This window comes from Mesorhizobium sp. P2_F8 (assembly GCF_056403655.1).
On the sequence record NZ_JBFUFB010000021.1, the window covers coordinates 1 to 53689 of the forward strand.

Consider the following 53689-nt stretch of genomic DNA (forward strand, 5'->3'; position numbering starts at 1 on the left):
ATCGCTGCGCTCGCAACGAGAGACACGAGCAACATGAAACCTAGCGCAGCAACCAAACCCAAACTTGCTGCACGGGCGCGGACCAGACGCGACAAGGAACTCCCCCGAGGTTCGACCTTCCATATTGTGTTCAGCGATTGCTGCATTTCGCCAATACGTCCGCAGCATCTGATTCATCGGCAGATCTTGTGAAAAGGCCCGCCACGTCGATGTGGCGAGCCTTTTCGGCCCTGCAGCGTCAGGTCAAAATCAGGACGATCTTCAGCGTGTCCGGATCGACGATGACGACCCGACCGTCGGCCAATACGAAATACTCGTAGGTTTCGTAGGCTGGTACAGACGATGCAACCGAATCTTGTGCCGGGGAACCTCAATGCCGACCGAAATATCGAAATCGACACTGGACACCGGCTCGACCCTGGTCTCCTTGATGACCTGGGTGATCTGGGTTTTCTGTTCCACCGTGACATTGGTGATGGAAGCAGTCGACCCCTGATCAGTCTGTGTCGATGCCTGAGCCTGCTCGTCGGTCTGGACCTTTGCTTTCCCCTGGGCCTGTTGGTTGGTGGTCGCACTAGCCTTGCCCTGCGCCTGCTGGTCTGTCTGGATCTTGGGCCTCACCCATCTTCATCTTCGAACCCTTTTGGCAGTCGGCCGCGCCGGCTACGCAATTGGCGTTAGCTGCGCGAATGAGTTTCGGCCGGCCGTGTCTGAGCTACCGCCGCCCACATGGGATGTCTCCTCGAAAGTATCAGTCCTTTCGCTGGGTAAACCTCCGCTGAAAGGCTTTGTTCCAGGCGATTGGCACGTCTGACAAGGCAGAGATTGGCCGAAACCAGGAACCGATGGCGTCTACGGCCAGGCACCGGAGAAGACGGAAAATCACGGCCGCTGAAGACTGCCAGTCAGACAGCCACGATCGACGGGTTGGCGAAGGCGTTTACGGTTCCGGGCTACTTTCTCACTCGACCTCAATAATCTTTCGTGCTGCTTTCTTGACGGCGCCTCGATGACGTTCGGCGGGATCCTTCTTTTCGACAGATGATTCCGCAGAAAGGCGCTGCGCTCGCAGCCGCGCCGTCTTCGCACCTCTGGCCAGACGCTCAGCCTCGATCGTCAGTTTCGATTCGCGATCAGCGCGCTCAATCCGCTCCTTGTCGACGCGTCGTTGGGTCATGAAAGCCTCCACCGCTAAGAGACCCATGAATTCCTAGCCGGCAAAAATGTTCCTAAATCTGTTTGCTGGTCGACTGACGTCGCTGGCTCACGGCAGTTTCGTCAACTTCCGCTTCCATCAGGTCGCCGACCGGCTTGGCCTTGTTGGCGCCAGTGATGGGCTCACCGTCAAACCCCAACAGCCATGCATCGGCGATTCGTCCCAGACCTGCGGAACAGTTCGAGCCTTGCCGTCCTTGCGGGCCTGCGCACCCGTACATTCCCCGCGTATGTGATGCGCTCCTGGTCCTTCTTAGCCACGGCCATGTTCGTCCTCCTCGACACGTTGTCGCTGAACGCGAAATTGCCCGCCTCGGTATGTTTTGCCCACTCCGAGCGGATGCAGGGGACATGCGCAAACCGACAGGCGCGGGGCAAGCTCTAGCGGCGCACTCCAAGGATTGCCAGAACCTCCGCTGCCACCGGGCAAAACCCGCAAGCCGCCATGAAGAAAGCGCATAATCACGGCCGACTCCATGGCAGCGACCACCTGCCCTTGCAGACTGTTCAGGTGTTCAGCTGAAAGCAACCTGCACTGGCGAGCCAGTTCGGTTTTCCGTGTACCATTGCCTGATGTGCAATAGGCGAACCGGCAGAACTGTTTGCGGGCGGGCACATTCACGGACGACTGGTCACCGGGTTCGAAACAATCGAGCATCTGGCATTCCAGCGAAACTTAACTCCGTTGTTGATCGCGCCCATAGCACCTCAGCGGTGGGCCACGTAGGCGTTCATGCCCCTCTTGATTGCCCTGCGAGCTTCCGCGGCGTTCTGCCAGCCCTTGAACTTTATGGTCTTGCCCGTTCCAAGCACCGACGAGAGAAAGAACTGTTCGATTTCGCGCCGCAAATCATCAGGAACACGATCCGCGGCCACCGGCTCGTCTATAGCGTCCTCTCGATGGGGAGAGAAGATATACCGATCGTTGCGCACCGCCTTCCCGCCTTCGTCCTTCTGCTTGACGCTCAAAGCGCCTAGCAGATTGCATTTGATCACAACGCCAGGGGCGGTCGATGCCTGATGGATGACCAGCCCATCGAGAGGATCACCGTCTTCGCCCAATGTGGACGGGATGAAACCCCAGTCATAGGGATACATCATGCCGACCGGCAAAGGGCGGACATAGCCAAACACCAGCGTTGCTGGATCGAAGGCAAGCTTCGCTGTAGCGCCGCGTGGGGTTTCGATCACTACGCGAATGAGGCCGTTGGAGGTTGTCGGCAGCTTCTGGTAGTTGGGCATCGGGATGCCTCTCTTTCGGATTTGTGTGGCGATTTCGGCAGGTTCCATCCGCTCTCGTGACACGCGATGGAACTTCAGAGCGCGCGGAATGTTCCGAAGAGCCGACTAAGAAGAGGTCCAGATATGACAAAACCCTCTCTGCACATGCTGAAGGGAGTGGGCTATCTCATCTCAACGACGAGCGTGATCCTGCTCGCCATTGTAAGCTGGTCGAGCGCTTCTTCGAAAAGCTACGTGCTCACAGCATGTCTGGTTGGCGGCGCGGTCTTATCCATCATCGGTATGTTCTGCCGCTGGCTGACATATGAGATTGAGAAGCGCCGGGAGAAGAACTAGCCGACGAGAGTATTGGTTGGCCCGTTGTCGATGAAAGTGTGCATAAGCCTGCAGAGATGGGACATCGTGCAGATCAGGCATCTTCTTCTCCATTTAGGAATGCATCGCCCGTTCCCTAGCAGGGGGAACCGACCTGCGAGTTTGTTGTTGTCCTTCACACACCGGAGACAGCACCATGCCAAAGGACCAGACCAAATCCCAGGATACCGACCGCGAGGCGATGCACCTCGCCGAGACGACCGACGTGTCGCCTAAGCAGGCGAAGGATCTTTTGCGCGAGCACGGCGGCGACAAGAAGAAGGCCGCCGAAAAGGCAAAGAATTTCAAGGCTGAGGGATAGCGGTGCAGGCAGCGCTGGACGACAAAGCAACGCCAGACCGGAAAGAATTCGGTGCCTGAGGTCGAACTTTCGATCCGTCCAAAGGTTTCGCCGATGGGGGATAAGGTAGTCAATAACCACCTATGATCGGCAGGATTTCGCCGGTGATGTAGCTTGAACATTGCGGAGATGCCAGAAACACATAGGCGGGTGCGATCTCTTCCGGCTGCGCTGGACGTCTCATCGGCGTCTTCGCACCAAACTTCGAGACGTCGCCAGCCTGTTTTTCGGAAGGGTTGAGCGGTGTCCACACTGGACCCGGTGCCACTGCATTGACGCGGATGCCTTTGTCGACAAGGTTGCCTGACAGGGCTCTTGTGAAGGCGTGAATACCCCCCTTGGTCATCGAGTAGTCGATCAGTTCTTTCGACCCGTCTATACCGGTTATAGAACCCGTATTGACGATCGCTGAACCGCGCTTCATATGCGCCACCGCCTCCTTGGCCATATGGAAATAGCCGTAGAGGTTGGTTTTCATTGTGGTGTCGAAATGCTCCTCGGTCAGGTCGGCAAAATCCGTCGAATGCACTTGGAACGCTGCGTTATTGACCAGCACGTCGAGCCCTCCCAGTTGCTTGACGGTAGTGGTCACAGCCTTGCGGCAGAAGGTCCGGTCTGCGACATCGCCGCGGAGCAGGATGCAGCGGCCACCCTCGCCTTCTACCGCTTGCTTCGTCACCTCGGCGTCGCCATCCTCCGACAGATAGACGATCGCGACGTCGGCGCCTTCGCGCGCGAAAAGGACTGCGACTGCCCGCCCGATGCCGGAATCGCCGCCAGTGACCAGTGCCACCTTGCTTTCCAGCTTGCCGGAGCCGCGCCAGAACGGCGCATCGTAAAACGGAGCCGGTCTGATCTCGGCCTCATGGCCGGGTTTGGGGTGATGTTGCTTGGGGAAAGGCGGTGCCGGGTATTGTCGCGCCCCGGCCTGCATCGCGCCGGCCGGTTTCGATTTCGATTTGGCCCCGTCGTCCGCATCGACTTTGCCCTGTATGCGTCGCTGCTTTTGCATGGCGTTGGACGTGTTGGTTTTGGTTGCGGTCGGCATGGATGTCTCCTGGGTTTCGGGGACAACGTGCGTTCAAGGAAATGGTTGACCGTTGCCACGGCATGGACGGCGACGTCGCCGATTTGCGCGTTTATTTGACCCATCACTCGATGGCCCATAGGCGCCGACACATCTGATTGTTGGCGGTGCCGTTTTTAGCGCGGCGTGGGGAGTTGGAGTCTTTGGACTAGAAACTGGGCTTCTCGGTTTAGCGGCGACCAATTGCTGCCACCCAGAAGATTGACGAGATCGCGGCCTGATCTTCTCTGATGCCTGTTTAAGCGCTCAATACCGAGCCGTCCCTTGATTGTGGCTTCCGACATGCGTCTGCATCTCGAGGTTGTACAGCTCTAGGTTAAGTCGGATCATCCGGGTTGATCGTCGGTTGATCGTTAAGCAGCGTAGAAAGAGCCGTGATAATCTGGGGCAGGAAGAAGGGTTTCGTGATCATGACGCTGTTTGGGGCGCCCTCAGCGCCCCAATGGATAGCGCTGTCGCCGCTTATGTAGACCACCGGGATGGTAGAGTTAGCTTGCCGCAAATATTTGGCTAACTCCCAACCGGACTGGCCAGCCCCAAGGCGAATGTCCGTAACAATGCCCCTAAATTTGGCAGGGTCAGCATCGAAGACCGCAATCGCTTGCGCGGCATCCTGAGCCGGTACGACTTCAAATCCTGCTTCTGATAAGGCCGACTCGAGATCAAGCAAAATAAGCGGTTCGTCCTCAACGACCAGAACCGCACTGACACTCATTTGCTAATTCTCCAATCGCGCCCTATTACGCTTGAACCCGCAGTTTGGTTCCGTAGCGCTACCATCTAACGAACGGCGCATCCTTGCGGTTATCTCCGGAAACGATTTTTGGCAGCGCTTTCAGCGTTCCCTGTAGCGCAGACGACAGCGGCTGCATGGTACTCTTTTACAAACCGTTCCGCCTCTCCCATAGGCCGGCGCCATTTGGCAAGCTCCCGCCAAGGCGGTGCCGCCTTTCGACGGTCGGCCTAGCCTTTCAAGCGCTCGGTCACGGCAACTTGCCATGTTCGAACGGCCGACGGCATAACGCGGCTCTCTATCGCCGAAGAGCATGAGAACGCCGCCGACCGCATTGCGGACGTGTCGCGGGCGGGATCTGCAAATAATTCTTCGACGTGCTGCCCTGATGCTCCGGAACGTTTCGGGTGTGCCGCTGGAGCCGGCGACGGAGGATGCGCTGAACCCCATTGCCGGTGAGATGGGAATTGGCAGGCCGGATTTGATTCAGATCGTATTGCGCGAGTGGCTGGAAAAGAACGCCTATCTGCCGGTCCGGATGATCGACGCGGAAAGCGAGACGGACGGGGGCGCCTGAAGACCGTGGAGACAACAACAAGGTGTAGGAGTGGTCCAGAGTATATCGTTTTACACAATCGCTAATCGCTAGACTCACGCGCTAGCTCGGCTGTAATTTTGCCTCAGGGTGAGAGGAAAAAGGTAGCGAATTGGGAGGAAGTAGTCGCATGAATTATGATTTCGGCATCGACCAACCAGCTGAAGATGATCGGCCTTACGAGGTTAGCGCTTTCGCCAAAAAGCATGGCCTGACGATCCCAGCTGCGGACGCCGTTCTTTTCGCAAAAGGCCCGTCTCGGCCCGCGTGCGATGCCGCCGCATTGGCTTTCCTCTGTGCAGTCGCCGCATACGCCAAGAAACAATCGGCGCGCTAGCCTTCCGCAATCACGATGCTTCACTTTGCATTAGCACAAGCGCATAAGAGCCCAGCCGGCGGCGGTGTTCTCACAAGCACCCCCGTCAGCTAGGCCCGGTACCCCTAGCCACATCCCAACAGAGAGGGTGCCGGGCCGCTGCATCCAAGCCCTCCAGCCGAAAAGCCCGCCGCCAGGATTGGCAGCGGGCCATTTGACAGAGAGGCCGGCAGGAGTGACACAGGCACCGACCGATGCAATAAACGTCGATGGTCCGAAATGTGTCCGCTGCCGTCATCGTTGGTTATTTCCGTACAAAGTTCCACGGCTATTCACCTTCGGCGGGTCGCTCTGGCCTTTTCGGTTGGACCTGCGGCGGGCCTGCCGCACAAAACGGGCACTTTCTCTAGTTCTCCGCATGGCTAAGAACGACCGTGCCGTTTGCCTTGCGACATCTTTTGCCGTTATCTCGGCGTCGAACATTTCCTTATCGACGATGCCCTGTCTTCCATAGCGGATGACAGTAAAGGCCATATTTGGTCGTCCCTTCCGGGCAGCCACCAAGGGAACTGTATGGCAGCTGGAACGGAAAGTCACAATTAAACAAGCGGCCTTTGAGGGCGGGCAGCCTCACAGGGACTCATCAGCGCGTTTCCACCGGCCGCTGTCCTACGCCGCCGAAGTCCGGGAGCGTACCTGGTGCGTGAACCTTCAGGGGAACAGAAGCTCAAAGCCCCACGTTCTAATGCGATCAAGGGAGTACAAAAATGGTACGCCAAATCGCAATCACCCTGACACTGCTCATTCAGTTTTCAGCTTCGGCATTTGCGGACACCTCCCAATATTGGGTCGCTAAGGATGCTGTTTCGAAGCAGTGCGAGGTGGTCACAAAGAAGCCGGACGGAACCCTGGTTATAGACCTTACGAAGGCCACATATAAGACCGAGGCGGAAGCGAAGGATGCCCTGAAGAAGCTTCCAGATTGCAAGTGACCGCGTCTGCTCGAAACGCGTCAAAAATCGCCCGGCCTTGCCCTCGCCAGTACCGTATAGCCATCGGCGCCGTTTCCCTCAAAGCGTCGCCGATAAGGCTCGGCGCCTTGCTGGTTAATGGTGCCGAACTGCAGACTTCTCCCTGTAGGTGCTACAGGAAAATGGCCGACGCGGCTGCCCGGGTGGGAGCATTGCCTAAGCCGCGTCGGCCACTACGGCAATTTGAGGGGTTGCCGTCTGCCGGAGCTAGAGCGCGCAAACTGGCCGGCAATTGCAGACCAGCACTTGGTTAAAAACGTACAGTGAATCCTGATTGAAGCCCGCTCACAGCGTATTAAAATACCGAATGTCGCCGGCCTGAGTTATGGCGCGTCGGCGCTTGAGAGCAGAGCTAAGCTCCCGCCTATGAGGGGGTTGGCATCATGTCCCAGCCATGTGTTTCTGTGTCTGCTTTCGACTGCGATATCCTGCGCAGCGCCTTCATGAAATTGGTCACCGAAGAGAATATTCCAGAAGACCAATGGCGGTCAATCGCGGCGCTTTTGATCCGCGACTATACCGATGGCGATGACATCGATCCCGGCTTGTTGGAATGGCTGGTGCGGAAGTAGGCGTGGCACAGTTCATCTTAAGCATGTTGGTCAGGTGAGGCCCCGCGGCTACGACGTTGGATTTCGACGTCGAAGTTCAGCACCGCTTGCAGGACGATGTGGCCTCCATCGTCGCGCACTCTAATCTTCAGCTTGTGGTGGTCGCCGTCGGGAAGGCTTTCCCCGATCAATTCGACAAGAGATCGGATCGCTTCTTCCTTAACATGATCGAAGTCCCGGCAATCGGTCCCTTGGTCATCAGGGAAGTCGTGGCCATTGTCATCTACATCGAAATAAAAAAGAGCCATCGGCTACAACGAGCGTCGAAAAAGGAGGTTCCACGCGTGCTCATCAAAGCAACCCGTCTACCGCGCCGCCAATATGGCTCTGAGGGAGTTGCCGCGTCGACCCATCCAGGGCTTGCCAATTTGCCAGCAATAAATTGGTTCGCTTCCGTACCATCTTTTTTAATGAAGGACCGGTTTCTGAGGCCGTATAAATTCGCAATTGTCATCTAGGGGCGAGGACAATTGGGATGGATATCATTGAAGTAGGAGATACCGGCCGGACGGCGGTTGAAGTGGTCGGACCCTGCGGTGAGTGGCGCGTCCGAGTGATTGAGGCCGACCGCGAAAAAACCCTGACATTCGAGCTAAAGGTCCACGATGAGGCCGTTAGCCAGATCACAGCCGCGACGATACCTAGCCGTGGGGCCGCACACGGCCAATTGAATTGCGGCGCGGGCGGTGAAGCTCCCCGTTCCAGTGTCGCCCGATCTTTGCCGTGTTTAGCTATCAGTTCCTTTGCCTGCTGGACTGTTATGCCTGCCTTCTTGGTAAGTACTCGACCTCATAGTCCTCACTGCCCGACAGTCGGTCACGATCACGGAAATCGAGCTTGGTCTTGTCGTCGACCATTTCGGTTCCTCTCTGCGGTTGATGACGCCGGAAACGTGTAGCCGGCGAGTTTGTTGCAGCAGAAATCCATTGCCGTTCCGGAACCATTTTTAGAGCATGCCAATTGAATCGCGGTTTTGTTGAATCGCGGTTTTGCGGGTCAAGAAGCCTCCCGAAAGTGACGACTGGAGTCACGAAGTCAAATTCGACGGCTACCGCTCGAGGAAGACCTTCTAGAGGTCAATAGGACCGGCCGGCGAGATTATCCTGCATCAGCGCTGACGTGCCATGGCAGCGGTATTTGGGGCCGGGCATTCGGCGACCCGATACTGGTTGTCGCGATGTGCGGAAACCAGCTCATAGGACCCGCTAAGGCCGTCGATCACCAGATCGAGGAATGCGTTGCAGGCGGCAACCCAGTCCACACTATCAGACACCGCGAGCGAGAAGGTCGTGCCCTGGCAATAGTTGGCATACAAGACAGCTAGTGAGCCGCCTCCGGTGTACCCTATGCTTAGTTGAACCCATTCATCCGGCGATCCTGTCTGCTGGGGTGCAGCCCGGGCTGGAAGTCGACGGCGACTGCAACACTCCCCCAGGATCGATAGCCGCCGGTCAAATCCTCGGAGCTGGATCGTAGGCGATTTTCCCAACCTCTTGCGCGGCGCACGCCACCAGCCCGTCTGCGCAAGCACGGGATGGCCGAACGATTGCTTATTTACCAAGGCCGAAATGGCATCGGCCATAATTGTTCTGCGCGGAAGGTCTGCCCTCACATCAAACACCCCGCACTCATAGTATCCATCCTCGCGCATCATCATGGAATTCCAGTCTACGGCGCCGAACATTGACCAAGCAGTGACGGCACGCACGTCAATGCCCTCAGCCACGCATTCGCCTGCAGCGTCCCATCCCTCCATGAACCACCGCAGCTGTTCCTCACGGGTGCAGGCGTTGTGCACTTCTCCAATTGCCAACGGTAGAGAGTAGCGGCGCCACACCTCGCGCAGGCGCGAGGCAAATCCGAGTTCGCAGGCTGGCGCGTCGGCGCGGACAGCGGCGAAGTCGACATAGGGATCGATGCCGTTGCCGCCGACCGGTTCTTGAGGGTGCCTTTCGACCCGATGATCGAGGAATCGATCGCTGGTGAGGTAGTAATCAACGCCGATGAGGTCCGGAGGGCAGGGCGCGCCCTCCAACTCTGCCAAGTGGGCTGCATCGACACCAGCGTCGAGGAGGCGTTCATGGAACGGATGGCTCTGACCGACCTGCCCACAAAGCAGATCCAGCGATAACCATCGCCGGCCATTCTCGTATTCAGCCTGGTATGTCAGCTTTGGCGTCGCAAAAATCTTTCCGAAATCCTCGGTCTGCAGAAGGCGGGCGTCGGGAATGACCTTGCGGATAGCCGACATTGTCATGGCTATCGCAAGGCACTGGGCAACAAGAAGCCGCAGGCAACTTGGCTCGTCCGCGCGGTGCGGATGCCAAAACCCATAAAGACCGCTTAGGCGGGCGGTTGCCATCGGTTCGTTGATCGGCGTGAAAGTCTTTACCCACGGGTACCGACGAGCAAGCCGCCCGCCAAACGCGGCGAGATGTTCCGCAAAATCGGGTGCGAGAATGGACGTCCAGCACGGCCCGCTCCCATGGTGGACAAGAGCTGCAATTGGACTGATGCCGAGTTGGCGCATGCGTTGGAACCGCTCGTCGAGCCAGTTCCAGTCATCCTGACCCTCCAAAGGCTCGACGTGCTCCCACAAGGCAGGATATCGAAGTGTTTTGATACCGAGGGAAGCGACGAGATCTAAATCCTCAACGCGTTTTGAATGACCGGTTTCGGCGAGCTGATTGCGGGTCACGCCACCTACACGAACGACGCTGCATTCAATGCCGCCCCAAACTTCAACCATGACTACCCCGCCGCGCCCTTGGCAAGGGATAGCTCCTGCGCGCCCATCTTCTGAATGCGATTGAACGCGGCCAGCGCTTGACCAATTACTTGGTCCATATTGTAGTACCGGTAGGTTGCCAGCCGACCGACGAAAATCGCATCGGTCTGCTGAGCCGCGAGTGCCTCATATCGCTTGTAAAGCACTTCATTGTCCGCCCTGGGCACCGGATAGTAAGGATCGCCGTCATCCGTTGGATATTCGTAGGTCAGGCTTGTTTGAGGATGCTGCTGTCCCGTCATATGTTTGTATTCCGTGATCCTGGTGAAGGCCTCGGTCTGCGGGTAGTTGACGACGGCGACCGGCTGGAACCGTGGGGTGTCGAGTGTGACGTGCTCGAAACGCAAAGATCGGTACGGCAATTTTCCCAGCCTGAAGTCGAAAAATTCATCGATTGGACCGCTATAGATGAGGCGCCGATAGGGGATGACCTCTCGAACCTCGCGGTAGTCCGTTTGCAGCATCACTTTGATATTGGGATGGGCCAGCATCCGTTGAAACATGCGTGAGTAGCCGCCCGCTGGCATGCTTTGGAACGCGTCGCCGAAATACCTGTCATCGCGATTGGTTCGTGTCGGCACGCGCGCTGTCACTGACCTGCTCAGCTGCGACGGGTCGACCCCCCACTGTTTTCGCGTGTAGCCTTGGAAAAACTTCTGGTAGAGTTCGCGTCCCACCGTGCCCACGACCACGTCCTCGGCGGTGCGGATTTCTTGCACGCTCTCTCTCCGTTCGACCAGAAACTGCTCCATTTGCTCGGAGGTTAGCTCGAGGCCATAGAGACGATTGATCGTGTCCAGGTTAATTGGAATTGGCAGAAGCTGACCGTCAACCTTGGCTAGAACACGGTGCTCATAAGGGCGCCACGCCGTGAACTGAGACAGGTAGGCGACAATGGATTCAGAATTGGTGTGAAAGATATGCGGCCCATAGCGATGCACGAGAATGCCGGCTTCATCGTACCAATCAAAAGCGTTGCCGCCGATGTGACTCCGACGATCGACGACGAGCACTGTCTCGCCGCGCCGACTGGCTAGTCGCTCTGCCAAAACGCTTCCGGCGAAGCCTGCGCCGACGACAAGCCAATCAAACATGGTCGACCAACCTCTTGAACCCGGGGCGGCGCACAACCTTCCCGGGCTCAAACAGGGCGTGCATGGCACTCCAGGTCGAGTCCCAAGACATTCCGGAGAGGAACGCATCGACCTTGGCCATTGCACCGCGACCCTTGCGCAGAGCGGTGCTAAGGGCGGCTGGCATAGACCCTGTATCAGCAATCTCGACCAGTCCGCGACCGCCGTAGGTTCGCACCACATCGACGATAGCAGTCGAGACCACCGGCAGTCCGCCGGCTAGGAACTCAGGCGTCTTCGTCGGACTGATAAACCGCGTGGCGTCGTTCAAGGCGAAAGGCATCCACCCTACGTCCCAACCAGCCATGTATCTGGGCAGCTCGGCATACGGCTTAGCGCCCAACCAATGAATGTTTGGGCCGGCGGGCAGCGTGGCCGGGTCGATCTTGACCACTGGACCGATCGTGACGAACTGGACCGTAGGCATCGCTGTAGCGGTTCGAGCCATCAGGTCGACGTCGAACCGCTCGTCGATGACTCCGAAGAAGCCTACGCGGGGATGGGCAATGGTCTGCTGGTCGGCGGGGTCTGCCTGAGGCCGGCGCGCCTGATGGAAGTGTGCCGTGTCAATGCTGCTTGGAAATGCATGGACGGAGTGATGCCGACTGCGCTTGGACTCGTAAAGGCTCATTCCGCCCGTGAACACGACGTCGGCCTTGCCGAAGAGCTGCTCCTCAAGTCGCTCAAGTTCGGGAGGTGCGTTTTTGAAGGCAGAAAGTTCGTCCATGCAGTCGTAAATGCAGATATCCTCCTGCAGCGCGGCCGTGAACTTAAGGGCCATGGGCGTGTAGTACCAGGTCACCAGCTGGTCGTGCTCGATGCCCGCCACGAGATTCTCAAGCAGAATGGCGATGGCTCTGTCGACCTCCATTCCGGACTGGTGGTGTGGCAGTATCGGCGTCACAACGTCCAGGCTTGGCCCAACCGCTTTGCGACGAAGAAGAGGGATCTGGACGGGCTCGAAGACGGGTTCTTCGAAGAACACGACGGTGTAGTCGGCTGCGGCGCGCGTCATCAAATGTTGCGGGCGTTGAAAAACAAAGTCCCACCGCAAATGGGAAAAACATAACAGAAGTGGGTTACTACAAGGCACGAGCAAGGGGTTGGATACAGTCTGATCCATTGCAACGATCCGCATTAGGTTTGACTTGTGCTGGTTCAAGTTCCGTCCGCAGATCGGGTTCCACGGACGACGGAATTTTGTCTTCCTTAGCCTGGCAACCCGGGAAACCACAGCCTGGCAACCCGACAAGCACGATTTCTCGTGATGGCTGGAACGGGCATCGCCTCCGTAAGTTGTGGGCGGGGAGGCGCCTATGATTGTCGATGCACACCTTCATACGTCGGGCCGAGAAACGACGGCAGATGTGCTACAGACGCTTGATGATGCAAGCGTGGATGTCGCGTTCCTGCTGGCGCCGTTCCTGACACCGCCCTATTCGCTGAATGACCGGGAGTCGTTGCGCGCTGGCAACCGCTACCTTTCCGACCTTATCAGAGGCCACTCGGATCGGCTCGTCGGGTTCGCGGTTGTCAATCCGCTCCATCCGCAGGCAGCCGACGATCTTGAGGAGGCAGCCGCGCTTCCCGGTATTCGCGCGCTGAAATTGGTTCCGACCGGATGGTATCCGTATGACGAGTGCGCCCATCGCGTGTACGCGGTCGCCGCAAGGCTCGACCTGCCCATTTTGTTTCATAGCGGAATTTTCATTGACGGCCGATCCGGCCGTTTCTGCCGGCCGTCTTTCTACGAGGCCGTTCGCGATCATCCCGGCCTTCGCGTCACCTTGGCTCACCTTGGCTGGCCATGGTGTGACGAAGCCAACGCGGTTGGTGTTATCGACCGGATAAATGGCGTTGACCCAGCCGAGAGCCAGTTTCGCTTCGACCTGTCCTTTGGACCACCTCCCATCTACCGCGACGAGGTCTTTCGCAAGGCAATCGACGTGATCGGCCCACGCTCGCTGCAATTCGGCAGCGACCGATTCTTGCCGTGCAGTGGTCCTCATATCCACGCTGCTCTTGACGAGGTCACGGCAATTCTCGAGCAGCTCGACGTCGCAGCCGATGACCGAAATGCGATCATGTCGGGGACTGCAATGGATTGGCTAAGGCTACGCCCCTCGCAAGGAGGAAACTGATGGGCCGGACCCCGCGTGCGGTGCCAGGCGGCCAGACTGATGAGCGCACGCATGTGCTTGAGGTCTTGGGCAACGCCATCGTCGGAGGCATGGAAAACTACGTGCGTAATCTGGCTGCGAACCTGCCATCGAACGAGTTCAGAGTGTCGCTCCTGTGCCCGTATGAAAGCCCTTATACCGCATTGTTAAGGTCCGAAGGCAGAGACGTATATATTGCGCCCCTGCGTGATGATCCACCTTGGAAGACAATCGAACTGATATGCACACTCGTCCGTGAAACCGGTGTCGACTTGCTCCACGCTCACCTGATGAACGCGCATACCGTGGCGGCAATGGCCGGCCGACTGAGCGGGACGCCGACCGTTGCCACGTTGCACGGGATGAGCTTGCATCCGCAGGAAATTAGTGTGGCGCGCACAACCGGGAGCCACACCATTGTTGTGTGCCGCGAAGCTTGGTCGCAAGCACTTGCGGTGGGATTGGCGCCGGAGCTTGTAAGTCTCGTTCCGAACGGGGTCGACCTCGCTGTGTATCATCCGATGTCGGCTGACCCCTTGGACTTCCGCCAAACGATTAACGTCGGCCCCGCCGATATTTTGGTCGGCTTTGTTGGCAGGCTGGCCTGGGAAAAAGGCCCTGACAAATTTATCAAGGCAGCCGAATTCATATTGCAAAGGCGCCCCGATGTGCATTTCGCAATGGTTGGCACCGGGTCAATGGAAAAGGATCTCACGGCCACCGTTCGACGTGCAGGGCTGGAGCCGCGCATCCATATGGTTGGCCTAGCGCGCGAACCACATCGGATTTATCCGGCATTTGATTTGCTGTTGCATACTTCGCGCGCTGATGCGATGCCGCTTACCATCCTGGAGGCCATGGCATCTGGCGTACCAGTCGTGGCGATCGGCGTCGGTGGCGTGCCGGAAATCGTCACTACGGGCGAGACCGGGATTCTCATAGGAACCACCGAATGGCCCGGCATCGTGTCGGAATATCCCGGCGACTGGGAAGGCGTCGCCCTCGCGGCTATCTCGCTGTTATCCAATCCCGTTAGGCTAAAATCGATGGCTGGCGCGAGCGTGAGGCGAGCGCAAGCGAGCTTCGATATCCGCCAGTCAGCCACTCTGACGGGTCATATTTTCCGGCAGTTGCGAGGATCTCGTCCCGATAAGGCCCGCCTCCACTCCATCCCCTGAATTCCAGGTAGCACGACCACAGGATTAGAATTTAGTGGCCCTGATCCCGGTAATGACAGGGTAAAGGGGATCAACAACGTCGAGGCTTGCGCGGTCGATCTCCTCCAAAGCAAGACCTTGCAGAAAGGCTGTGGCGGCCAGAACATTGCCGAATTGCTGCACTTCCACTCCAGCTGAGCCAAACCTTTCCTCGAATAGGCGTCGTGCAGCACTCTGGGTCATGGCCCAGAACCACTTTTCTGGCCCGTCATGGGCGTCGATGGAAGTGATGCCTGGTACCGTCGCCAACACCACACCACTTGGTGCCAAGGCGCGGTGGATCGTTGCAAGTGCCCCCCGCACGTCGTAGATCATGTGCAGCGTCTGGGTCACGATGATGCAGTCAAGGCGCCCGCCCTCCACGGCATTCTCGCTCTGAAGATCGATGCGCATCGTGGCGTGAGGATTGGCACTCTCTGGCGAGTCGATAATGTCGGAAGTCAAAACCCGCTCCAGGCCAAAACGGAGCGTGTAGACATTGTCGCCGATCTCCGCGACGCGCCCTCGGATGTCCTCTGCGTGGCGCCGTAGGAAACTCTCGATGTAGTAGCGGTCGAGTGGCGTGCCCCGATCGCCCCCAAATTTCCGGCTTATAGGTTCGACCTCGCCAAGGTCTCCAAAGACCACCGAACCAGGTGCCGGGACAGCTCGCATCTGCGATTCAAACCTGGGAGCCAGGGGCGAGGATCTTGCTTGGGCTGTCATCACGTCGCTCCCTGAAGGCTTAGTTGGTGTGGCCTTGTCATGAATGCGAGGACCACTCGATCGACAGCATATCGCTGGCTCATGAGAGGCATGACCACCCAGATTGCTTCTGCCTCAGCCATCAGCTTTCTTCCTCGCTGCCGTCGCATTTTGACCGCTGGGGCCTGCAGTCTTTGCGTCCTTCGAGTGAGCTGCCAATGCAGGACCAGCCCCGGTCGCCTTGCACATGTCGCCGCTGCGCTTTTCTGGCTATTCTTTTTTGCCCAAGAGGCCCGAAAAATACTTGCCGAAGAACCCCATGATTTCCGCCTCGATTAAGCAATTCAGTCATACCTAATACGAATTTGCCGGGAGATGTTTTGTTCCTCCGGGAGCAACGTCGCTACGATTCCGGCTGTTCCTGGTTCAGGCGCTCTTCGTTTCAGCGCATTGGGACCCTCTTGGTGATTTGATGTCGTTCAAGATCCGGCAGGACGGCGCGATGCGTCGCGTTTTTAGCGGACATCGATTTGCGACCGACGCGGTGGAACGTCTTTACCCGATCGACGTTGGCACTGATCTCTACTCGAGGACACTTCGGTATGGTGATGTCCGCCGAGACCAAGGCTCAACACATAGCCGAAGACGGATTGCTTTCGACTGAAGAGAAGATCGCGCAGTTGTGCGAACTTGACGCTCGTCTCGACGCGTCAAGATCGAGACCGCTTTTCTGATTAGGTCGGTCTGTAACAACGCTCGTTGGTGGCAGCTTCTTGTCTTGGGTGCACTGCGGAAAGCGTTCAGCGGTTTGGCGGGCCCGATGTCCAAAAAGGCGAGAGCCTTAATCAATTGCTGGGCAAACCGGTATCCGCAGTTCAATAGACGGCGATCGATTGTCCCTACTCAACTACCGCTACATCAACCCGGCCGGCTCAAGTCTTGACGTTCGCCGCAATGCGCGCGAATTTTGTGATCGTCGATCCACCTTGGTGATCGAGGAGCGGGCAATGCAGGGCCGCAGGTCGAGCGGACGGGGCAATACGGTGCAGACGAATTCGCATCGAAGCACGGCTTGTCCGAGAAGTCGGCGCGGCTCATTCTCAATCTTTATGGACCATCCAGGCCGGCATGCGATGCTGCCGCAGTGGCTTTCAAGGAAGCGGTCGCACAGCGGCAAGCTGGCCGGTTGATAAACCTCCTCAACATCGACTAGGACACGCGGCCCACTGCGGATAAAAGGATTCACATTAATCTCGTGATCTATGCGGCGTTTCTTGAGGGCCTCGACAAATCCGGACACATGCGCCGATGTGACGAGAAGGTGACGACGGTCCGAGCAAATCAGCCTGCCGAAATGCGGGTCGGGTGGCCCGACTTACCGTTTAATGTGCAGCCGGTTGTGACGGCTGCGCCCCTTGCTGATCACCGCCTGTGCTGAACTGCGGCGTTGGATTCTTGTCCACCTTGGGATTGTGATCGATCGGCTGGCTGTTAACACTGTCAGACTGAGATTGAACGCGATTGGTCGAGGCCGGGTTTGTGCTGGAGGCAGCGGGAGCCTGGCTGTCCTGCAGGTCTGTCGAGGGTCCTTTGATGATTACGCCATAGATCTCGACGACACCCCAGGCGGCAATGGCCAGCAGGAGCGCGGCTATGAGGACAATTCGGACGGGCCGCCCAAGAGGTCCTTGTCGAACTTGGTTTTCAGGAACGTTGTTAGTCATAGGACACCTTGGGAAAAGAGGGGTGGCCCGCGACTGCGGTCAAAGCTGCGCGGGCCGACCGAGACGAGTCAGCTTGGTCAGCGGCACGGACCGATGAGAACGTGCTGCTCCGGCTTAACCTTGAACGATCCCAAAGGTTCCGGCCGTCTAAAGCGAGATGAGAAACGAACAATGAAGCTGAGTTCCCATCTGCGATCGGCTCATGAGTTCCGAAGTCATGAGTCTTGCCGTCAGCTGTTGCCTACCAATTGCGAGGGAGGGAGAGACCTTGGAGTCCTCATACACCAGTAAATTTTGCCTGCGTTTTGACAAGCACCAAGCCCAGGCCTGCGCTGAGTCTCAACTCTCTGAGCCGGCGGTCTAAGCGTCTCTGGCCTGTCGTTCGGCGTCTATCAGCTTGCGCGCCTCGCGGTCGGCTCGTTCAAATTTTCCCTTGTCGATGCGATGTTTTTCCAAGGCAGCCTCCTGTTTTGCCGCCTTGCTCGAAATTTCGTCATCTACCAATGTCGAACTAGCTTTTTCCACACCGGATCCTCGCCTAGATCCGTGTGAAATCTGCGAGTGCCAAGCGTCGCCCTTCCGCATGGCGGGATAGTTAAGCGAGCTTGCCGCCTGTACGGGCTCAAGCGGCTGAGAGATAGGGGTGCTCGTGCTCTTGCCCCCAGACGGGAGGCAGAGCATGAGCGAGGCTCAGTAATCGACCGCTCGCAATGTTGGAGGGCACCGGAGCCATTCGAGGGGTCACGATGCGCGATCGCGAGAAGCTGGAACATCTTGCTGGGCAGTCCTACGTGTTCGCGCTCCCTATCAAGCGAGGCCAGTGAGTTGGATGTGCGCTATTTCAACATCCGCTATCGCGGCCGTACCGATTATGAAGTCGACGAGTTGCCCGAGTCTTAAAGACCGCGACGAACCATGCCTACCTTTGTCTCTTAGGGAGGCTAAAGATGAACCACATTTTTCAGGCGCTCACGGTTGAGAAGGCAGCTGAAGCTTATGTTCTCTCCAGGAGCAAAGGGCCGGTTCATGTCATGGCGCAGGCGATCCGCGCCATCAGAACGCTAATGCCGGACTGTGCATCTCCATAGATCTATAGCCAACGTCCTCCATAGTTTGAGGAAGACGTTGCCGCTTGACGAACATACGGATCGGGAGCTTGAGGAACTCATTGCGCTGATTGCTGTCGATACCGCAAACTGGATCCCACTCGGCATCAACTTGACCCCGCCTCCGTCGGCGTCGTCACCCAAACTCCCGCAGGTCTTTCGCTTCTCGTTCGAGGATAGCCGCCACCTCCTCATGACCGAGATGTGTAAGCATTACCGCGATGCAACATTCCAAATACGTGAGCGACGAGCGGCGCAAAAAGTCGGCAGTGGCGCTTTCTGCCAATCGGTCAATCCGCTCGACCTCACTCCTACGAACTCACTCATCGCCTAACCTCTCAGCATTTTACGATCTGGCCAATCGCAGGGACAGCATGACAACTTCCGACATGCCAAGAAGTGTCATCTCAGTTTTCAGTTGTTCGTTCACAGCGATGCCCCTGCGGAGTGTGCTGGCCCGTGATTGGTAAAAATCGAACATTGAACCTTTTCCAACCATGGAAATTAGACGGCAATGGCGAGATATTTCTTCGATATACTGGATGCCGATATCGCTGATCCAAACGATCTTGTCGACGTGCATGACGCGCGGGAGGCAGGACTGCGAGCCCTCGCAGCGATCATGAGGGAATCACATCCGGACGGCACCAAACGCGCCTTCGAATTCAACGTTTGTGATGAAGTAGGCCGACACCATCTGCACCTCACCATCACACTCGAATGGAGGGATGCACCTGGCCATCCTTCAATGGCAAGCCATTAACCTGATTGAGGCCAGGAAGATCACCTTTGGTCGCCGCCGGGCTGCGCATCGATTTCGATCCAAGCCGGCGCGTGATCGCTTGGCTTCTCCCATCCGCGTGTCTCCACATCGACGCCGGCACTTCGCAAATGGGAAGAGAGGGAAGGGCTCACCAGAAGGTGGTCCATTCGAAGTCCTGAACTTCGGTCATATCCGCCGCTATAGGAGAAGTTCCAGTAGGTGTAGATGGCGCTCTCTGGATGAGTATGACGAACGGCATCGATCCATCCTTGCGCGAGCATCCGGCTGTAGGCGTCCCTGCTTTCAGGGAAGTACACAGCATCGCCGATCCATCGCCTTGGCACGACCGCATCGCGTGGGGTCGGAACCACATTATAATCGCCGCAGAGCACGGTTGGCCTACCGGCTTCAAGCAACGACCGACCGTAGCTGATGAGCCTTTCAAACCAGCCGAGCTTATAGTCGAATTTAGAGCCAGGCGCTGGATTGCCATTGGGCAGATAGAGACAGCCAACCACAAGCCCGTTTACATCGGCCTCGATATAGCGGCTGTGCGTATCGTCGGGATCGCCAGGCAAGCCGCGCCGGAGTTCTACGGGATCGGTCCCGCGGGCAAGGATTGCCACGCCGTTGTAGGACCTCTGGCCGTGCCAGATGGCGCCGTATCCGGCGTTACTGATCGCCCCCAGCGGAAACTTTTCGTCAGATGTTTTGAGTTCTTGAAGGCAAACGATGTCGTATTTGGTTTCATCCAGCCACCTGAGAAGCACCGGCAGCCGACCGTTGACGCCGTTTACATTGAAAGTTGCGATGTGGGTCATTCGCACCTCTTATTGGGCGGTGGCCTTCCTGCTGGAACGGGCGCGTCACTTATCCGGATCAAGACTATAGGCAACTTCATCCTTCTCATCGCGAGGCAGAACAGCAAAGGCACACGCCGTCGGTTATGATGATGGGCCATTCTAGCTTCATGATGCCGAAGGCTAACCACGGAGACCCGCCCTTGTCTCGCGTTTTGATGATCTTCCAGGCCTGAGGCGTAAAGCGGGTATGGAGCAGACGGTGCCAGGTAACCTACAAGAGTGACTGAGTTCATGCGTGCCGCCCTACCAACTCGGATCTTCAGACAGGCGTGCCCGCGGCGCCACTCGTCAAGATTATCGCGAAAATTAGGCGGCTAGCTTCCCCGCTAAGGTGCAAACTCATGCCGGGAATGTGGTTTAGGTTAATTGCCCGCCTCTTCGAACGTGAAACACGCTGGGTTTTTCCGCCTGCAGCAGGTCTGACCCTGATGCACGGTCTTCCCGAGGCTTTCCCAGGTAGCCAACCTCCCAAATAGAAAAAATTAATAAAATCAAGGTGGTGACACGAGGATCTAGCATTGCCAATTTTCGCGACGCCCAAACCGGCCCGCTGCGGTTTCCAGAGCCAGTTCGGACACCGTCCTTAAGACCGGCCTCGCAGAGCCTGGGTGATGCCGGTCTTACTGGCGAAATACTCGACCTCGTAGTCCTCGTCCGCCGATATACGATCTCGGTCACGAAAGTCTCGTTTGCTTTTATCATCAGCCACTTTCGTTCCTCCACAGTAAAGCAATCGACCGAAACGCCATTCGAGGCGATTTGGCCGCCTTGCGAGTGTCACATCAAAGATCGCGTCCACGTCTATCCCGCTGTAGGTCTTCTCCGCTATAGACGTCGGCGTTCGGGTCGAAACCGGTCCAGCCGCCAGCCTCGTATTCATTGCGTCTGCCAGCGACGTCGACCGAATTGTATTGCTTGAGGATTTGTTCGGCATTCGGCGCAAGGTTATCGTCGACCTTGGCCGTGACCATCGTCCCACCGCGACGAACGCCTTCGGCATAGACATGGGCGTCGTTTTCGGGGACGCCGGCGTTTGTCATGGCGCCGATGATGCCCCCTGCTGCACCACCGACCACGGCCCCGCCAACCGCGCCGACAGCAGTGGCAGCCAACCACCCGGCTGCAACCACAGGTCCCACCCCAGGAATGGCCATCAGGCCGAGGCCTGTTGCCAGGCCGCCGGCGCCGCCAATGACGGCTCCCACGCCAGCGCCAGTAGCCGCGTCCTCGCCGGCGTCGGTCTCCTCATCCTTGTGCCAGCCGGTCGCATTGTTGGCCACAATGCTGATGTCATCGCGCGGGACGCCGGTGGCCACGAGTTCGCCTACGGCATCATTGGCATCGTCATAATTGTCGAACAGTCCGGTTACGGTTTTCATCTGGGTCTCCTCGCTTTCTATTCACTTGGTGCCGGCAACAACGTTGCCTTGGTAATCGAGCGCGATCGGCGTCGACTTCCCGTCCTTGCTCGCTGTTCCGCGCCAGATGCCGTTGTCATCCTTTGTCAGCGCAGAGACGTCGGCATAACCCGCCTTTTCGATCGCGCTCTTGGCCTGGGCTTCGGTAAAGCTGTTGGCGCCGGGAACTGGAGCTGCCGGATTGGTGGCGCCGCTGGTGACAGCCGGTGTGCTACCGTCAGAAGCAGGCGCAGTCGTTGCAACCTTCTGAATCATGTCCTGATGCATCTTGAGTGTCGGCAAAGTTTCGGCCGCAAAGGATTTCAGGGCGGTGTTGTCGCCGTCCTTGGCGTAAGCCCCGAACAGACTGACCGCATCGGCATGGGCTGCCTTCTGCATCTCTGCATAAGGTACGTCTACTGGCGCGGTACCCGACTGTAGCTTGTCGACATCGCTCTTGTGCGCAGCATCGAGGTCGSCAGGCACCTTGAACTTCTGTTCGCCCGCGATGCTCTCAAGCTTCGCATTGGCTGCACCATGATCGGAGATCATCTTCTGGGCGAAGTCCTTGAGGCCCTGGTCCTGCAGCTTGTCTTGAGCAACCTTGCTCGATTGGACTTCGAACATCCCACCCATCGCGGCTTTCGTGACGAAGTTCTGGGCGGTCTCGGCAGCGAGGGCTGGCAAGGCAAATACCATCGACGCTGCTAACGATAGCGACGCGAGGCGGAAACTGTTTCTCATGAATGATATTCCTCAGTTGAGATTGATGAATCCAAACCTGCTCGCGGCGGGTTTGTTCCAGGCGATACGAACGCGCTGCGAAATTAACCAAGCCGCTGTTGGCGTTCACATGCATTGGCGCAGGCGACATGTACTCAGCGAATGAGGGGCCTGAGCAGTCCTCTCACTAGCTGACTTGTGCCCGGGCCGAATCCGTAACGGGGGCTCTCACGGGTTTCGCGGTGTGGATGTTCAAACCGAGCAATGGATCGCGCCGGATCAGAAGGCGCTGACCTGGCACGGCAAGAGTGACATACGCTGCGAGCAGGTGGATGACCCGATCATTGAGGACGACCGCGATGTCATCATCAAGGTTACGGCCTGCGCGATCTGCGGGTAGACCTTCATCTGATGGGTGGATTTGTCCCAGAAATGCACGCCCATGACGTGCTTAGGCACGAGACCATGGGCGAGGTCGACGAGGTCGGCAAGGGTCACTCCAGGTTCAAGATCGGTGAGCGTGTGGTAGTGCCGTTCACCATCTCCTGCGGCGAGTGCGGATGTGCAAGTGGCAGCTGTTTTCGCTCTGCGAGAGGTCGAATCCAGCCGGACGCCAAGCAAGCAGAGCAGATGGGTATCCAACTGCTGGGCTATTCGGCTATTCGCACATGTATGGCGGCTTCGCGGGCGGCCAGGCACGCCACCAAGCGCCAGCATCACAGCAAGCCCGATTGCGATGCACAGGGCCTGCGCGGCCGTGCTCGCCTTGTCGATCGCTGCGTTCGCGTCCGGCTGCAGCGGAAACCAGTCCGCGCTCACCCCTATGGGGCTCCCGCCGCCCATTCCCTGTCGAACACCTTATCGCTAGGCATCGTCGTGCGCGGCTCTCAAGGCGACAGCCCCTGGTCAGGATGGACCCTCGCCGGCCCCTGGTCGAAGAGGATTTTTGCGGGTCCGCGATTTTGTCATCGTTGCAACTGGGCGCCGCACCCTTGGGCTTGTAGGCGCCGATCGTCTGAACATAGCCCGCGAGCTGCCATATCTGCTCGGTCGCCATCCGGTCGCGAAACGCGGGCATGCCATGCGGCCGGCCGTCGCGGACGGGCGCAACGATGGAAGCGATCTCGGGTGCGTAGAGCCACCAGCCGTCCGGGAAGGACGGGCCCGCGCCGCCGCGACCATCACTATGGCAAGTTGGGCAGCCGAACCAGGCATAAAGACCTTGCCCTGACCCAGATTGTAGGCGTCCGTTTCATATGCCTTGCCCAACGCAAAATAACTCTCGGGCGGCGTTCCGCTGATGCCGTTTGGCATCAGCCGAAATCCATCAAGATCAGACGCGACAGGCGGATCCAGCCGAAGCTCTCGCGACTTGCCAAGCCATCCCAAGGCGGCACTGGCAATGCCGAGCGCTATCGCCGCAGCCGCAAAGGCGCCATTAGAGTAGCTCATCTCCCTCTTCATCATTCGCCTACAAGGGACTCAACCATCCTGGGACAGGGTTGATCGGCTCAAACGCACCGGCAAAAGTTTATACGAAGGGGTCTTGGACTTTGGATCGTGATGCGCCAAGGGAAACAGCGGATTTGTCTCAGGATAGTAAGCCGCACAACAGCCCTTGGGAATGTTGTACCGGACGATCCTGAGGCCACCGACGCTGCGAAGGCTGTTGTCGTCGATTGCTGTCGTCATGTCGACGATGTCACCATCGACGAAGCCCAGGCGAGCGATATCTTGTGCATTCATGAATACAATCCGGCGCGTGCCCTCAACGCCACGGAAGCGGTCGCTGTAGCCGTAGATGGTGGTGTTGAACTGGTCGTTGGAGCGCAGCGTGGCGAGATGCAAAACACCTGCTCTGTCGGCGGTTGAAAAGTCAGGGAAAAGCTTGTCCGGCGTGATAAAGTTCGCCTTCCCCGTTTTCGTCACCCATTTGCGCTCGCGCGCCGGCAGCGGTCTCGCGAATCCGCCGGGCTTGAAAAGCCGTCCGTTGAAATCCTTGAAAGTCTCGGGGTAAGTCCGCTCAATAGCATTGCGGATCTCGGCGTAGTCGCCAACCCAGGCGTCCCATGGAACCTTGTTTTGCCCAAGCGTAGCCTTGGCAATGCCGGCAATAATGGCCGGTTCGGAGAGAAGTTCAGAGCTCGCCGGTTTGGTCTTGCCCCGCGAACCATGGAAATGGGCGATCGAGCTTTCCATGGACACCGCCTGCGGCCCACTCGCCTGCTGGTCGAGTTCGATGCGGCCAAGGCACGGCAGCAGATATGCGACCTCTCCATGCAGGACATGGCTGCGGTTGAGTTTGGTGGCTATCTGAACGCTCAAACGAAGTTTGCGCCATCCCTCTTCCATGGCGGCGGTGTCTGGCACCGCTCTGAGGAAATTGCCGCCAAGGCTGATAAAAGCACGAGACTGACCCGTCACAATCGCTTCGCACGTTTCCACCGTCGAGCGACCGGTCCATTGCGGCGGCTCAAAGTCATAGAGCTCGGAAAGTTTGTCGAGGGGGGCCAGGCCTGGCTTCTCCGTAATCCCGACGGTGCGCTGGCCCTGCACGTTGGAGTGACCGCGAACGGCACAAATATTCGCCCCTGGCTTGCCGATGTTGCCGCGCAGCAGCGCGAGGTTGCAGACCATGTGAACGTTCTCGACGCCCATGAGCTGTTGCGTCAGACCCATGCCGTAGACCATCATGACTGCGTTTGAGTTGGCGTATGTGGCGGCGGCCTTATTCATTTCGGCGCGTGTCAGCCCCGATACGCGCTCAAGCTCGTCCCATTGGTGGGCGCGCGCAGCTGCTGCGAATTCCTCGAAGCCGGTCGTGTGTTCCTTGATGAAATCGTGATCGAGAACGTGCTTCTTGGCAGCGGATGCCATCGATGCCGCAAAGGCAATCATGGCTGCGTTGTCCGGGTCTTTCGGCGTCGCATCGCGTCCGGCGACAGGGGTTTGACCGGAGGCTTTCATAGCGTCGTCTGCTTCGATGAGCGCCTTGCAGACGCCGAACAACGCTGCGATATCGCCGCCGTTGTTGACCTGATAATAGTCCGACGAAATCGGTGTCTCTTTCCCGGTCAGCATCTGGACGGGTGATTGCGGATTGACGAAGCGCTCCAGCCCGCGCTCTCGCAGCAGGTTGAAAGTAACGATCTTCACGCCTCGGTTGACTGCGTCCTGCAGATCATGAAGCAGGCGTGGCGAGGATGTCCCGACATTCTGGGCAATATAGAATATACAGTCCGTGTTCTCGAAATCGGACAAAATGGCGGTGCCGACCGATGCGCCGATGCTCTCGGGAAGCGCAACGGAGGAGCTTTCATGGCACATGTTCGAGCTGTCGGGCATGTTGTTGGAGCCGTACATCCGCGCGAACAGCTGGTACATGTAGCTCGCCTCGAGTGACGCCCGCCCGGATGTGTAAAGATCGGTCTGATGCGGGTCCAGAGCGCGCAACTCCCTGCCGATCTCTTCGAATGCAGCGGGCCATTCGACCGGCACATATTTGTCGCTGGCAGCGTCCCAGCGCATCGGGTGCGTCAGCCGACCCTCCTCTTCGAGATCGTGATCCGACCATCGCTCGAGTTCGCTCAGCGTGTGCTTGTCGAAGAACGCCGGGCCTGCACGTCGCGACGTGGTTTCCCAGGCTGTCGCCTTGGCACCGTTTTCACAGAATTCGAGCGGATGCGGCTGCGCTGGCTTTGCCCAGGCGCAGCTCACGCACATATATCCTTCAGGCTTGTTCTGGGTCGAAAGCAACCGGCTCCCTTTCAAGGGAACATGTTCTTTTAGGAGAACATCAGCCACGGATTTCGCTGAGCCCCACCCACCGGCGGGCCCTTTATATGGCTTGATAATGGCTTTTCTCGTTTTCGACGTCATTTCCCGCCTCGTTTCCCACAGCGAGATTTCCGTCGATCTCGCTCTCATTTGCCGTGGAGGTCCAAGCAACGCTACCTTGGCCACGACGTCTTCCCTTCGCCGCCCACGGGATGACTTGCTGGCTGCGACATGCTCGACAATGCGAAAGGCACGCCAATCAACGTTTCCCGGCAATATGAAACTTGGGATCTGCCTGACGGTTCCACGCATGGACTGACTTCGTTGTCCTCAACTTTTGCCACCGATTTCTGACGTCAGAGAAGCGTGGCGTCGGCCGCTTCGGGATTGCATGGCGGCTCTGGAACCTCGTCTCGTGTGGAAAGTTGTCCACCGTCCTTGAAGGAGATTCCCATGGCGCGTCCAGCTAGCAGACCCGTTGTCCCGCCCACCATCGGACGTATGTGAGGGAGGAAAATCGATGAACGTCGCCAACCTACAGCTGGAGGGGCTGCTGATGGCGGTCGCAGCGGTCAACAACGCCCTGGTACGGAAGGGACTCCTCTCGATCGATGATATCGATAGGGCCTTGAAAACCGCGGAAGCCTCGTTCACCGGCGACGAGCGCTGTTCGAGGACATGTCACCGGCAAACCGCGATGCCGTCTGCTTCCCTTTGCGACTTCTGCAACTCGCGAACACGAACCAGTTCGAGGCCGGCGTGCCGCCGTTTTCAGAGTTGGCCAAGCAGGTCGGGCTTACCAAACAGCCTTACAATGACCAGATGTGAAGGGAGCATAGGTATGGAGGTTCTGGAAATCGTCGTTGCCAACAACGTTGTGGAATTCCGCGGCGAGGGTGGTGACAACATACTGGTTACCGTCGCGCAACCGGCGGTCTTATCCCCTGAAGAGCTGATCGAAAAATCCAAGATCATGCTTTTGCATGCCGCCAAATTTGGTGTCGACGAAGAGAATTCTGGCGAACAGCGGATAGCCGATGCGGGGGATGAGTATCGGCTTGAGTATCATGACAATGGGGAGATCCGTGACGTGGGTGGCTTGGTCTTTCCCGATCTGGACGCGGTGCGCGACGAATGCAGGCGCTCGGCGGAGGATTTGTGGAAAGACGCCCTGTCTCGGGGTGAAGCACCGGTGGGCTGGGCCGTCAGGGCGCGTGACCGTCGCGGTGACATCGTCGCCTCAGTCGATTTTTCCGACTTGCAACGCGCCGCCGCCGAGTTGGATCAACGACCTCAGTCCGAAATTTGAGCCCGTAATTCTCAAGCGTTTCAAAGGAGAGCACTATGCCGCGTAAGCCAGCAGCCGAAGCCAGCGCATCGTCCGCCACCGTCCACGACTTGACCTTGGTCAGAGGCCAGGGAGGAGAATTGCATCAAGTTGCGGAGGGCGACACTGACGTCCTGACAACAGCCCAGGGCGGGCCGGTCTCAGATGACCAGAACACGCTCAAGATCGGCGCACGTGGTCCCACGCTGATCGAGGATTTTCATTTCCGCGAGAAGATTTTCCATTTCGACCATGAGCGCATTCCTGAGAGGGTAGTGCATGCGCGTGGCTATGGCGCCCACGGCTTTTTCGAAACCTACGAGTCGCTCGCAAAATATACGCGCGCCGACATCTTCCAGCGAGCTGGAGAAAAAACGCCGGCATTCGTGCGGTTCTCGACGGTGGCCGGCAGCAAGGGGTCATTCGACCTTGCCCGCGACGTCCGCGGATTTGCCGTGAAGCTTTATACCAAAGAGGGCAACTGGGATATCGTGGGAAACAATATCCCGGTGTTCTTCATTCAGGACGCGATCAAGTTTCCCGATGTAATCCATTCGGTCAAGCCGGAGCCTGACCGTGACTTCCCGCAAGCGCAGTCGGCGCACGACACGTTCTGGGACTTTATCAGCCTGACGCCGGAATCGATGCACATGATCATGTGGGTGATGTCGGATCGCGCCATCCCGCGCTCTTTCCGCTTCATGCAAGGGTTCGGCGTGCACACCTTCCGCCTCGTCAATGCGGCCGATGAATCGACGTTCGTGAAATTTATCTGGAAGCCCAAGCTTGGCATGCAATCAGTCGTGTGGAACGAAGCGGTCAAGATCAACGGCGCCGATCCCGACTTTCATCGGAGGGACCTCTGGAATGCCATCCAATCCGGCGATTTCCCCGAATGGGAGTTATGCCTGCAATTGTTCGACCAGGAGTTTGCCGACAATTTTGACTTCGACATCCTTGATCCGACCAAGATCATTCCGGAGGAGATCTTGCCGCCAATACCTGTCGGCCGTCTTGTTCTCGACCGGATGCCGGAGAATTTCTTTGCCGAGACCGAACAGGTCGCGTTCATGACCCAGAATGTTCCGCCTGGCATCGACTTCAGCAACGATCCGCTGCTGCAGGGCCGCAACTTCTCCTACCTCGACACGCAGCTGAAACGCCTGGGCGGCCCCAATTTCACGCATCTGCCGATCAACGCGCCGAAATGCCCATTCCATCATTTCCAGCAGGACGGCCATATGGCGATGCGCAATCCGGTTGGACGGGCTAACTACCAGCCGAATTCATTCGGCGTCGGCCCGCGCGAATCCCCTGAGCGTGGGTTCCGGTCCTTCGCTGACGGGGAGGAGGGCCAAAAGGTCCAGCTGCGGCCCGAAAGTTACGCCGATCACTACAGCCAGGCTGCCCAGTTCTTCAACAGCCAGACCCCACCCGAGCAACGCCACATCGCTCAGGCCTTGACCTTTGAACTGAGCAAGGTTGAGACCCCAGCCATCCGCGAGCGGATGATCGCGCACTTGCTGAACATCGATGAGGGGCTTGCTGTCACGGTCTCCGACAAGCTCGGCATCACCGAGATGCCGAAGCCGGCCGACGCAGGTGTATCGCCGCGCACGGATCTCGAGCCCTCGCCAGCGCTGAGCATCATTGCCAATGGTCCGGAGAGCTTTGCTGGCCGCAAGGTTGGCGTCCTGATTGGCACCGGCACGGACGCCGGTCTCTTCAAAGCCTTACAGGCTGCCATTGAGAATGAAGGGGCCGCCATGGAAGTTATCGCGGCAAAGGTCGGCGGCGCGGTGGCCAGCGATGGCACCAAGATTGTGGCCAAGCATATGATCGATGGCGGCCCATCGGTATTGTTTGACGCGGTCGCCATCCTGCTCACCGAAGAGAGTGCCAATCCGCTGGCCGGCGAAGCAGCGGCTCGTGATTTCGTGGCGGATGCGTTTTCTCATTGCAAGTTCATCGGCTTCACACCCGGCGCCGTGCCGCTTCTGGCCAAAGCGGGCGTCGAGCCCGGGGCTGACGAGGGAATGCTGCCGCTAGCTGACAAGGCGAGTGCCACGGATTTCATTGAAAGTTGCAGGGGTCTGCGGCTGTGGGCACGGGAGGCCGCAGTCAAGCTGTGAGGCCGCGTCTTCAGGCTTGCAAAAGAGGGGCCCGCAAAGTGGGTCCTTCATTTTGCTGAATTTCTGACAGAGCACAGCCCCGAATGGTGTGCACATCGTGTCGGCGCTGACCGACGCAGCTTTTGCCGCTACGACTGCTCGCTAATGTGAACGGTTGCTACGTTTCGCTGGTGACGTTAGGCACTTCGACGACGATTCTCACGCCGCGATCTAACCATTCGCGCTCGGTAGATCCTTGAAGCTGCCGCCGTATCGTAGCTTCGGCGATCACAGTGCCAAAGCCTGCCTTTCGGATGCCCGCAGGCGGCGGGCCTCCCGTTTCTTCCCAAACGAGCGCAAGCCCTTTGGTTTGCGGGATTTCGTTCCAACTGATTGCGACCTGGCCAGTGTCCTGCGAGAGCGAGCCATGCGACGCCGCGTTTACGGCGAGCTCATGAATGAACAACGCAAGCGGTTGGACCGCATGAGCTGCAAGCATGATCTCCGGGCCGCTCAAAACTGCCCGTGTCGCCCCGTAAGGCTCTATCTGAGTCCGAATGGCCTCCCGTAGCGGAATCTGATGCCAGCCGCGCCGGGAAAGCAGAGTATGGGCTCGGGCCAGAGATTGCACACGCTGCTGTACGGAGGCCGCATACAGGGCAGCGTCGTCCGATCGAGTAAGCCGAACGATGCTGTCGACAAGCGCAAGCACATTGTTGGCGCGATGGTCCACCTCTAGCAGAAGCCGGTGCTCGGAGTCTTCGAGAGACTGGATCCTGCGATAGTCTGTGCGGTCGATTTGAGAGCCGAAGTGATATACAACACGGCCGCTGTCATCGTGAATTGGGCTGAAGTGAAGCTGGTTCCAGAAGGGCGATCCATCCTTGCGGTAGTTGAGGAGTTCGACACTGGCCTCGCGCTCCTCTCTTATCGCGGCTCGTATTTCGGAAACGGCGATTTTGGATGTTGCCGGACCCTGCAGGAACCGGCAGTTTTTGCCGAGAACCTCTCCTGCATCGTATCCTGTTAATTTCAAGAAAGCTTCGTTTGCCAACACTATAGGGTAATCCTGCTGTGTGGCATCGGTCACCACCATCGGCATGCGTGTCCGCTGAAACGCTGTGGCCGCCAACTCTTTGCGGTCTGGCAGCGCATCCGCCGTCACTGCGGCCGGCTGATCACCGTGAATRTGGGACAGGTCTTTTTCGTCCATTAAGGCTTCCTTGGTGCCGACTAAGACCTTGAACGTGAGAGGCGTTAAAGCGTTGCCGATCGTTGGCGAATTCGCTGCTGATGCCAATCTGGTCGCGACAATCGTTGACGAAGTTGACGCCTTCTGCCCGAGCGGTGGAACAAGGATCGGGTCCGCAGATTGACAGCGATTGAAGGTCGGGCGGTTCCCTCCAAGGGCGCCGGTCACGGTTGATCTGGGTGGAGGATCAAGATGTCACACGAGGTAGAGGAGCGCCGCCTCATAATGCTTATCGAGCAGTACGTCGAGGTGCGGAAGAAGCGGCACGATGTTGTGTCCGTGAGTCAGGCAGCAGCGGCTGTCCTGACTGTCATGAAAGCCTGTCCGGTTTCTAGAAGCGAGCTCGACGACATGATCGCCGCAAGCGCCGTGGCTCATGGCCTGGGTGTTGCGTTCGATGTGCAGCAATCCCCGTCGCAATTTGCGATCTCGCGCTGACATGGCCGCTGACCTACGCTGCGCGAGGAACCCATTGGCCGCAACGCAGTGCACATCTGCGTCGACATGCAGGCGATGTTCCGCGACCCGTCCCAATGGTCGTTGCCATGGATGGACCGTGTGCTTCCCAGGATCGTAGATCTTTGCAGCACACAGCCGTCGAGATTGGTCTTCACGCGGTTTATACCGGCCAGGCGGCCCGGCGCCGGGCAGGGGACTTGGAAACGCTACTATGAACGATGGGCAGACATGACGCTTGAGCGCCTTGGCCCGGGAAAGGTGGACTTGTTCCGGAACTTCGAGCGTTTACGCCGCCGGCGCCAGTTGTAGACAAGCCGGTGTATTCGCCTTGGCTTGGCTCGAGCCTTCGCACTCTACTGGCGCAGCGGCGCTGCGACACAGTTATCGTCACCGGCGGCGAAACAGATATGTGCGTGCTTTCAACGGTGTTGGGCGCGGCAGACTATGGCTTGCGTACCATCGTGGAGGATGCGGTCTGCAGCGCCTCGGATGAGGCCCATGATGCCATGATCGGGCTGTTCAGCAATCGCTACGGCCAGCATATCGAGACCGCGACCACTGAACAGCTTGTAAACTGTTGGATTGGTGGGTGACCGACCCTAACGGTAAGGGCCACGACGATGTCGCCGTGGCCCTTTTTTAAGTGCGTGGGATCAAGCCGCTTTTTGCTGCTCGGCCGCCCTGTCATTCACACCTGACTCACCGAGGGAGGTGAGGGCTTCGTCGGTGGCCTTCTCCTCTTCGAGTGTGGCGTTGAGGAGTTCGACGATGTCATCCTTGCCCAGCGATGTCGCCCAGGCGATCAGCGTGCCATAGCGCGCGATCTCATAGTGTTCGACGGCCTGCGCGGCGGCGACAAGGCCCGCGTCGATCGAGGTCGAACCCTTGTATTCCTCCAAGATCTCGGATCCTTCCTCGATGATGCCGTCGATGGCGGGGCAGGTTTTGCCGCGCGCAGCAATGCCAAGGATATCAAACACCTGCTCGAGTCGCTCAACCTGGTCCTCGGTCTCGACAAGATGTTTCTCGAAGGCGGCGGACACTTGGGCGTCCTCCGCGCCCTTGGCCATCTTCGGCAGGGCTTTGAGAATTTTCTTTTCGGCGTAGTAGATGTCCTTAAGCCCGTCGAGGAACAGATCCTCGAGGCTCTTGGTGCCGGCACTGGCTTTCTTCGTGGCTGCCATCTGACAATCTCCTTTGGTTGAAACAACCCCTTCGGGTGCTAATCCAACTCCAATCTTCAAGGCAGGTTCCTGCCAAAGTTAGGTGTGACTGATTTTTCTTTAGGTCTCGAAAAGCTGTCCAAATGCGACGGGAAAGATGAGCGAGCTTTGGCGCGCGACGCGCCTGAACAAGATGCCTTGCGGCCAGCACCATAGGTGTCCCTGGTGGTCGAGGCGAGCTGGTCAATGCTACGATCGTTGATGGGTTGTCGAAATCGGATCTCTTGGCTAGGGCGATTTGGGCACGACGTGGAACAATCGCAATGGCAGACCGTTCCCAAGCGAATTTCCTAGGTTAGGGATTCCTCTTGTTGCAGCGATCAAATGAAACCCACAAAGAGCGCCCGCAAACGGCTGGCGGTTCCAGCGGGAGTGGGGCTTTACGGGGCGCGGGAAAGCACCCAGACGACAATGCCGACCCGTGTCGTTTGGTTGTTGTCTCGAATAGGCTGGGGAATATTCGCGATCTGTCGCAAGCCGGAGGCCTCGCTATAGGCGTCGCGGATGCGTTGGCCGAGCGTGGAGGTCTCTGGCTGGGAGCAAGCGCGGAGCATCGAGATACCGCTCCGGGCGACGAACCCGTCATTCACCTTGAACGCCTGGGAAGGATCGAGACAGCCGCGCTCAGCCTGCCGCGCGAGGCGTACTCCCTCTACTATAACGGCTACGCCAACAGTACGCTGTGGCCGCTTTTCCATTACCGGCTCGACTTGGTGGATCATCGCAGCGAGTTTCTTCACGCCTACAGGCAGATCAATGCGCGGTTCGCCGAGGCGCTTGCACGATTGCTGACGGGCAAAGACGACCTGGTCTGGATCCACGACTATCATCTTATCCCGCTTGCCGCCGAGCTGCGGCGGCTCGGATTCGGAAATCGGATCGGCTTTTTCCTTCACATCCCGTTCCCGCCACCTGACCTGTTGGTCGCCACATCCGACCATGAAGAACTCATCGATGACCTGCTTCAGTACGATGTGGTGGGTTTCCAGACCGAGACTCACGTGACGAATTTCCGGCGCTCCGTGCGGGCGACAAATTCGATCACCTTCGACGACAATGGCGCGGCGGAGGCCAATGGCCGGACCGTTGTGTCCCGGAGCTTTCCGATAGGCATCGATGTCGGCGCGTTCGCACGCATGGCTAACGAGGCGTCGCAGGATGTGCAGATTGATTCCATGCGTCGCCAGATTCTGGGTCTTAAACAGATCATCGGCGTCGACCGGCTGGATTACTCCAAAGGATTGCCCGGCCGCATGCAAGCCTTCGCGCGGCTTCTGGAAAGACATCCCGAACATCAGCGGGCGGCTACGTATTTGCAGATTGCGTCGCCCACGCGAGAAGAGGTCGGTGCTTACGCTGAAATAAGGGCACAGCTCGAGGCGACAGCGGGCTCTGTGAACGGTAAATACGCGGATTTGGCTTGGACACCGATCCGCTACATACACCGAGCCGTGCCACGCTCGCGGCTGGCTGGCCTGTTACGCGCCAGCCAGGTCGGGCTGGTGACGTCCTTGCGTGATGGAATGAACCTCGTCGCATAAGGAATTCATAGCCGCCCAAGACCCGGCCGATCCCGGAGTGCTTGTATTGTCTCGTTTTGCGGGCGCGGCTGAAGAGCTTGTGGAAGCCCTGATCGTAAATCCCTATTCGATCGACGACGTTGCTGACGCTATCGCCAAAGCGCTCGCGATGCCACTTGAGGAAAGGATTGAGAGGCACGGTGCACTGCTCACGCGCATCAGCCGCAATGATGCAGCAGAATGGCGCCGATCATTTCTCGCTGCTCTCATGGACGAGAGCTAGCGCCCGTAGCCCACCTACTGTCTCCGGCAGGATGGGCACTGGCAGCATGGGTCTGACAACCGGGCACGCGCAGCAGAGATCACCTCTGAAAGGCCGGGGCAAGGCGTGTAAACGATTGGGGAGGGAACATCAGTCCGAGTCCTAAGTTCAGGATCGAAGCATCCACAAAGGACACATGGTCATGATATATTGCTAGAGTTGATCGAGGAGGTGGGCTGCACTGCTCCCGGGTTTTGCACCCGCGCACGCGATGCCTGAAAAGGCCCCCGACTTTCCTAACGACCTCGAGCCAGTGATACGGGCAGGACCATCCGAGCCCGGAGCCCAAGACAAACTTGAGACCGAGACGATGACAAAGTATGAGCCCTGGCGGAGCTTATTGGAAACGCTGGACACGCCAGAGATTGTCATCACTTTCGAGCAGTTGGATAAAACCGTGCCCTTACCCAAGGCGGCCCATATGGATCCGCAATGGTGGGCAAACGGCCGGACTGGCGAGCGAACGGTCCAAGCCGAAGCCTGGCACCAGGCTGGGTTCGATGTTCAAGCCGATTTCAGTCCAAAGTCGCTACATTCAGGAAAATGAAACTCAAGTAATGCGCCCGTCCGCGATTGCTGAAACGTTGCGAAGGGCTGGGGCGGTGACCTACCGCTTATCGCCCTGGCTGGTGACTGCAAAGCGCAGCACAGATAGGCGTTTTCCTGTGCTCACTAACTTGACCTGATTCAGGTTCAAGCGCCGCCGTTGGAGACACACGAGTTTTGAACAGCTGACGACGATCACATCGCTCCTGAACTGGTTGAAGGAACCTTATTCTTCCGGCGTGTTTCGCGATCGGACATACCGAAAGAAGCCCACCTCATGGCACCGAAATCATCTCGCGATATACTTGGGCCATGGCCTCGCAAGGACACCGATAGGGATACCCGGGAGGCCGTGATCAAAACGCCTGACAAAACGAACGACTGGGATCGCGACCATGTGCATGGTGATGGCGACACCATGGGATTGAGCCTGAGCAGAGGATTGATTCGAAATAGCAATCGCCATCAGCAGGATTTTCGCCTTGTCTAGGATGTCGCACTCAGCCGCTTGGCAGCCAAATACATCAAACGCTGAAGCGACGCGCGTTCGGTTCCAACCCACTTGCTCTACTCGGTTGACTAGATCGTCAACATGGGGCGCCAAGGCGTCCTGGCAGTCCAGCGTCGTAACAGGTAGCGTTTAATCGCGTTTACCTCCCGGACCGGCTGTGTAATTGGCGTTTCCTTTGTCATGAATGGGCTCGTGGAAAGCTGGGAATGTTGGCTTCGGGGACGTACGGCATCCTCGTAGGTGTCCTGGAATTTCGAGGGATCGAAAGTGGTCCACCTTCTTGTCGATGAGCATGCCGGCGATCTCTAGCAGTTCAGGACCCGTATTTTGCCTTCGTCAAACCATCGAAGACACTCTCTTCGGAAACCATCTCGTTGTGGTTTCGCAGCTCGGTCATCACCATGCCCTTTGCCATAGGGCTGGATCACAACTTCCCGGCCGCGCTAATAGAGCACGATACAGGACCGGGCTGCGACGCCCTTGTTCTTCATCGCATCGCGGATCACGCCGTAGGCCTCAACAGCCACGCGGTCGGTTGGAATGAGGTAATAGGGTTTTTCGAGATAGCGGGTGTCGATCTCGTTGATGCTCAAACTCACCGACCCAGCGTGTGATCCGAGGTGAGCTTTAGCGCCTTGATGTCGTCGGGTTCGATCTGGACATCCTTTTCGATTTCGGAACCCTTGAACTGGTCGTCCGTTCGACCGGCTTGCCTGTCTTCTCGTCGGCATGGATGCTTTTGACCGGCAGACCGTCCTTGCGGTTCAATCTTGAAGTGGATCTTCGAGGCTTCGTTGGTAGCGCCGACAATCTTCACCCCGCGAGTTACCGATCGAACTTTCAGAAAGCCCTTCCAGGCAGCACGTGGCGCAACCATCAAAATCGTTCCTCAGGGCAGCTCTGGCTGGCTGGTTCCATAATGTCGTCCGGAGGCCGATCGTCTATGATTGCTGCGGTGATTGCAGCCATTTATTCCGATAAGGTGCATAAGCAGCCATTTTATCGCGGCAAGGATCAACTTTTTCCTCTGATGCACGTTGTGCCGAGCAACCGAGGAGACAGCCATGCCCACTGGAACAAATACCGACACCTCCAAAACCGTCCAAAGGCAGCTGCGAATCCAGCGCAAAGTGGATGCGGACGATCGGGCCAAAACGAAATTGAAACCGGCCGGCGCGATGCAGGCCGGTGCGCGAGAATATCCGGCGCCGCCGTTTCCGAAGCAGCATCATCCAAAACCAGGCCAAGAAGCAGAGATCAAACCAGCTCCCCTCTACGATGCACCGTTTTGGCGCGGCTCCGGCAAGCTGGAGAACAAGGTTGCCTTGGTCACCGGCGGCGATTCCGGCATCGGTCGCGCGGTCGCGGTACTGTTCGCGCGCGAGGGTGCAGATGTGGCAATTGTCTATTTATCGGAGGACGGCGACGCCGACTTGACCAAGCAGGCGGTGGAAAGTGAAGGCCGTCGCTGCATTACACTCCGCGGCGATGTCGCGGACCTCGCTTTTTGCCGCAAGGCCGTGGCCAATACGGTCAAGCAACTGGGAGGCCTCGACGTCCTCGTCAACAATGCAGCGTTCCAAGTGCATTCGACGGATTTTGCCGACCTGACCGAAGAGCATTTCGACACCACAATGAAAACCAATCTCTACGGCTATTTCCATATGGCCAAGGAGGCGGTGGCGCATATGAAGCGCGGTTCAGCCATCGTCAACACCGGCTCCACAACGGGTATCAACGGCTCGAAGGAGCTGATCGACTACTCCATGACAAAGGGCGGGATACACGCCTTCACAAGAGCGCTGTCAGGCAACCTCATAGAGAAGGGCATTCGCGTCAACGCGGTCGCGCCAGGTCCAGTGTGGACGCCACTCAATCCGTCGGAAAAGCAGGCCATCGATGTCTCGAAATTCGGCGCCGATACGCCGATGAAACGCCCGGCCCAGCCAGAGGAGATCGCACCGGCCTATGTGTTTCTGGCCTCACCGCAATGCTCAAGTTACATCACCGGAGAGATTCTGCCCATCATTGGTGGCTACTGAGGAACGGCGCGCCGTTCGTCTGCCTACAGCTGGAGGACCTTTAAGGCGAAGTCGCTGCCCTTCCGAAAAGGCCAGCGCGAGGATTCCAGTTCGAACGACCGCCTCTCCTCGCGACCGTCCTCGACCACGCGAACGAACCATTCGCCGATGGCTTCGACGACTTCGACCACAGTTTCAAGCCGAGCGTCGGTACGAATTCGTACGAACGACCGGGCGGCTGCCAAAACGCCGTAGCGGCGGTAGGATTCGAGGCTGTGGTCGAGACGGTCATGCCACGCGGCGATACTTATGACGGTCCCGTATAAATTCCCTGAAGAAGCGGCCTTTCGAGAAGGCTTTCCTGAAAGCGGCATAGGTTTCGGGGGCAACGTCCTCATAGTCATAGCGTGTGCCGCTTGGCACGAACCAAACCGAAAGGATTCCGGTTGCGGGGTCGTACTTAACATTGCGGATCACGGTCGAAGGCATCTTGGTGTCCAATCGGTCACCCGATAAACCCCGCAACGATCGTCGAGTTCCGCTAACCGCTTTTCCTCCCAACCGCCGCTACCCGAACCGTTTCGGAACTCGGGCCGTCGCCGCACTTGACCTGCTGCTCACATATTGCCTAGCGATCTTACCTTGACAATCTAGATACGATGTCGCCGCTCAAATCGAAAACAATCGGTCTTCCCCTCGCGCTCCAGCACGATCTCTTCGGTGCCAATAACGCTCTGCCAGAAGGCTTCGCCTAACAGCCCGAATTGATCACTTCGTCAGAAGAGACTTGTCAGGCATCTCGAAGGCCTGCCTTTCCAACCTTTTTGATTTCCATGGCCATCTGGCAAACCGGCTAGTCGTCGGTTTTGGCCTGCGCTACGACTATGACAGACGTGAAGTCGTCGAGGCACCTCCAATCCCTGATTTTCTGCAGCCCCTGCGCGAAAAGGTCGCTGCCTTTGCGAGCCAGCCTCCCGAAGCCTTTGCACAGGTGCTGATCAATGAGTATCGGCCGGGCGCTGGTATCGGCTGGCATCGTGACAAATCTCATTTTGAAGATGTAGCAGGTGTTTCACTGCTGGCGCCCTGCAGCTTTCGACTCCGGCGAAAGGCCGGAAGCGGATGGGACCGCCAAACGATCGTCGTCGAGCCAAGATCAGCCTATCTCATGACCGGTCCTTCGCGCACGGAGTGGGAGCACAGCATCCCGCCCCTTGCCGAGCAACGCTATTCGATCACCTTGCGAACACTTCGCTCTAAAAAGGCATGACTACGCTCCGCAAACATCAGACACCAGGTCTCCCACTGCTAATGCCATCACGAGTTCTTGAACGCGGACCCTCCCGGGAACCTCTCAACCTCATGTTGGTTTGGAGGGTGCATCCAGCTTGCAGCGGTGGAGAGTCGATGGTCAGTTCGCAAACAATGTTGGTGCTGGCCAAGCCCCCGCTTCATTAGACGCCGATGGCGATCGCCAATGCTTGTTTCATCGGCACGCTGCTCACCGACGTCACCTACTAGCGAACCGCGGAAATAATGTGGGCCGACTTTTCGGCCTGGCTGCTTTTTGCCGGCTGGGTCGTCGGCGCTTTTGCAGTGATTGCCGCGCTTATGGATCTGTTTACAAGACGACTTTCCCGTGCTGGCAGGCCTGTGTGGCCGTATCTTCTGGACAGCCTTGTCGTGCTTGTGTTGTCGTTTTTATGCGCTGGTGCATAGCCGGGACGCTTGGACTTCGGTCGTGCCGGGGCCTCACCGATCCGTTGTGGCCGTGATCGTCCTGCTTTTCGCAAGCCTGACAGGATGGAGATCCAGCCGTGCTCGAGTGGAGGTGGTCGAATGATTGCCCGGCTGTTTTTCAACAGGTGTATCCGGCGGGCGGCAGGCCTCGGTCTTTTGCGCGGATCGCTTGTCGCGCTGCCCGCATGCAGCGACGACGAGCCGGATCCTGGCGACCAGGTCGGAGCGAACCCGACATTGCCGGAGCCGGCCCAGTATTGGTTCCATCGATGCATGTTGCGTCAGTCGTCGGCTGGAAACAGGGTGAGACGCCTAGGCGAATCTTCCGGCTTGGTCGTTGTCGCTTTTCTTAGTATCGGCACCACGCAATTTGCCCTCTGGACATTGACCTATCCGATCAATCAGGCGACCCGAAATTGGACCGTTCTGCCCGAAAACTGGGAGCTGCTCCGGCGCCAGTTAGGAATATTCGCACGCCATCGCCGCCTCACTCAACGCCTTGGCGTTGCTGATGCCTTTCGTAGGCACTCCGCCGCAGGGTAATGGTGTTCGCTTTTTGTCGGCATGAACCCGGGTGATGGAGAAGGGGCCAGATCGATCTGMAGTCCGCCAGTGCCTCGGCGAACTCTATCTCAGAAAGCAATGCTAGCGGCGCGGACGGCGTTTCGGGATCTGCACGACATTCTCCGACCCAGGCAGATCAAAGGCCATGGCCAGCTGACGTACAGAGGCCATCTCCACGATGAGTTCCTCGATCGAAAGGTCCGGCAAACCGGTCTTGACCCTTCTTTCTCACCTTGGAAGCAAGCTCATGAACCTGGACCGGGACGAAAAGCGGGCTGTCGTCCAGCAGCCTGCTGATTTCGATCACGACATCGGCGTCGATGTCTTTTGGGCATTCCCTCATGGGCGTGACCTTGGTCCCGAAGCAGGTGCAATGTGGATGATCAGGCGTTGCGGACCAGGCGACGGGAACGGGCGGGGTCCAGCTAGATAGGTAGAATTTCATAAATCTGCTGGTGTCGAGGTGTCACGAGGAAAGTCGGCACAAAAACAACCATCAGCGCAGTTCGCCACTCCATACGCCCGGGCATTATGTCCCGGCGGTCGTTCACCCCTTTAAATCCCCCGAGCGTCACCCCGCTTCATCGTACAAGCCGGAACCTGATGGATCGACGCGCATTTCCTCTCCATGCGTGGCGGACCGAACCGCCGTCGAGCAGATTAATCGGTAAACAAGGAGACTTCGATGCAACGTTCGAGTGCAATTTCGGAACATCGTCCTGGTGGACTCGCCATAGAACCGTTTGCTGGCACGGTGACGGTACGATTTTCAGATGCCATAGTTGCTGCCACCGAACGGGCAAAGGTGTTGCGGGAAGACGGGCAGGAGCCGGTATTCTATGTCCCTTTCGAGGACATCTATTTCGATCTTTTCGAGAAGACCAACACAATTAGACAGAGCCCGCTCAAAGGTACCGCGAGTTACTGGCGCGTCCACGCCGTCGGCAGTTCTTCAGACGACTTCATGTGGGCATATGAAACACCGGATTCCGCCGCTCGGGCGATCGCGCGTCACGGCACTTTCGATCCGGAAAAGGCCCGTATCGATGTCGAACCTGCCGAGGACAAGCGGCATACCCCACACGTCATTGAATAGTTAGCTCTGGCAAGGCAGCGACAGCGCGATGAGCGTTTTCTACCGGGTGCCAAGATTGCGGAGGAAGTTCACGCAGCACAACGCGATAAGACCGGACGGCCTTACATCGAGCATTGCCGCCGCGTCGTCGACGCTGTCGAGACACTCGACCTCGAGCGCGACTGGTCCAAGCTCGCCTACCAGTTCGGGCACGAGCTCGGCCATGTCACGGCCAACAGTTGGCAACCGGATGCCAACCCCATCAGTGGTTCCCTAAGCTACGCTGCCTCACGGCGGCGGGCTTTTTGCTTTAATGGAACGCCCGCGGTCACGGTCCTGCAGCACAGGTTTGTACAATTTCGTACCGTCAGATATTTCAGGAAACTCGGTCGGCTTTTTTACGTTATCGATCGCCAGCATAGTCCCCTCGCTGGTCTCTAAGAGGCCCGTCACCTCTCCCGGAGGTGGCGGGCTTTTTTACCTGTTGAACGGCCTGTTGTTCGGTTTTGCTGCATCTTGAATGAGCTACAGTCGTGTGAAATCGGCAGCCCCAGGCGAATTCGCTGGCCTTCCGCATAGGCTAGGGCGTAAGCTTCCAGCTCGAATGATCGGGTTAGCTCTTGTTGGTCTTCGACCACGCGGACGAACCACTCGCCCATCGCTTCGGTCACTTCAACTTAGTTTCGGGCTGGCGCCTTCCGCCGTCCTATCCATCGCTGGTCCTGCGGCTTCTGGGGGGAAATTGGCTGTTGAGAATGTGATTTCGACAGCCCGCCGCCACATGGGCGACGGGCTTCAGCCGTAAAGTCAGTCGTAGACCTTGACGATCTTGCGAGTGCCAGGATCGACTAGAACCGTCCGCTTGTCGATCACGACATAGCGGTATTTAACGTTGGGAACTTCGTGAAGCTCGACGGTATCTGGCAGCGATGAGCCGATATTGAGTTCCACGCCGGGAAGCTTCACCGATGCCAGAGGCTGCTTCTTCACATATTCGCGGATGACCGTATCCTGCTCAGGCGCGATGATGACGTCCTCGGCAGCGGCCGCGCCGATACCTGCAAGGAGCAGAAACGCCGCAGCGGCGCCGGTAAGGTGCATTCTCATGTTTTCCTCCTATGAAATCGACGCAGAACTCCGCGCCAGCAACCAAACTTCGAGGAGGTGCAGACGTTCCCCCGGCAGGGCTTCGGTCCCACGGGACATCGGACCAAAGCCTGATCGAAAACCGCATTGCGCGACGTTTCTGAGCATCAAGGCAGCGACGAAGGATGATCTGGAGATCCGCCCGCGACGTGTCCGCGATGGTAACCGCTGTTCTCATGCCACGGCCTTAAGTGGGTGAACTGGCCCCCGTTTCGACCGGACAGTTGGCATAACGCGGGAGGCTTGAGGCTATCCTCAAGCACAGGCTATGGCTGACGATTATCGACGGATCGAACTGATCACCGGTGAGGCCGCCGACGCTGGTCGACCGAACAGAAGCTTCAGATCATCGAGGAGAGCTTTCTCCCGGGCGAGACGGTTTCGTCTGTTGCCCGACGACGTGGCGTCGCGCCAAACCTGCTCTATCGTTGGCGCCGTTGACGATGACCGCTCCGAGTTTTCCCTTGAGCTGTTGTCCGTCGCGCCACAGGCAAGCCGGCCTTCGCGCTGATGGCTGATCGTGTGACGGGGCGATATGTCGGTTCGGCCTTCATCAACTCGCGCGGCGCCATCCGAGACCGGCTGTGGAAGCGTGTCCAGGAACACGCCGGGCCGCCGCCGGAGGGCATGAAGCGGCTGGCGACGCAATGGGTTAAGCCGGGCATTATCGGTCGCGTGAAGCACCTACGTGGCGAGGCGCCTCGCTGCAGGATTTCTGGGATGAATGAACAGAGTCGGCTAACCACCAGCCGCTGGCGTTAAATCCAAATAGAGCGCCTCTCGCAGATTTAGGTACCCGGGATCGAAGTCTGCCGCCTCGCTCAACCCGTCCCAGTTCAGAATGAGCAACCGTCCGTCTTTGTGCTCTACAAAGCGGTCAGCGCGCAACTTCTTCAAAATACGATTTACGTGAACAACGCTCGCCCCGATAGTCTCGCCGAGCTGAACTTGAGTTAGTGGCAAGGGATAACCATTGTCTCTTACCAGTCCCATAACCTCCATGCGCGCATAAAGCTCACAGGCGAGGTGGGCGAACCTGCCTAACGCGTCATGCCCCCCCAACACCTTGACCCACGCGCGCGCAACGGCTGCATCAACTAAACTTTCACGCCAAAACAGATTTCCCAGGCGAGGTGATTTGCGGAGAACCTCGAGGATGTCGCGGTGCGCAATGAGGGCAACCTTGCTTCTACCGATCGACGCGAGTGTGTGATCCATGGTTCGAAGGTGCAGGCCTTGCAGATCAGGTATATCGCCGGGGACGTGAATTGAGAGTGTTTGCACAGTGCCGTTGCTCAAAGTGCTGTATCGCCGCAGGAGCCCTTCAACCACCAAGCAGCAGTGGCTTGGTTCGTTCCCTTCCAGCGCAATCTGCTCACCGGGCCTCAACGCCTTACCTATAAGCGGCATAGCTTCGACGCTCTCGCGTTCATCTGATGAAAGTCGACCGAGGCTTTCGAGCTTCCGGATTAGCGGCGTTGTCAAACTGGACATGGCTGATCTTTAGCACGTTCCATGGATCAGACAACTGACGTTCGCGCTCCATCCCCGTTCAAACGTTAATCCAGACACCTCACGCGAGCGCCGCCGAGCTCGACAAATACTCCGTCAGGCTTGGCTGACCGATCGTCACCGCCGATCGGATTAGTTGCGTGGTTGCTATTTCAGATGCGCCAAGAAGCCCCGACTGCACCGGCCATTACTCTACGGCTGGGTAGCGCCTAGCTAGCGCCCAATGATCCGGCAGATAATGCCTTCGTCCGGGTCTTCATGGCCGGTGAGTCCGCGTATCAAGTCTTTCGCGTGCTGGACCCATTGCTGCTCGACAATCATCCCTCCTGCCACCGACGCCTTGAAGGCGTTGCGGATGATCTCAAAATCATGAGCCGAAATGAATTTGGGTGGGTGTGTCTCGTCGTCCATCGCATAGGTTCCCGCAGGGGCGGGAGTACGATGTACACTCTCAAGCGCCAGCGCCCGTTCAGTGGCCAGCGACAAAGCACAATGCGCCTTATCCGGCATGTTAGCGAGTCATTCCGCAGGGGGAACCAGTAACAGTAAGTTGCGTTACGCCTTTAGGGAGTTGTCCTATGGCTGACGAAAAGGACGAACCACCCAGCAGCCCGGTCGAACTTGTCGTTCGGCGCTTGGCGGACGAGGCGAAAATCACTGAAGATCAGGCCCGCGAGCCTATCGCCATTCTTGGGCTGAATTGGGCGTCCCTGGTACGGGAAGCACGCATTCTGTCCGCCCAACAAGGCTAGACCTACTTCCGCACAATCCATTCCAGCAACTGGGCATCAATGTCATCAGTGCCGGTATAGTCGGCGATCAAACGCGCGGCCTCGGCCCGCCATTGGTCTTCAGGAATGTTCGCTTCGATGACGTATCTTATGAAGGCACTGCGAATGATATCGCAGTCGAAAGACGATACCTGATCACCTGGCTTATCCATGGTGCCACCTCCCATCCAAGGGAAGGAAACAGAATGGTAACTTGGGGATTTAACAATGCGTTCAAAGCCGCTTTCAATAGGATTCGATTGTACATTTTCGACCAAAGCCCGAGGGCGTGCTAGCGGCCCAGCAGCCAAGGGCGGGGGGCTGGGTTTGACCACTGGGCCTGACCGGCAAACGAGAGGGTGCCGGCTGGCGAACTGTACGCTGTTCTCGCTTAGTCGACTATGTCGCGCAGCGGCTTCCTGCGGGTCGGCGGCCGGTACTTCCTGACCAGTTCCACCGTACTAGCTTCGACCGTGACGCGGCCAAGCACCTGCACGGTGACACGGCCAAGATCCTCGTCGACATAGATCACTTCACCCTTGAATCTCATCCTGTCACCCGGCTTCGCCTTTGGATCGATGATCGAATAGGGATTGTTGGCCGTGAGGATGTGCAGGGTGACCACGCGCTGGTGAGGCTGCTAGAGGCCGATTTGTCCCGTAATGGGTCAATCCCGTCTGGCACCGCAATTGCACCGGCAGACGTACTGTCGGACAAACCAACACCCGGCAAGTCCCCAATTTCATCGACCTCCCTGGGGGCGACCCGCCGCTGCCGTGAATGGAGCGGCGGGCTCTGTTTTGGAAATCTTTCACCGTGAAAGATTTGTTCGCCTCGCTCTCCCCGCAAAAGCGCGGGCTTTAGCTGGCCAGGGGAGAGCGCGTGGTGAAGCGGCTTTAGATGTCCCGCAACGGATCAATTAAGCTTGGCACCGTAATTGCATCGTAGATCAAAACAGCTAGACGTCTCTCTAGATGATCGAAAACGCTCCTAAGATTGTCTGCAATTCATGCAGGGTGCCCGTTGGCAGCGTCAGTGAGCCGCAAGGGTCCGACCTCCTATCTTGCCCCAATTGCCAAGTTTCCGACACATACGACAACGTCATGCTTGAACTTGGCCAGCGGACTGCGGACGCACTTTCGCGCGCGCTCTACCGACCTGTTCCATCGAGGGTCTATCGTTTCGCCCTTCTCGATCAGAGCGTGATCTCCAAGCCGATACGCTCAACCCTACCGGACAGGCGGAAGAGGCGTCGCGTACGCAAGCCTCGCCCCGCGCAAGGGCGTGCTTGACGACTTGAGAGCGTCAACCTGATCGCCGGATAACCTGCCGTACTCCGCCGGAGCCGCCGCGACGCGTTCAATCAATGCCCGGTGTTGGATAACGGCCAAACGCGCCTTCGCTCTTAGGCGAGCCTCATGGCCGTCGAAGACATCGTCGCCAACATTGGAGCTTTGCTGAGCGAAGGACTGGCGAAGCTCAAGGCTGGGATTGCGGCACTTGAAGCAATCAGGGCGAACGGCGGACAGCCCGACCGCAACTGAGCCTGCGCAAACTTGCGCATCCCAGGCCGCTGGCTCACGGTGGCGGGCTTTTTTTCGTTCGGGTTTCGCCAATTCAGCGTGTGGCTGGCGAGAGTGCAGACGCCGAGCGTACGCTTGCGCTGGAGAAAACCACGAAGGCGAAAAGCAGCACCGCTGCAGCCACGATCAGCGAGCCGACGGCAACGACCGGTTCGATTGCCGTATAGCCTCCATGCAGCATCAGATACAAAGCGGGAAGCATGATCATAAGCCCGACGTTATATAAGCCGTAGTGGATCATCGCGATTTTCCGCTCGGCCTTTGCCGGGTTAAGGGCGTAGTAACCGCCGAAGATTGCACTTGTAACCCATCCGAGAAGATTGATGTGCGCATGCGCCGGAAAGGCACTGTGGTCGCCCGAAATCGCCATCTGCAAGCCGGCGCCAATCCCCAGGATGAGCCACACGACTGCCGTCTTAAAGAAGAGATCCGAAACCTTAGGCATGACACTTCCTCCCCGTAATGCCGATTTCAACGGGGGGATATTAAGGTTCCCTAAAAAAGCAATGCAATCAAAACGAAAGAGCATCCACAGGCCCCCATCGCGCCTTAGAGTGGAGCGCCGTTAACTGGGGCTACCAGGAACAAGTGAGCGGCGGCCCTGTTTCAGAGGACAGGAGGAAGAGCAATGCCAAACAAAACCAAAGAACCGCCGCTGAAGCCAGATCCGAGGAAGACGCCTGTCCGTCCCGACAAGGATGCATCGCCAGAGCCGGAACATGTCGATCCGCCACCGCGAGACGTGAGAGAGGCACCGGCGCCCAATCCAAATGGCAACAAGAAACCCTAACGTCCGGCTCCCAGCGCTACGTGCCCGCTGCCTGACGGTGGCGGGCTTTTTCATTCAGGCGGGTTTGGAAAATCCGGCGTGCCTTCTGGCCAGGCCCGACGCGAGTCCGCCAAGGGCGCTGCCTCACGGTGTCGGATTTCAGCGTTGGCGAGCCCTGCCGTTAGTTAGCCCCGTTGAGGAGCCGCCCACCGATGAGGACATATTGCTTCTAACGGAAACAAGACCGGAGCTTTCGCATTGTGGCAACGCAATTCCGCAGCCTGTTGCGCATTTGCGACATGGAAAGTGGACCAATCGGATTACATTAGCTAGGCGAATGAGTCCACTGGGCTGGGGTGTTCACATGAAAAGCTTGCTCCTTGCGTCGTTTGCGGTGTTCGCGTTTGGCGCATCAGCCGCTTGGGCAGCCGACCCTCTGATCCCCATGGCCGACGCGCCGGTGGCGTCCTGGACGGGCTGCTACGTCGGCGGCAATGTCGGTGGCGGCTGGTCCCATGTCGACCAGACGCAGGTGGGCAAGGTCGACGGCACGGTCTTGCCGGACACCGACTTTGGATCCGGCAGCGGCAGCGGTTTTATCGGTGGAGCCCAACTCGGCTGTGACTACCAGATGGACCGCTGGGTGTTCGGCGTCCAGGGCATGTTTGATTTCGGCGACATCAAGGGCAGCCACGCCATTACAGCCTTCCCGACCTTCGATGTGGAAGACAAGGTCAAGGACCTTTTCACGTTCACCGGCAGGGCAGGTTATCTCTTTGATCCGGCCGTGCTGGGTTACGTCAAGGCCGGCGGCGCCTGGGCTCGCGTGAATAGTGCCGTCCACGGCACGGTGCCGTTTCCCTTTCTGTCGGAAACCGCTGACTATGACCGGCTGGGCTGGACTGTCGGTGTCGGCGCCGAGTGGAAATTCGCCAGGAACTGGTCGGCCTTTGGCGAATATAACTACATTGGTTTCGGCAAGCACGACGTGAATTACTCGGCGGCGCCGGGGACCGTTGGGGAGGCAGACGTCGTTTCTACGAAACTTACCGTACAGCAGGTGGTTGTCGGCGTGAATTACAGGTTCTGATAACCCGGCGCCCTGTCGTCAAAATTGCGTCCTTCGCGGATGCTCCAAGCCCGTTGCCGATGGTCTCGGGCTTTCTTATCTTGTGGCAGAAAAGTCACGCAGCTTGAATATGCAGAGCTTCAACCGGCGCGAGCTTATTGTCCAGCTAAGCGAGGCGTACCGTCTTTTTGCGGGCAAAGTGGGGCTGCCCGACCTCCTCCCGAACTAGCGCCCGCTGCTTTCCCTGGCAGCGGGCTTTTTCATTGCCGATCGTGGGTTTCTTTGAAGCCGCAGATCTTGCAACGATAAGCATGGTCTGGCTCCTCCACGGAAAGGAGCCAAGTGATAGCGCCGCGTTCAAGCCAGCAGATTGGGCAGGAGTAATCGCTTCCATACTTCGGCTTGTAACTTTTTTAGGCGCTCGGCCGCCATATCTGACCCCTTGAGATGCTCGGACAACTCAGCCAGACTTTTGCAGGCTTCCGCGATTTAGTGTTTCTCCGTCCTCAGCTTGGGCGTGTGCTTTTTCCTTCGCGCGAATAACGAGTTTCGCGGCAAACCCTTGCATTGCAACCCCTCCCGACGTTGCGCCCATGTCGCGTGGACCTTGCCGATACGCAGAAACAATTGACGCCGCAATTGGCACCGGACAGCCAGCGCGCTGCCCGACGGTGGCGGGGTTTTTCCACTGATAGGAACCTTACGCAGCCGCTCCCGTTGGGCATTCACAATCAAGGAGTCTGAAGATGGCCGATGATCAAAATGAAGCCGAACAGCCTGGTATGACAGCGCTGCCGATCGGGCGGGCCGTACGGTCCAGGCGCTTCGGACCGGGGCTCAATCGGTTTCCGGTACCGTCCAAGACAATCCGGGTACGGTGTCGACCGCCCTTGAAACACAAACTGCCAGGCTGAAGGCAGAAGGCAGAAGGCTGCAGCATCATCCGCTCAAAGAAGGTCTCTGGGCCAGCCAGACCTGCTGACCGTTTTGAAAAGCAAGTCGGCAACACCGGGGTTTTCCGCCTCGATAGAGGTCGTATCAACCGAATTGACTGTTGACCGCCCGACAAGGGCTGCAGATCATGCAAAGGCGTCAGAAGTCGGAAACGCTGACCTCTAGCCCCTAACTTGCGACGGACGCCTCCACGGCGGCCAACGGGGCTTCCAAGCTCCAGGTGACCCCATCCGGGCCGTGGTCAAGATTTCCCTGCCCTCCAACCGCCGCTGGCGCCACCCGCTTCAATACGACGGTTCCAAAGCCGCCCTGTCCGATATCCTGGACTTCCGGCCCATCGGTTTCGGCCCAGGTAAGGTGAAAGAGCCTCGAAGCACCGGAACCGTTGATGCCCCACGTGACCGAAATCCGGCCCTCGTCTCCCGAGAGCACTCCGTATTTGGCCGAGTTGGTCGCCAGTTCATGGAAGGCGATCCCGAGATACTGCACCGCATTGGGACTAAGGACCAAGGATGGGCCTGACATCTCGATAACGTCACCCCGTGGGAAAGGCTGGGCCTGGGCCGCCAAGAGTTCATTGATGGTGGCGCCCTTCCAGTCGGCCGACACCAGCAGGTCGTGGGATCGCGACAGCGCCATGATGCGCTCGCGGACCTGGGATTCAAATTGCTTGGGCGTCTCCGATCGCTTGTTGGTCTCCCGGATCATCGACAGAATGACCGAGTACTGGTTTTTCACCCGGTGGTTGACCTCGCGCATCAGCATGCGGATGCGGTGCTCGTTTTCCCTCGCCAACGTGATGTCCCGCGCAATCTTCGATGCGCCGACGATCTGCCCAGTTGCGTTACGCACGGGCGATATCGTCAGCGAAACCGGAACCAGGCTGCCATCCTTGCGCTGGCGGGTCGTTTCGAACGGTTCGACGCGTTCGCCACGGCGAATGCGTTCGAGAATTCGGGGTTCTTCGTCCTGGTGGTTATCCGGGATCAGCATGGTCACCGACTGACCAATCGCTTCGTCGGCGGTATAGCCGAACAGGCGCTCGGCGCCATGGTTCCAGCTCTTGATGATGGTGTTGAGATCCTTGCTGACGATTGCATCGAACGAGGATTCCACGATCGCCGACAAGTGCTGCCTGGCTTCTTCAGCACGCTGGCGGTCCGTCAGGTCGAGCAGCATATTGACTGCACCGATGAGGTTGCCGTGCTCATCCTGCAACGGCGTGGGGTAGGGTAGGAACGGAAAGAAGGATCCGTCCGGACGTTGCGCCACGGCCTCCTGATTGCGGACCGGCCGGTTTTCCTTGAGCGCAATCGCCATCGGGCACTCGTCATGCGGCAGTTCCTTGCCGTCGGCCGTGAACAGCTTGAACGTCACACACCATTTGTCCTTGCCGATGGCGGGCTCCCGTCCTGCCAGATCGGCAGCAGCGCGATTGTAATAGGTAATGGTGCCGTCCTGGTCAGTCGTATAGATGGCGACCGGAAGGCCGTCGAGGATTTGGTGATAAGTATTGTCCTGCTGCCTGAGGTCCGTACGGGTCCGCTCAAGGTCGGTCACATCGACCATAAAGCATCTCGTGTTGATCAGCTTGCCGTCGCGGAAATGCCCGCTCGAAGTGATTTCGACATGCTTGATGGATCCGTCGCGGGCTCTCAAGCGCGCCGGATATCTCGGGATGCGCTCTCCCCTGGTGAGGCGTGCCAGAATGTCCTCTATGACGTGCCGGTCGGGATAGAAGTCTGCGATATGGCGGCCGACATAGTCTTGGGCAGGATAACCGAGGAGGTCGAGCTCCGCCTTGTTGGCTTGCAGAATGATGCCATCAGCGCTCACCAGGTGAAGCGCGACGGCGCCATTCTCGAAAAAATCCTGATAATCAAAATTCAGGCTGTCATTGGCGGGCATTTCTGGGTTCTTGAAGGCGACAACATTTGCCTGCCGCAGCTCGTCCATCCCGGTCCCCCAATCTAGCTTAAGCGTCCACAACGCAGCTCGTGCCATTTCGTTCCAAGATCGTTTTTAGTGCGTTGCACGGGACCGGCATGCCATCCGGTGACCGGATAGCTGAGCCCGCTTAAGGGTGGTCTTTGCGAAGCCCAACTCAGGCGTTGGCGGAGCAACTGCCGCGCTTCACGGAGCAGGGAATTGCAGTCGGTGCCGATCAGGCGAATGAGCTCGCGCGCCTGATCCTCTGTGATGCCGGGCGCGCGGGCGCAGTCTCCCTGGCAATGGACTGCGCCAGTGTTTCAATCCCGGCCTCACGCTCACCGTTGTCCGACCAGCGCTTCCAAAAGCGGGTGGCCGGGCGCCACGAGTTCGGCCTTCGGGTGACCGACGATCAGAGACTTCTCGAAGGTGATGCGGGCGTATCGATCAAGCACCGGATCAGACCGCCGGATACGCCCGCCGAGCATCGTGAAAGCCTCGCGGAAGAATGCGCCGATGAAATGCGGTTGTGCCGCCGGGTTTCCTTCACCTCGCCGCCGAAATAGGAAGCGGCCATGCGGTGCGCCTCGTCACAGATGATCAGATCCCAATCGCCGGCCGCCTCCAGCTTCACCTTCAACTCGTCGGAAGCGCGCCGCCATGTCCAGGCGCATAATCAGCCGGTTCTTCTCGACGAAGGGATTGCCGGTGACCGATGCTTCGATCTGATCGCGGGTAAGAAGATCGAAGTGCAGGCCGAACTTCTCGGCCATTTCCTCTTGCCATTGTTCGACGAGGCCGCCGGGCGCGACAATCAGACAGCGCTCCAGATCGCCGCGGATCAGAAGCTCCTTGATCAGCAGCCCGGTCATGATCGTCTTGCCGGCGCCGGATCGTCGGCGAGCAGGAAACGGAGCGGCTGGCGCGGGAGCATCTCGCCATAGACGGCCGTGATCTGGTGCGGAAGCACTTCGATCTGCGAAGCGCTCACGGCCAGGTACGGATCGAACAGATGGGCAAGCCGGATGCGGTAGGCTTCGGAAGCCAGGCGTAAGAGGCCGCCGGCCGCGCCGAAGGCGTAGCGCCAACCTGGTTGTGGTGCCGGTGTAGCTGCTGTTGCAGCCGCTCGCGGTGGCGATGGTTAGCCTTACGTTCTTGGTGGATGAGCCCGCGCGGCACCGACTTTTGTACAAATGGATAGGCGCCAACGTTCCAGAAACGGCGGGGGCAGATATCATTTCAGTTGCCGAGCTCACGCAGAAGCTGTTCGCCGACGCCAAGTCGATAGGCATCTCAAGCACGGAGATCGAGGAAGACACCGGCAGCGTCTATGAGACAATCCTTGACGTGTGAGCGTGTTCGCACCGCACTGGCGGACCGTGCTGACCACCAAGGACTCATCATTGCATGCTGGGTGAAAGCGCGATGACAATTGGATGGTCACTGAGCGAAATTTCGACCGAACGCACGTTGCTCAATGTTTGGACAGACTCGACGCCAATTGTTGGATCGTAGGTTCTTACCGACACGCGCGTCTCGCCAAAATGGACCGTCACGCGATCTTGACCGCTCAACCGTTCGCCCCAGACGATAAGTTGGAACGTGCCGTCGCTGTGCTGCAGCAGCAGATCGTGAACGGTCTCGGGTTGGTCTGGGATTGTAAAGTCGAGTTGGCTGGGTTTGGCGAGGGTACCTTTGTCCGCCAAAATCGTCGTAAGGTTGTGAAGGTAGATCGCGGCCAAGCGGCGTGAATAATCAGCCTTGTAGAAGCCGAAAGATTGGTTGCCGTCTTCGTCGGTACGGTCCCGCAGCAGATAGACCGATGTAAAGGCGTAGCCGCGCTTAAACTGCGCGAGGTACAAGCTCATCAAATTCAAGCCGTGCATTTGCTCCGTGACCGGACCTCCGATCGTGGTCCCGGTCTCGATCGTGACACGCGGTAGCGTATTGAGTTGCTCTTGGGTGTAACCCCGAAACCCTCTCGCCCACGTGACGCCGAAGTTGCCGAATAGCCCGTCCACTTTGGATGCGGCGGTTGGATCGGCAGCGTGCCACGTCTTGTTGTCCGCCGGATACGGCGAATGTGAGTGATAGATGTAGTTGTGCACATTGGCGTAGTCGGCATACGTCGTGCCGTCCGGCATCTTGGTTTGGGCGCTGGGCGGGATCGTAAGGAACTGAAGGCCGACGTCGTCTCGCTGTGCGCCAGGTTCCGAGATCGCCCAGACAGGATACTTCGCAAGTACCGGATCACTTTTGACAGCCTGGTAAAGATCGCGCTGAAGTTTTGCGACGGCCATCCACGAAGGCTCCCTACCGCCGCCTTTCTCGCCCTGATAGGTGACACCCCAGTTGTTCGGCTCGTTGTCACCCTCGAACGCGAGTAGCGCGCCAGCTTCAGCAAGCACCTTCCCTGTTTCGACCAACTTCTTCACATCAGTCCCGCCACTGACCAATCCCCAACTCACACGCACGCCGGTTTCGCGATGTAGATCCAGAAAGGTTTGGATGGTTGTGGGCAGACCTTCTATTCCCGCCCTTACCCATCGAAAGCCGCAATAGCGGACCATCTCGATGGTCCTAGCCAACGGCTGGCCGCGATCGGGGAATGTGGTAACGACGCCGATACTATTGAGAAAGACGTTCGTCGCAACCGCGGTTTTGGGCGCAGCAAATGAATGGCGAGGTGATATGGACACAACAGCCAGCGCCACCCATGCGCCGACGAGGAAGCGAAGCATTTTGGAAGGGATGATCGTCATTGCCTGGAACTCCACCCTTCTCGGCGCATCGCATTCCCTCGGCAACACCTGGCGGGTCTTCCGTAGGCGTACCCCGGCGCCGCCGCTATTCTCGGCGATGAACTCGACGACGGCGAGGGGCACGCCCAAGGCCCGAGATGCTTCGCAAGCTCCGCCATCCCGAACCGTTGTTGACCATCGTTGGACCGTTCCCCGGTTTCAGGTTTGACGCTAAATCCGGCAACTGGCGGAATTGGCCCACTGCCACGAGATGGCGGGCTTTTCATTTGTCGCGCTGTGCCGCGATCCGTTTTAATGATGGCCATTGGGTGGGCACGGGCGGGTTTCATGAGCGCGAACGAGATGAGGGTTTTTCTCCGGCACGACGGGAGCATTCGGAATGATCCAGGTCCGCCGCTGAACAAGCTGTACGAGAGTATTACGATCAAAACATCATCAGAGGAATATGTGTTCAACGGACGAAGCGACACGGCCCGAGGGGCGCTTGACTACATTCGGTTGGCTCACGCCAAACACGGAACAGCGACTCCCAAGGATAAGGCTTGCCATGCTGCGATCAAAGCGGACAAAGGCGCCGTTGCCCACATTGTCTTCAAGAACGGCTAGCGAACGGACTGCAGCCTCACGGATGGCGGGTTTTTCTCT

General features: G+C 58.1%; 61 protein-coding genes and 5 pseudogenes. 33 read left to right on the top strand and 33 right to left on the bottom strand.

Annotation, left to right across the window (positions count from 1 at the left end):
- The coding region (locus AC1DZP_RS31700) for a hypothetical protein (RefSeq protein ID WP_477307821.1) at positions 1 to 192 on the top strand (192 nt) is incomplete at its 5' end.
- A 69-nt stretch (positions 193 to 261) separates the two neighbouring features.
- Here the strand turns inward: AC1DZP_RS31700 and AC1DZP_RS31705 are convergent.
- The 3 genes from AC1DZP_RS31705 to AC1DZP_RS31715 all read right to left on the bottom strand — a co-directional run bounded on the left by AC1DZP_RS31705 (position 262) and on the right by AC1DZP_RS31715 (position 2505).
- Positions 262 to 621 carry a hypothetical protein gene (locus tag AC1DZP_RS31705; protein ID WP_477307823.1) on the bottom strand — a complete coding sequence of 120 codons (360 nt, stop codon included), beginning with the start codon at positions 619 to 621 and terminating at the stop codon, positions 262 to 264.
- A 340-nt stretch (positions 622 to 961) separates the two neighbouring features.
- Entirely contained in the window at positions 962 to 1177 is a 216-nt protein-coding gene (locus AC1DZP_RS31710) for a hypothetical protein (RefSeq protein ID WP_477307825.1), read from the bottom strand.
- A 746-nt stretch (positions 1178 to 1923) separates the two neighbouring features.
- Complete coding sequence (locus AC1DZP_RS31715; protein ID WP_477307827.1) at positions 1924 to 2505, bottom strand: inorganic diphosphatase; 582 nt, start codon at positions 2503 to 2505, stop codon at positions 1924 to 1926.
- 75 nt (positions 2506 to 2580) lie between these two features.
- Here AC1DZP_RS31715 and AC1DZP_RS31720 point away from each other — a divergent pair, with 75 nt between their 5' ends.
- Positions 2581 to 2793 carry a hypothetical protein gene (locus tag AC1DZP_RS31720; RefSeq protein ID WP_477291996.1) on the top strand — a complete coding sequence of 71 codons (213 nt, stop codon included), beginning with the start codon at positions 2581 to 2583 and terminating at the stop codon, positions 2791 to 2793.
- 175 nt (positions 2794 to 2968) lie between these two features.
- Entirely contained in the window at positions 2969 to 3133 is a 165-nt protein-coding gene (locus AC1DZP_RS31725) for a hypothetical protein (RefSeq protein ID WP_457155259.1), read from the top strand.
- A gap of 109 nt (positions 3134 to 3242) precedes the next feature.
- On the opposite strand, the gene AC1DZP_RS31730 is transcribed toward AC1DZP_RS31725, so the two are convergent.
- Entirely contained in the window at positions 3243 to 4220 is a 978-nt protein-coding gene (locus AC1DZP_RS31730) for an SDR family oxidoreductase (protein ID WP_477307830.1), read from the bottom strand.
- Positions 4221 to 4575: 355 nt separating this feature from the next.
- On the bottom strand, positions 4576 to 4974 hold the full coding sequence (locus AC1DZP_RS31735; protein WP_477307832.1) for a response regulator: 399 nt from the start codon (positions 4972 to 4974) through the stop codon (positions 4576 to 4578).
- 303 nt (positions 4975 to 5277) lie between these two features.
- Here AC1DZP_RS31735 and AC1DZP_RS31740 point away from each other — a divergent pair.
- From AC1DZP_RS31740 to AC1DZP_RS31755, 4 genes and pseudogenes are all read left to right on the top strand, one after another.
- Positions 5278 to 5569, top strand: a pseudogene (locus tag AC1DZP_RS31740) (hypothetical protein).
- Between the two features lie 148 nt (positions 5570 to 5717).
- A complete protein-coding gene (locus tag AC1DZP_RS31745) occupies positions 5718 to 5924 on the top strand; it encodes a hypothetical protein (protein ID WP_477307834.1) in 207 nt (68 codons plus the stop codon).
- Between the two features lie 746 nt (positions 5925 to 6670).
- Positions 6671 to 6895, top strand: coding sequence for a hypothetical protein (locus AC1DZP_RS31750; RefSeq protein WP_477307836.1), 225 nt, complete (start codon positions 6671 to 6673; stop codon positions 6893 to 6895).
- A gap of 482 nt (positions 6896 to 7377) precedes the next feature.
- The gene (locus AC1DZP_RS31755) at positions 7378 to 7506 is read left to right on the top strand and encodes a hypothetical protein (RefSeq protein WP_477290711.1); all 129 of its coding nucleotides are present in this window, start codon (positions 7378 to 7380) and stop codon (positions 7504 to 7506) included.
- A 17-nt stretch (positions 7507 to 7523) separates the two neighbouring features.
- On the opposite strand, the gene AC1DZP_RS31760 is transcribed toward AC1DZP_RS31755, so the two are convergent.
- The 4 genes from AC1DZP_RS31760 to AC1DZP_RS31775 all read right to left on the bottom strand — a co-directional run bounded on the left by AC1DZP_RS31760 (position 7524) and on the right by AC1DZP_RS31775 (position 12589).
- Positions 7524 to 7793: a DUF6894 family protein gene (locus AC1DZP_RS31760; RefSeq protein ID WP_477307838.1), complete on the bottom strand. Its 270-nt coding sequence runs from the start codon at positions 7791 to 7793 to the stop codon at positions 7524 to 7526.
- 860 nt (positions 7794 to 8653) lie between these two features.
- Complete coding sequence (locus AC1DZP_RS31765; protein WP_477307839.1) at positions 8654 to 10294, bottom strand: glycoside hydrolase family 1 protein; 1641 nt, start codon at positions 10292 to 10294, stop codon at positions 8654 to 8656.
- Between the two features lie 2 nt (positions 10295 to 10296).
- Entirely contained in the window at positions 10297 to 11427 is a 1131-nt protein-coding gene (glf, locus tag AC1DZP_RS31770; protein ID WP_477307841.1) for a UDP-galactopyranose mutase, read from the bottom strand.
- On the bottom strand, positions 11420 to 12589 hold the full coding sequence (locus tag AC1DZP_RS31775; RefSeq protein ID WP_477307843.1) for a glycosyltransferase family 1 protein: 1170 nt from the start codon (positions 12587 to 12589) through the stop codon (positions 11420 to 11422). Before AC1DZP_RS31775 ends, glf begins: the two co-directional genes overlap by 8 nt.
- Before the next feature lie 193 nt (positions 12590 to 12782).
- Here AC1DZP_RS31775 and AC1DZP_RS31780 point away from each other — a divergent pair, with 193 nt between their 5' ends.
- Positions 12783 to 13607, top strand: a complete 825-nt coding sequence (locus AC1DZP_RS31780; RefSeq protein WP_477307845.1) for an amidohydrolase family protein — start codon at positions 12783 to 12785, stop codon at positions 13605 to 13607.
- Complete coding sequence (locus AC1DZP_RS31785) at positions 13607 to 14803, top strand: glycosyltransferase family 4 protein (RefSeq protein WP_477290723.1); 1197 nt, start codon at positions 13607 to 13609, stop codon at positions 14801 to 14803. Before AC1DZP_RS31780 ends, AC1DZP_RS31785 begins: the two co-directional genes overlap by 1 nt.
- A 24-nt stretch (positions 14804 to 14827) precedes the next feature.
- Here AC1DZP_RS31785 and AC1DZP_RS31790 read toward each other — a convergent pair whose 3' ends face one another.
- From AC1DZP_RS31790 to AC1DZP_RS31800, 3 genes are all read right to left on the bottom strand, one after another.
- Positions 14828 to 15547: a methyltransferase domain-containing protein gene (locus tag AC1DZP_RS31790; protein ID WP_477307847.1), complete on the bottom strand. Its 720-nt coding sequence runs from the start codon at positions 15545 to 15547 to the stop codon at positions 14828 to 14830.
- Positions 15548 to 16908: 1361 nt separating this feature from the next.
- A complete protein-coding gene (locus AC1DZP_RS31795) occupies positions 16909 to 17250 on the bottom strand; it encodes a hypothetical protein (protein WP_477307849.1) in 342 nt (113 codons plus the stop codon).
- A gap of 360 nt (positions 17251 to 17610) precedes the next feature.
- On the bottom strand, positions 17611 to 17775 hold the full coding sequence (locus tag AC1DZP_RS31800) for a hypothetical protein (RefSeq protein ID WP_477307851.1): 165 nt from the start codon (positions 17773 to 17775) through the stop codon (positions 17611 to 17613).
- A gap of 422 nt (positions 17776 to 18197) precedes the next feature.
- Between AC1DZP_RS31800 and AC1DZP_RS31805 the strand changes: the two genes are divergently transcribed.
- The 3 genes from AC1DZP_RS31805 (at position 18198) to AC1DZP_RS31815 (ending at position 19119) form a co-directional block, all read left to right on the top strand.
- Entirely contained in the window at positions 18198 to 18338 is a 141-nt protein-coding gene (locus AC1DZP_RS31805) for a hypothetical protein (RefSeq protein WP_477307853.1), read from the top strand.
- 37 nt (positions 18339 to 18375) lie between these two features.
- Positions 18376 to 18690, top strand: a complete 315-nt coding sequence (locus tag AC1DZP_RS31810; protein ID WP_477307855.1) for a hypothetical protein — start codon at positions 18376 to 18378, stop codon at positions 18688 to 18690.
- 180 nt (positions 18691 to 18870) lie between these two features.
- Positions 18871 to 19119 carry a DUF6894 family protein gene (locus AC1DZP_RS31815; protein ID WP_477290733.1) on the top strand — a complete coding sequence of 83 codons (249 nt, stop codon included), beginning with the start codon at positions 18871 to 18873 and terminating at the stop codon, positions 19117 to 19119.
- A 20-nt stretch (positions 19120 to 19139) separates the two neighbouring features.
- Here the strand turns inward: AC1DZP_RS31815 and xth are convergent, their stop codons facing one another.
- The 4 genes from xth to AC1DZP_RS31835 form a co-directional block, all read right to left on the bottom strand.
- Positions 19140 to 19940 carry an exodeoxyribonuclease III gene (gene xth / locus AC1DZP_RS31820; protein ID WP_477307857.1) on the bottom strand — a complete coding sequence of 267 codons (801 nt, stop codon included), beginning with the start codon at positions 19938 to 19940 and terminating at the stop codon, positions 19140 to 19142.
- Between the two features lie 625 nt (positions 19941 to 20565).
- Positions 20566 to 20862 carry a DUF3606 domain-containing protein gene (locus AC1DZP_RS31825; RefSeq protein ID WP_477307859.1) on the bottom strand — a complete coding sequence of 99 codons (297 nt, stop codon included), beginning with the start codon at positions 20860 to 20862 and terminating at the stop codon, positions 20566 to 20568.
- Positions 20765 to 21361 (bottom strand): hypothetical protein, encoded by a 597-nt coding sequence (locus AC1DZP_RS31830; protein ID WP_477307861.1) that lies wholly within the window; start codon positions 21359 to 21361, stop codon positions 20765 to 20767. Before AC1DZP_RS31830 ends, AC1DZP_RS31825 begins: the two co-directional genes overlap by 98 nt.
- Positions 21362 to 21382: 21 nt before the next feature.
- On the bottom strand, positions 21383 to 22123 hold the full coding sequence (locus tag AC1DZP_RS31835; protein WP_477307863.1) for a DUF4142 domain-containing protein: 741 nt from the start codon (positions 22121 to 22123) through the stop codon (positions 21383 to 21385).
- A 247-nt stretch (positions 22124 to 22370) separates the two neighbouring features.
- Between AC1DZP_RS31835 and AC1DZP_RS31840 the strand changes: the two are divergent.
- Positions 22371 to 22806, top strand: a pseudogene (locus AC1DZP_RS31840) (alcohol dehydrogenase catalytic domain-containing protein); the annotation flags it as partial.
- Positions 22807 to 22989: 183 nt separating this feature from the next.
- Here the strand turns inward: AC1DZP_RS31840 and AC1DZP_RS31845 are convergent.
- A pseudogene (locus AC1DZP_RS31845) lies at positions 22990 to 23554 on the bottom strand (c-type cytochrome).
- A 30-nt stretch (positions 23555 to 23584) separates the two neighbouring features.
- Complete coding sequence (locus tag AC1DZP_RS31850) at positions 23585 to 25981, bottom strand: FdhF/YdeP family oxidoreductase (protein WP_477307865.1); 2397 nt, start codon at positions 25979 to 25981, stop codon at positions 23585 to 23587.
- Between the two features lie 418 nt (positions 25982 to 26399).
- On the opposite strand from AC1DZP_RS31850, the pseudogene AC1DZP_RS31855 reads away from it, so the two are divergent.
- From AC1DZP_RS31855 to katE, 3 genes and pseudogenes are all read left to right on the top strand, one after another.
- Positions 26400 to 26707, top strand: a pseudogene (locus tag AC1DZP_RS31855) (hypothetical protein).
- A gap of 13 nt (positions 26708 to 26720) precedes the next feature.
- On the top strand, positions 26721 to 27188 hold the full coding sequence (locus AC1DZP_RS31860) for a DUF6894 family protein (RefSeq protein ID WP_477290743.1): 468 nt from the start codon (positions 26721 to 26723) through the stop codon (positions 27186 to 27188).
- Between the two features lie 35 nt (positions 27189 to 27223).
- Positions 27224 to 29338 (top strand): catalase, encoded by a 2115-nt coding sequence (katE, locus tag AC1DZP_RS31865; RefSeq protein WP_477307867.1) that lies wholly within the window; start codon positions 27224 to 27226, stop codon positions 29336 to 29338.
- Positions 29339 to 29495: 157 nt separating this feature from the next.
- On the opposite strand, the gene lov is transcribed toward katE, so the two are convergent.
- On the bottom strand, positions 29496 to 30530 hold the full coding sequence (gene lov / locus AC1DZP_RS31870) for a blue-light-activated histidine kinase (RefSeq protein WP_477307869.1): 1035 nt from the start codon (positions 30528 to 30530) through the stop codon (positions 29496 to 29498).
- Between the two features lie 264 nt (positions 30531 to 30794).
- Here lov and AC1DZP_RS31875 point away from each other — a divergent pair, with 264 nt between their 5' ends.
- A complete protein-coding gene (locus AC1DZP_RS31875; RefSeq protein ID WP_477307871.1) occupies positions 30795 to 31007 on the top strand; it encodes a hypothetical protein in 213 nt (70 codons plus the stop codon).
- Positions 31008 to 31345: 338 nt separating this feature from the next.
- On the top strand, positions 31346 to 31621 hold the full coding sequence (locus AC1DZP_RS31880; protein ID WP_477307873.1) for a cysteine hydrolase family protein: 276 nt from the start codon (positions 31346 to 31348) through the stop codon (positions 31619 to 31621).
- Positions 31622 to 31681: 60 nt separating this feature from the next.
- Here AC1DZP_RS31880 and AC1DZP_RS31885 read toward each other — a convergent pair whose 3' ends face one another.
- Positions 31682 to 32212 carry a YciE/YciF ferroxidase family protein gene (locus AC1DZP_RS31885; protein WP_477290751.1) on the bottom strand — a complete coding sequence of 177 codons (531 nt, stop codon included), beginning with the start codon at positions 32210 to 32212 and terminating at the stop codon, positions 31682 to 31684.
- Positions 32213 to 32760: 548 nt separating this feature from the next.
- Between AC1DZP_RS31885 and AC1DZP_RS31890 the strand changes: the two genes are divergently transcribed.
- From AC1DZP_RS31890 to AC1DZP_RS31900, 3 genes are all read left to right on the top strand, one after another.
- Complete coding sequence (locus tag AC1DZP_RS31890; RefSeq protein WP_477307875.1) at positions 32761 to 33792, top strand: alpha,alpha-trehalose-phosphate synthase (UDP-forming); 1032 nt, start codon at positions 32761 to 32763, stop codon at positions 33790 to 33792.
- A gap of 46 nt (positions 33793 to 33838) precedes the next feature.
- A complete protein-coding gene (locus AC1DZP_RS31895; protein ID WP_477307877.1) occupies positions 33839 to 34054 on the top strand; it encodes a trehalose-6-phosphate synthase in 216 nt (71 codons plus the stop codon).
- Between the two features lie 349 nt (positions 34055 to 34403).
- Complete coding sequence (locus AC1DZP_RS31900) at positions 34404 to 34640, top strand: DUF7662 domain-containing protein (RefSeq protein WP_477290755.1); 237 nt, start codon at positions 34404 to 34406, stop codon at positions 34638 to 34640.
- A gap of 953 nt (positions 34641 to 35593) precedes the next feature.
- Here the strand turns inward: AC1DZP_RS31900 and AC1DZP_RS31905 are convergent.
- The gene (locus AC1DZP_RS31905; RefSeq protein ID WP_477307879.1) at positions 35594 to 35749 is read right to left on the bottom strand and encodes a Ku protein; all 156 of its coding nucleotides are present in this window, start codon (positions 35747 to 35749) and stop codon (positions 35594 to 35596) included.
- Between the two features lie 465 nt (positions 35750 to 36214).
- Here AC1DZP_RS31905 and AC1DZP_RS31910 point away from each other — a divergent pair, with 465 nt between their 5' ends.
- A complete protein-coding gene (locus AC1DZP_RS31910) occupies positions 36215 to 37192 on the top strand; it encodes an SDR family oxidoreductase (protein WP_477307881.1) in 978 nt (325 codons plus the stop codon).
- A gap of 267 nt (positions 37193 to 37459) precedes the next feature.
- On the opposite strand, the gene AC1DZP_RS31915 is transcribed toward AC1DZP_RS31910, so the two are convergent.
- On the bottom strand, positions 37460 to 37660 hold the full coding sequence (locus AC1DZP_RS31915) for a KTSC domain-containing protein (RefSeq protein ID WP_457155817.1): 201 nt from the start codon (positions 37658 to 37660) through the stop codon (positions 37460 to 37462).
- A 298-nt stretch (positions 37661 to 37958) separates the two neighbouring features.
- Here AC1DZP_RS31915 and AC1DZP_RS31920 point away from each other — a divergent pair, with 298 nt between their 5' ends.
- From AC1DZP_RS31920 to AC1DZP_RS31935, 4 genes are all read left to right on the top strand, one after another.
- Positions 37959 to 38441 (top strand): alpha-ketoglutarate-dependent dioxygenase AlkB, encoded by a 483-nt coding sequence (locus AC1DZP_RS31920; RefSeq protein ID WP_477307883.1) that lies wholly within the window; start codon positions 37959 to 37961, stop codon positions 38439 to 38441.
- Positions 38442 to 38707: 266 nt separating this feature from the next.
- Complete coding sequence (locus AC1DZP_RS31925) at positions 38708 to 38890, top strand: DUF2231 domain-containing protein (protein WP_457155672.1); 183 nt, start codon at positions 38708 to 38710, stop codon at positions 38888 to 38890.
- A gap of 120 nt (positions 38891 to 39010) precedes the next feature.
- The gene (locus AC1DZP_RS31930) at positions 39011 to 39454 is read left to right on the top strand and encodes a hypothetical protein (protein WP_477307885.1); all 444 of its coding nucleotides are present in this window, start codon (positions 39011 to 39013) and stop codon (positions 39452 to 39454) included.
- Between the two features lie 706 nt (positions 39455 to 40160).
- Positions 40161 to 40571, top strand: coding sequence for a DUF427 domain-containing protein (locus AC1DZP_RS31935; RefSeq protein WP_477307887.1), 411 nt, complete (start codon positions 40161 to 40163; stop codon positions 40569 to 40571).
- 39 nt (positions 40572 to 40610) lie between these two features.
- Here the strand turns inward: AC1DZP_RS31935 and AC1DZP_RS31940 are convergent, their stop codons facing one another.
- The 3 genes from AC1DZP_RS31940 to AC1DZP_RS31950 form a co-directional block, all read right to left on the bottom strand.
- On the bottom strand, positions 40611 to 40775 hold the full coding sequence (locus AC1DZP_RS31940) for a hypothetical protein (protein WP_477290773.1): 165 nt from the start codon (positions 40773 to 40775) through the stop codon (positions 40611 to 40613).
- A gap of 63 nt (positions 40776 to 40838) precedes the next feature.
- Positions 40839 to 40970 carry a hypothetical protein gene (locus AC1DZP_RS31945; RefSeq protein WP_477307889.1) on the bottom strand — a complete coding sequence of 44 codons (132 nt, stop codon included), beginning with the start codon at positions 40968 to 40970 and terminating at the stop codon, positions 40839 to 40841.
- A 387-nt stretch (positions 40971 to 41357) separates the two neighbouring features.
- The gene (locus tag AC1DZP_RS31950) at positions 41358 to 41657 is read right to left on the bottom strand and encodes a DUF1236 domain-containing protein (RefSeq protein ID WP_477307891.1); all 300 of its coding nucleotides are present in this window, start codon (positions 41655 to 41657) and stop codon (positions 41358 to 41360) included.
- 348 nt (positions 41658 to 42005) lie between these two features.
- On the opposite strand from AC1DZP_RS31950, the pseudogene AC1DZP_RS31955 reads away from it, so the two are divergent.
- Positions 42006 to 42134 (top strand): annotated as a pseudogene (locus AC1DZP_RS31955) (transposase); the annotation flags it as partial.
- Between the two features lie 300 nt (positions 42135 to 42434).
- On the opposite strand, the gene AC1DZP_RS31960 reads toward AC1DZP_RS31955, so the two are convergent.
- Both AC1DZP_RS31960 and AC1DZP_RS31965 read right to left on the bottom strand, forming a co-directional pair.
- Positions 42435 to 43190, bottom strand: coding sequence for a Crp/Fnr family transcriptional regulator (locus AC1DZP_RS31960; RefSeq protein WP_477307893.1), 756 nt, complete (start codon positions 43188 to 43190; stop codon positions 42435 to 42437).
- 231 nt (positions 43191 to 43421) lie between these two features.
- Entirely contained in the window at positions 43422 to 43619 is a 198-nt protein-coding gene (locus tag AC1DZP_RS31965) for a hypothetical protein (protein WP_477307895.1), read from the bottom strand.
- A gap of 167 nt (positions 43620 to 43786) precedes the next feature.
- On the opposite strand from AC1DZP_RS31965, the gene AC1DZP_RS31970 reads away from it, so the two are divergent.
- Positions 43787 to 43960, top strand: coding sequence for a hypothetical protein (locus AC1DZP_RS31970; RefSeq protein WP_457155556.1), 174 nt, complete (start codon positions 43787 to 43789; stop codon positions 43958 to 43960).
- Positions 43961 to 43962: 2 nt separating this feature from the next.
- Here the strand turns inward: AC1DZP_RS31970 and AC1DZP_RS31975 are convergent, their stop codons facing one another.
- Together AC1DZP_RS31975 and AC1DZP_RS31980 are read right to left on the bottom strand one after the other, a co-directional pair.
- A complete protein-coding gene (locus AC1DZP_RS31975; protein WP_477307897.1) occupies positions 43963 to 44151 on the bottom strand; it encodes a hypothetical protein in 189 nt (62 codons plus the stop codon).
- 218 nt (positions 44152 to 44369) lie between these two features.
- The gene (locus AC1DZP_RS31980; protein WP_457155850.1) at positions 44370 to 44603 is read right to left on the bottom strand and encodes a hypothetical protein; all 234 of its coding nucleotides are present in this window, start codon (positions 44601 to 44603) and stop codon (positions 44370 to 44372) included.
- Positions 44604 to 45396: 793 nt separating this feature from the next.
- Between AC1DZP_RS31980 and AC1DZP_RS31985 the strand changes: the two genes are divergently transcribed.
- A complete protein-coding gene (locus AC1DZP_RS31985) occupies positions 45397 to 45522 on the top strand; it encodes a hypothetical protein (RefSeq protein ID WP_477290793.1) in 126 nt (41 codons plus the stop codon).
- 73 nt (positions 45523 to 45595) lie between these two features.
- Here the strand turns inward: AC1DZP_RS31985 and AC1DZP_RS31990 are convergent, their stop codons facing one another.
- Positions 45596 to 46006, bottom strand: a complete 411-nt coding sequence (locus AC1DZP_RS31990; protein ID WP_457155560.1) for a hypothetical protein — start codon at positions 46004 to 46006, stop codon at positions 45596 to 45598.
- A gap of 661 nt (positions 46007 to 46667) precedes the next feature.
- On the opposite strand from AC1DZP_RS31990, the gene AC1DZP_RS31995 reads away from it, so the two are divergent.
- Positions 46668 to 47420: an outer membrane protein gene (locus tag AC1DZP_RS31995; protein WP_477307900.1), complete on the top strand. Its 753-nt coding sequence runs from the start codon at positions 46668 to 46670 to the stop codon at positions 47418 to 47420.
- A gap of 1101 nt (positions 47421 to 48521) precedes the next feature.
- Here the strand turns inward: AC1DZP_RS31995 and AC1DZP_RS32000 are convergent.
- Complete coding sequence (locus AC1DZP_RS32000) at positions 48522 to 50309, bottom strand: PAS domain S-box protein (protein ID WP_477307902.1); 1788 nt, start codon at positions 50307 to 50309, stop codon at positions 48522 to 48524.
- Positions 50310 to 50464: 155 nt separating this feature from the next.
- Here AC1DZP_RS32000 and AC1DZP_RS32005 point away from each other — a divergent pair, with 155 nt between their 5' ends.
- Complete coding sequence (locus AC1DZP_RS32005) at positions 50465 to 50848, top strand: hypothetical protein (RefSeq protein ID WP_477307903.1); 384 nt, start codon at positions 50465 to 50467, stop codon at positions 50846 to 50848.
- Between the two features lie 24 nt (positions 50849 to 50872).
- Here AC1DZP_RS32005 and AC1DZP_RS32010 read toward each other — a convergent pair whose 3' ends face one another.
- Positions 50873 to 51154, bottom strand: a complete 282-nt coding sequence (locus AC1DZP_RS32010; protein ID WP_457155642.1) for a DEAD/DEAH box helicase family protein — start codon at positions 51152 to 51154, stop codon at positions 50873 to 50875.
- 244 nt (positions 51155 to 51398) lie between these two features.
- On the opposite strand from AC1DZP_RS32010, the gene AC1DZP_RS32015 reads away from it, so the two are divergent.
- Positions 51399 to 51635, top strand: a complete 237-nt coding sequence (locus tag AC1DZP_RS32015; RefSeq protein ID WP_477307905.1) for a hypothetical protein — start codon at positions 51399 to 51401, stop codon at positions 51633 to 51635.
- Positions 51636 to 51682: 47 nt separating this feature from the next.
- On the opposite strand, the gene AC1DZP_RS32020 is transcribed toward AC1DZP_RS32015, so the two are convergent.
- Positions 51683 to 53044, bottom strand: coding sequence for a glycosyl hydrolase (locus tag AC1DZP_RS32020; RefSeq protein WP_477307907.1), 1362 nt, complete (start codon positions 53042 to 53044; stop codon positions 51683 to 51685).
- A gap of 327 nt (positions 53045 to 53371) precedes the next feature.
- Here AC1DZP_RS32020 and AC1DZP_RS32025 point away from each other — a divergent pair, with 327 nt between their 5' ends.
- Positions 53372 to 53650 carry a hypothetical protein gene (locus AC1DZP_RS32025; protein ID WP_477307909.1) on the top strand — a complete coding sequence of 93 codons (279 nt, stop codon included), beginning with the start codon at positions 53372 to 53374 and terminating at the stop codon, positions 53648 to 53650.
- Positions 53651 to 53689: the final 39 nt, after the last annotated feature.

Coding starts and splice junctions, on each gene's coding strand:
- AC1DZP_RS31710 (WP_477307825.1), bottom strand. CDS start 1,177: ATGACCCAACGACGCGTCGACAAGGAGCGGATTGAGCGCGCTGATCGC.
- AC1DZP_RS31715 (WP_477307827.1), bottom strand. CDS start 2,505: ATGGAACCTGCCGAAATCGCCACACAAATCCGAAAGAGAGGCATCCCG.
- AC1DZP_RS31720 (WP_477291996.1), top strand. CDS start 2,581: ATGACAAAACCCTCTCTGCACATGCTGAAGGGAGTGGGCTATCTCATC.
- AC1DZP_RS31725 (WP_457155259.1), top strand. CDS start 2,969: ATGCCAAAGGACCAGACCAAATCCCAGGATACCGACCGCGAGGCGATG.
- AC1DZP_RS31730 (WP_477307830.1), bottom strand. CDS start 4,220: ATGCCGACCGCAACCAAAACCAACACGTCCAACGCCATGCAAAAGCAG.
- AC1DZP_RS31735 (WP_477307832.1), bottom strand. CDS start 4,974: ATGAGTGTCAGTGCGGTTCTGGTCGTTGAGGACGAACCGCTTATTTTG.
- AC1DZP_RS31745 (WP_477307834.1), top strand. CDS start 5,718: ATGAATTATGATTTCGGCATCGACCAACCAGCTGAAGATGATCGGCCT.
- AC1DZP_RS31750 (WP_477307836.1), top strand. CDS start 6,671: ATGGTACGCCAAATCGCAATCACCCTGACACTGCTCATTCAGTTTTCA.
- AC1DZP_RS31755 (WP_477290711.1), top strand. CDS start 7,378: ATGAAATTGGTCACCGAAGAGAATATTCCAGAAGACCAATGGCGGTCA.
- AC1DZP_RS31760 (WP_477307838.1), bottom strand. CDS start 7,793: ATGGCTCTTTTTTATTTCGATGTAGATGACAATGGCCACGACTTCCCT.
- AC1DZP_RS31765 (WP_477307839.1), bottom strand. CDS start 10,294: ATGGTTGAAGTTTGGGGCGGCATTGAATGCAGCGTCGTTCGTGTAGGT.
- glf (WP_477307841.1), bottom strand. CDS start 11,427: ATGTTTGATTGGCTTGTCGTCGGCGCAGGCTTCGCCGGAAGCGTTTTG.
- AC1DZP_RS31775 (WP_477307843.1), bottom strand. CDS start 12,589: ATGGATCAGACTGTATCCAACCCCTTGCTCGTGCCTTGTAGTAACCCA.
- AC1DZP_RS31780 (WP_477307845.1), top strand. CDS start 12,783: ATGATTGTCGATGCACACCTTCATACGTCGGGCCGAGAAACGACGGCA.
- AC1DZP_RS31785 (WP_477290723.1), top strand. CDS start 13,607: ATGGGCCGGACCCCGCGTGCGGTGCCAGGCGGCCAGACTGATGAGCGC.
- AC1DZP_RS31790 (WP_477307847.1), bottom strand. CDS start 15,547: ATGACAGCCCAAGCAAGATCCTCGCCCCTGGCTCCCAGGTTTGAATCG.
- AC1DZP_RS31795 (WP_477307849.1), bottom strand. CDS start 17,250: ATGACTAACAACGTTCCTGAAAACCAAGTTCGACAAGGACCTCTTGGG.
- AC1DZP_RS31805 (WP_477307853.1), top strand. CDS start 18,198: ATGAACCACATTTTTCAGGCGCTCACGGTTGAGAAGGCAGCTGAAGCT.
- AC1DZP_RS31815 (WP_477290733.1), top strand. CDS start 18,871: ATGGCGAGATATTTCTTCGATATACTGGATGCCGATATCGCTGATCCA.
- xth (WP_477307857.1), bottom strand. CDS start 19,940: ATGACCCACATCGCAACTTTCAATGTAAACGGCGTCAACGGTCGGCTG.
- AC1DZP_RS31825 (WP_477307859.1), bottom strand. CDS start 20,862: ATGAATACGAGGCTGGCGGCTGGACCGGTTTCGACCCGAACGCCGACG.
- AC1DZP_RS31830 (WP_477307861.1), bottom strand. CDS start 21,361: ATGAAAACCGTAACCGGACTGTTCGACAATTATGACGATGCCAATGAT.
- AC1DZP_RS31850 (WP_477307865.1), bottom strand. CDS start 25,981: ATGACGTCGAAAACGAGAAAAGCCATTATCAAGCCATATAAAGGGCCC.
- AC1DZP_RS31860 (WP_477290743.1), top strand. CDS start 26,721: ATGGAGGTTCTGGAAATCGTCGTTGCCAACAACGTTGTGGAATTCCGC.
- katE (WP_477307867.1), top strand. CDS start 27,224: ATGCCGCGTAAGCCAGCAGCCGAAGCCAGCGCATCGTCCGCCACCGTC.
- AC1DZP_RS31875 (WP_477307871.1), top strand. CDS start 30,795: ATGCTTATCGAGCAGTACGTCGAGGTGCGGAAGAAGCGGCACGATGTT.
- AC1DZP_RS31885 (WP_477290751.1), bottom strand. CDS start 32,212: ATGGCAGCCACGAAGAAAGCCAGTGCCGGCACCAAGAGCCTCGAGGAT.
- AC1DZP_RS31900 (WP_477290755.1), top strand. CDS start 34,404: ATGACAAAGTATGAGCCCTGGCGGAGCTTATTGGAAACGCTGGACACG.
- AC1DZP_RS31910 (WP_477307881.1), top strand. CDS start 36,215: ATGCCCACTGGAACAAATACCGACACCTCCAAAACCGTCCAAAGGCAG.
- AC1DZP_RS31915 (WP_457155817.1), bottom strand. CDS start 37,660: ATGCCTTCGACCGTGATCCGCAATGTTAAGTACGACCCCGCAACCGGA.
- AC1DZP_RS31925 (WP_457155672.1), top strand. CDS start 38,708: ATGTGGGCCGACTTTTCGGCCTGGCTGCTTTTTGCCGGCTGGGTCGTC.
- AC1DZP_RS31930 (WP_477307885.1), top strand. CDS start 39,011: ATGATTGCCCGGCTGTTTTTCAACAGGTGTATCCGGCGGGCGGCAGGC.
- AC1DZP_RS31935 (WP_477307887.1), top strand. CDS start 40,161: ATGCAACGTTCGAGTGCAATTTCGGAACATCGTCCTGGTGGACTCGCC.
- AC1DZP_RS31940 (WP_477290773.1), bottom strand. CDS start 40,775: ATGGCCGAGCTCGTGCCCGAACTGGTAGGCGAGCTTGGACCAGTCGCG.
- AC1DZP_RS31945 (WP_477307889.1), bottom strand. CDS start 40,970: ATGCTGGCGATCGATAACGTAAAAAAGCCGACCGAGTTTCCTGAAATA.
- AC1DZP_RS31950 (WP_477307891.1), bottom strand. CDS start 41,657: ATGAGAATGCACCTTACCGGCGCCGCTGCGGCGTTTCTGCTCCTTGCA.
- AC1DZP_RS31960 (WP_477307893.1), bottom strand. CDS start 43,190: ATGTCCAGTTTGACAACGCCGCTAATCCGGAAGCTCGAAAGCCTCGGT.
- AC1DZP_RS31965 (WP_477307895.1), bottom strand. CDS start 43,619: ATGGACGACGAGACACACCCACCCAAATTCATTTCGGCTCATGATTTT.
- AC1DZP_RS31970 (WP_457155556.1), top strand. CDS start 43,787: ATGGCTGACGAAAAGGACGAACCACCCAGCAGCCCGGTCGAACTTGTC.
- AC1DZP_RS31975 (WP_477307897.1), bottom strand. CDS start 44,151: ATGGATAAGCCAGGTGATCAGGTATCGTCTTTCGACTGCGATATCATT.
- AC1DZP_RS31985 (WP_477290793.1), top strand. CDS start 45,397: ATGGCCGTCGAAGACATCGTCGCCAACATTGGAGCTTTGCTGAGCGAA.
- AC1DZP_RS31990 (WP_457155560.1), bottom strand. CDS start 46,006: ATGCCTAAGGTTTCGGATCTCTTCTTTAAGACGGCAGTCGTGTGGCTC.
- AC1DZP_RS31995 (WP_477307900.1), top strand. CDS start 46,668: ATGAGTCCACTGGGCTGGGGTGTTCACATGAAAAGCTTGCTCCTTGCG.
- AC1DZP_RS32000 (WP_477307902.1), bottom strand. CDS start 50,309: ATGGACGAGCTGCGGCAGGCAAATGTTGTCGCCTTCAAGAACCCAGAA.
- AC1DZP_RS32010 (WP_457155642.1), bottom strand. CDS start 51,154: ATGACCGGGCTGCTGATCAAGGAGCTTCTGATCCGCGGCGATCTGGAG.
- AC1DZP_RS32020 (WP_477307907.1), bottom strand. CDS start 53,044: ATGACGATCATCCCTTCCAAAATGCTTCGCTTCCTCGTCGGCGCATGG.
- AC1DZP_RS32025 (WP_477307909.1), top strand. CDS start 53,372: ATGAGCGCGAACGAGATGAGGGTTTTTCTCCGGCACGACGGGAGCATT.